The sequence below is a fragment of the Snodgrassella sp. W8135 genome, assembly GCF_016101225.1.
GTDB lineage: Bacteria > Pseudomonadota > Gammaproteobacteria > Burkholderiales > Neisseriaceae > Snodgrassella > Snodgrassella alvi.
This window is the reverse complement of sequence record NZ_JACFQX010000001.1, coordinates 1-57,671: the sequence shown is the minus strand read 5'-3', so window position 1 is coordinate 57,671 and position 57,671 is coordinate 1. Positions and strand designations below refer to the sequence as shown.

Annotated in this window: 41 protein-coding genes and 2 tRNA genes (1 of these 43 running past the window's edge); 24 read left to right on the top strand and 19 right to left on the bottom strand. The window is 41.1% G+C overall.

All coding sequences use genetic code 11. The annotated features are described in order from the left end of the window. The 3 genes in view from yidD to rpmH are tightly spaced (at most 8 nt apart) and all read right to left on the bottom strand, a layout consistent with a single transcriptional unit that may run on beyond the window. Positions 1 to 70, bottom strand: partial view of a membrane protein insertion efficiency factor YidD gene (gene yidD, locus H3T75_RS00215; RefSeq protein WP_084547360.1) — the 5' portion only. Its footprint begins 140 nt before the window's first position; only the first 70 of its 210 coding nucleotides appear in the window; it begins with the start codon at positions 68 to 70; the stop codon falls past the left edge of the window. Next, entirely contained in the window at positions 67 to 426 is a 360-nt protein-coding gene (gene rnpA / locus H3T75_RS00210; protein WP_037394212.1) for a ribonuclease P protein component, read from the bottom strand. The genes yidD and rnpA overlap by 4 nt, the downstream gene beginning before the upstream one ends. 8 nt (positions 427 to 434) lie before the next feature. Then, positions 435 to 569 (bottom strand): 50S ribosomal protein L34, encoded by a 135-nt coding sequence (gene rpmH / locus H3T75_RS00205; protein ID WP_004283944.1) that lies wholly within the window; start codon positions 567 to 569, stop codon positions 435 to 437. Positions 570 to 791: 222 nt separating this feature from the next. Here rpmH and dnaA point away from each other — a divergent pair, with 222 nt between their 5' ends. From dnaA to gyrB, 3 genes are all read left to right on the top strand, one after another. Then, positions 792 to 2,414: a chromosomal replication initiator protein DnaA gene (gene dnaA, locus H3T75_RS00200; protein WP_198210726.1), complete on the top strand. Its 1,623-nt coding sequence runs from the start codon at positions 792 to 794 to the stop codon at positions 2,412 to 2,414. A gap of 15 nt (positions 2,415 to 2,429) precedes the next feature. Further along, entirely contained in the window at positions 2,430 to 3,533 is a 1,104-nt protein-coding gene (dnaN, locus tag H3T75_RS00195) for a DNA polymerase III subunit beta (RefSeq protein WP_025331544.1), read from the top strand. A 309-nt stretch (positions 3,534 to 3,842) separates the two neighbouring features. Next, the gene (gyrB, locus tag H3T75_RS00190; protein ID WP_198210725.1) at positions 3,843 to 6,233 is read left to right on the top strand and encodes a DNA topoisomerase (ATP-hydrolyzing) subunit B; all 2,391 of its coding nucleotides are present in this window, start codon (positions 3,843 to 3,845) and stop codon (positions 6,231 to 6,233) included. An 85-nt stretch (positions 6,234 to 6,318) separates the two neighbouring features. Here gyrB and H3T75_RS00185 read toward each other — a convergent pair whose 3' ends face one another. The 3 genes from H3T75_RS00185 to H3T75_RS00175 all read right to left on the bottom strand — a co-directional run bounded on the left by H3T75_RS00185 (position 6,319) and on the right by H3T75_RS00175 (position 9,521). Continuing rightward, positions 6,319 to 7,551, bottom strand: coding sequence for an RtcB family protein (locus H3T75_RS00185; RefSeq protein WP_198210724.1), 1,233 nt, complete (start codon positions 7,549 to 7,551; stop codon positions 6,319 to 6,321). Between the two features lie 45 nt (positions 7,552 to 7,596). After that, positions 7,597 to 9,171 carry a slipin family protein gene (locus H3T75_RS10830; protein WP_232335738.1) on the bottom strand — a complete coding sequence of 525 codons (1,575 nt, stop codon included), beginning with the start codon at positions 9,169 to 9,171 and terminating at the stop codon, positions 7,597 to 7,599. 275 nt (positions 9,172 to 9,446) lie between these two features. Further along, positions 9,447 to 9,521: transfer RNA gene (locus tag H3T75_RS00175), tRNA-Trp, on the bottom strand. 318 nt (positions 9,522 to 9,839) lie between these two features. On the opposite strand from H3T75_RS00175, the gene rtcR reads away from it, so the two are divergent. Then, positions 9,840 to 11,471, top strand: coding sequence for an RNA repair transcriptional activator RtcR (rtcR, locus tag H3T75_RS00170; RefSeq protein ID WP_198210723.1), 1,632 nt, complete (start codon positions 9,840 to 9,842; stop codon positions 11,469 to 11,471). A 79-nt stretch (positions 11,472 to 11,550) separates the two neighbouring features. On the opposite strand, the gene H3T75_RS00165 is transcribed toward rtcR, so the two are convergent. Then, positions 11,551 to 11,892 (bottom strand): MerR family transcriptional regulator, encoded by a 342-nt coding sequence (locus H3T75_RS00165; protein WP_198210722.1) that lies wholly within the window; start codon positions 11,890 to 11,892, stop codon positions 11,551 to 11,553. Positions 11,893 to 11,965: 73 nt separating this feature from the next. Here H3T75_RS00165 and H3T75_RS00160 point away from each other — a divergent pair, with 73 nt between their 5' ends. After that, positions 11,966 to 12,370: an EthD domain-containing protein gene (locus H3T75_RS00160; RefSeq protein ID WP_198210721.1), complete on the top strand. Its 405-nt coding sequence runs from the start codon at positions 11,966 to 11,968 to the stop codon at positions 12,368 to 12,370. A 95-nt stretch (positions 12,371 to 12,465) separates the two neighbouring features. Here H3T75_RS00160 and galU read toward each other — a convergent pair whose 3' ends face one another. From galU to ampD, 4 genes are all read right to left on the bottom strand, one after another. After that, positions 12,466 to 13,338 (bottom strand): UTP--glucose-1-phosphate uridylyltransferase GalU, encoded by an 873-nt coding sequence (gene galU, locus H3T75_RS00155; RefSeq protein ID WP_084552608.1) that lies wholly within the window; start codon positions 13,336 to 13,338, stop codon positions 12,466 to 12,468. A gap of 6 nt (positions 13,339 to 13,344) precedes the next feature. Continuing rightward, complete coding sequence (gene ligA / locus H3T75_RS00150; RefSeq protein ID WP_198210720.1) at positions 13,345 to 15,771, bottom strand: NAD-dependent DNA ligase LigA; 2,427 nt, start codon at positions 15,769 to 15,771, stop codon at positions 13,345 to 13,347. Positions 15,772 to 15,862: 91 nt separating this feature from the next. Next, entirely contained in the window at positions 15,863 to 17,125 is a 1,263-nt protein-coding gene (locus H3T75_RS00145; RefSeq protein ID WP_198211249.1) for a cell division protein ZipA C-terminal FtsZ-binding domain-containing protein, read from the bottom strand. A gap of 106 nt (positions 17,126 to 17,231) precedes the next feature. After that, positions 17,232 to 17,816, bottom strand: a complete 585-nt coding sequence (ampD, locus tag H3T75_RS00140; RefSeq protein WP_198210719.1) for a 1,6-anhydro-N-acetylmuramyl-L-alanine amidase AmpD — start codon at positions 17,814 to 17,816, stop codon at positions 17,232 to 17,234. Between the two features lie 285 nt (positions 17,817 to 18,101). Here ampD and H3T75_RS00135 point away from each other — a divergent pair. The 4 genes from H3T75_RS00135 (at position 18,102) to H3T75_RS00120 (ending at position 23,694) form a co-directional block, all read left to right on the top strand. Beyond that, a tRNA-Phe gene (locus H3T75_RS00135) sits at positions 18,102 to 18,177 on the top strand. A 271-nt stretch (positions 18,178 to 18,448) separates the two neighbouring features. Beyond that, a complete protein-coding gene (locus H3T75_RS00130; protein ID WP_078474964.1) occupies positions 18,449 to 19,030 on the top strand; it encodes a hypothetical protein in 582 nt (193 codons plus the stop codon). A gap of 1,108 nt (positions 19,031 to 20,138) precedes the next feature. Then, complete coding sequence (locus tag H3T75_RS00125) at positions 20,139 to 21,758, top strand: hypothetical protein (protein ID WP_198210718.1); 1,620 nt, start codon at positions 20,139 to 20,141, stop codon at positions 21,756 to 21,758. Between the two features lie 382 nt (positions 21,759 to 22,140). Next, the gene (locus H3T75_RS00120; RefSeq protein ID WP_198210717.1) at positions 22,141 to 23,694 is read left to right on the top strand and encodes a hypothetical protein; all 1,554 of its coding nucleotides are present in this window, start codon (positions 22,141 to 22,143) and stop codon (positions 23,692 to 23,694) included. Between the two features lie 979 nt (positions 23,695 to 24,673). Here H3T75_RS00120 and H3T75_RS00115 read toward each other — a convergent pair. From H3T75_RS00115 to H3T75_RS00105, 3 genes are all read right to left on the bottom strand, one after another. Beyond that, positions 24,674 to 25,642 (bottom strand): hypothetical protein, encoded by a 969-nt coding sequence (locus tag H3T75_RS00115; protein ID WP_078474961.1) that lies wholly within the window; start codon positions 25,640 to 25,642, stop codon positions 24,674 to 24,676. A 3-nt stretch (positions 25,643 to 25,645) separates the two neighbouring features. Then, positions 25,646 to 26,272 carry a hypothetical protein gene (locus tag H3T75_RS00110; RefSeq protein WP_084550672.1) on the bottom strand — a complete coding sequence of 209 codons (627 nt, stop codon included), beginning with the start codon at positions 26,270 to 26,272 and terminating at the stop codon, positions 25,646 to 25,648. A gap of 350 nt (positions 26,273 to 26,622) precedes the next feature. Continuing rightward, positions 26,623 to 27,450, bottom strand: coding sequence for a hypothetical protein (locus H3T75_RS00105; protein WP_143557974.1), 828 nt, complete (start codon positions 27,448 to 27,450; stop codon positions 26,623 to 26,625). 532 nt (positions 27,451 to 27,982) lie between these two features. Here H3T75_RS00105 and H3T75_RS00100 point away from each other — a divergent pair. Next, positions 27,983 to 29,860, top strand: coding sequence for an AMP-binding protein (locus H3T75_RS00100; RefSeq protein ID WP_198210716.1), 1,878 nt, complete (start codon positions 27,983 to 27,985; stop codon positions 29,858 to 29,860). A 62-nt stretch (positions 29,861 to 29,922) separates the two neighbouring features. On the opposite strand, the gene H3T75_RS00095 is transcribed toward H3T75_RS00100, so the two are convergent. Further along, positions 29,923 to 32,022: a condensation domain-containing protein gene (locus H3T75_RS00095; protein WP_198210715.1), complete on the bottom strand. Its 2,100-nt coding sequence runs from the start codon at positions 32,020 to 32,022 to the stop codon at positions 29,923 to 29,925. A gap of 431 nt (positions 32,023 to 32,453) precedes the next feature. Between H3T75_RS00095 and H3T75_RS00090 the strand changes: the two genes are divergently transcribed. From H3T75_RS00090 to H3T75_RS00070, 5 genes are all read left to right on the top strand, one after another. Continuing rightward, on the top strand, positions 32,454 to 33,395 hold the full coding sequence (locus H3T75_RS00090; protein WP_198210714.1) for an ABC transporter permease: 942 nt from the start codon (positions 32,454 to 32,456) through the stop codon (positions 33,393 to 33,395). Continuing rightward, complete coding sequence (locus H3T75_RS00085; RefSeq protein WP_078474416.1) at positions 33,392 to 34,339, top strand: iron chelate uptake ABC transporter family permease subunit; 948 nt, start codon at positions 33,392 to 33,394, stop codon at positions 34,337 to 34,339. Before H3T75_RS00090 ends, H3T75_RS00085 begins: the two co-directional genes overlap by 4 nt. Beyond that, entirely contained in the window at positions 34,336 to 35,112 is a 777-nt protein-coding gene (locus tag H3T75_RS00080; protein WP_198210713.1) for an ABC transporter ATP-binding protein, read from the top strand. The genes H3T75_RS00085 and H3T75_RS00080 overlap by 4 nt, the downstream gene beginning before the upstream one ends. Further along, positions 35,109 to 36,095 (top strand): siderophore ABC transporter substrate-binding protein, encoded by a 987-nt coding sequence (locus H3T75_RS00075; RefSeq protein ID WP_198210712.1) that lies wholly within the window; start codon positions 35,109 to 35,111, stop codon positions 36,093 to 36,095. The genes H3T75_RS00080 and H3T75_RS00075 overlap by 4 nt, the downstream gene beginning before the upstream one ends. A 112-nt stretch (positions 36,096 to 36,207) precedes the next feature. Next, the gene (locus H3T75_RS00070; protein ID WP_198210711.1) at positions 36,208 to 38,472 is read left to right on the top strand and encodes a TonB-dependent siderophore receptor; all 2,265 of its coding nucleotides are present in this window, start codon (positions 36,208 to 36,210) and stop codon (positions 38,470 to 38,472) included. 57 nt (positions 38,473 to 38,529) lie between these two features. Here the strand turns inward: H3T75_RS00070 and basC are convergent, their stop codons facing one another. Next, positions 38,530 to 39,846: a putative histamine N-monooxygenase gene (gene basC / locus H3T75_RS00065; RefSeq protein ID WP_198210710.1), complete on the bottom strand. Its 1,317-nt coding sequence runs from the start codon at positions 39,844 to 39,846 to the stop codon at positions 38,530 to 38,532. 61 nt (positions 39,847 to 39,907) lie between these two features. After that, positions 39,908 to 42,772 carry a condensation domain-containing protein gene (locus tag H3T75_RS00060; protein WP_198210709.1) on the bottom strand — a complete coding sequence of 955 codons (2,865 nt, stop codon included), beginning with the start codon at positions 42,770 to 42,772 and terminating at the stop codon, positions 39,908 to 39,910. 221 nt (positions 42,773 to 42,993) lie between these two features. On the opposite strand from H3T75_RS00060, the gene H3T75_RS00055 reads away from it, so the two are divergent. From H3T75_RS00055 to H3T75_RS00025, 7 genes are all read left to right on the top strand, one after another. Next, positions 42,994 to 44,607 carry a (2,3-dihydroxybenzoyl)adenylate synthase gene (locus H3T75_RS00055; protein WP_198210708.1) on the top strand — a complete coding sequence of 538 codons (1,614 nt, stop codon included), beginning with the start codon at positions 42,994 to 42,996 and terminating at the stop codon, positions 44,605 to 44,607. Between the two features lie 31 nt (positions 44,608 to 44,638). Continuing rightward, entirely contained in the window at positions 44,639 to 45,514 is an 876-nt protein-coding gene (locus H3T75_RS00050) for an isochorismatase family protein (RefSeq protein WP_198210707.1), read from the top strand. 54 nt (positions 45,515 to 45,568) lie between these two features. Next, positions 45,569 to 47,170, top strand: coding sequence for an ABC transporter ATP-binding protein (locus H3T75_RS00045; RefSeq protein ID WP_198210706.1), 1,602 nt, complete (start codon positions 45,569 to 45,571; stop codon positions 47,168 to 47,170). Next, on the top strand, positions 47,167 to 48,759 hold the full coding sequence (locus H3T75_RS00040; RefSeq protein WP_198210705.1) for an ABC transporter ATP-binding protein: 1,593 nt from the start codon (positions 47,167 to 47,169) through the stop codon (positions 48,757 to 48,759). Before H3T75_RS00045 ends, H3T75_RS00040 begins: the two co-directional genes overlap by 4 nt. Positions 48,760 to 48,822: 63 nt before the next feature. Further along, positions 48,823 to 49,611 carry a 4'-phosphopantetheinyl transferase gene (locus H3T75_RS00035; RefSeq protein WP_198210704.1) on the top strand — a complete coding sequence of 263 codons (789 nt, stop codon included), beginning with the start codon at positions 48,823 to 48,825 and terminating at the stop codon, positions 49,609 to 49,611. Positions 49,612 to 49,774: 163 nt separating this feature from the next. Beyond that, the gene (locus H3T75_RS00030; RefSeq protein ID WP_198210703.1) at positions 49,775 to 50,938 is read left to right on the top strand and encodes an isochorismate synthase MenF; all 1,164 of its coding nucleotides are present in this window, start codon (positions 49,775 to 49,777) and stop codon (positions 50,936 to 50,938) included. Between the two features lie 20 nt (positions 50,939 to 50,958). Then, the gene (locus H3T75_RS00025) at positions 50,959 to 51,726 is read left to right on the top strand and encodes an SDR family oxidoreductase (protein WP_174830691.1); all 768 of its coding nucleotides are present in this window, start codon (positions 50,959 to 50,961) and stop codon (positions 51,724 to 51,726) included. A 95-nt stretch (positions 51,727 to 51,821) separates the two neighbouring features. Here H3T75_RS00025 and H3T75_RS00020 read toward each other — a convergent pair whose 3' ends face one another. Next, on the bottom strand, positions 51,822 to 52,022 hold the full coding sequence (locus H3T75_RS00020) for a helix-turn-helix transcriptional regulator (RefSeq protein ID WP_180214759.1): 201 nt from the start codon (positions 52,020 to 52,022) through the stop codon (positions 51,822 to 51,824). Between the two features lie 39 nt (positions 52,023 to 52,061). Beyond that, positions 52,062 to 52,655: a DUF2975 domain-containing protein gene (locus tag H3T75_RS00015; protein WP_198210702.1), complete on the bottom strand. Its 594-nt coding sequence runs from the start codon at positions 52,653 to 52,655 to the stop codon at positions 52,062 to 52,064. A 603-nt stretch (positions 52,656 to 53,258) separates the two neighbouring features. On the opposite strand from H3T75_RS00015, the gene H3T75_RS00010 reads away from it, so the two are divergent. Both H3T75_RS00010 and H3T75_RS00005 read left to right on the top strand, forming a co-directional pair. Continuing rightward, positions 53,259 to 54,194 carry a DMT family transporter gene (locus H3T75_RS00010; RefSeq protein WP_198210701.1) on the top strand — a complete coding sequence of 312 codons (936 nt, stop codon included), beginning with the start codon at positions 53,259 to 53,261 and terminating at the stop codon, positions 54,192 to 54,194. 1,556 nt (positions 54,195 to 55,750) lie between these two features. Further along, positions 55,751 to 57,671: ESPR-type extended signal peptide-containing protein (locus H3T75_RS00005; RefSeq protein ID WP_255517917.1), on the top strand; the 1,921-nt coding region annotated here is incomplete at its 3' end.

Here is a 57,671-nt window from a genome sequence, read left to right as displayed (position 1 = left end):
AGCGCGGTGGTAACAGCGGGCTGATGGCATACTGATAGAACCGGATCAGACCCAGCAATAAATATCTCATTGCGAAGATGCTTTACATCTGTCAGCTGTAATAAGCAGCTGCTGTAAAGTCCTGACTACGCCAGCGTACTCAGCATGCCGGAACGGCTGGCGTACACGAATGATTATATCTACCGGCGGCAATTCATGCTTATGCAGGCGAAACCACTCGCGTATTAAGCGTTTCATATAATTGCGCCGGTTAGCACGTTTGGCAACTTTTTTGGCTACTATCAGCCCCAAACGCGGGAAACCTAAACTATTGCGTGCCTGAAAAACCTGAATCCAGGCACGGCTTTTTTGGCAACGTAATGCAAAAACGGATGAAAAATCATCCGTTTTTAATAGGCGATATTTTTTGCCAAAATGATAATCCATTCTTGTTCTTACACAGCCAAACGTTTACGGCCTTTGGCACGACGGGCAGCCAGCACAGCACGTCCGCCACGGGTTTTACTGCGAACCAGAAAGCCATGAGTGCGTTTGCGGCGGGTAACGGATGGTTGATAAGTGCGTTTCATAATTTATTCCCGAATTAACTTTAAATAAAACGTAGCATTACACAACAAGAACAGCACTTTGTCAATCAATATAATCTGTAGCAAAGCTTTACGGGAGCTGTGCTGGTATAAAGTGCAAATCATGGTCAGAAATTTGTTTATTGCGTATAATTAGCATAATAGGCACTTATTGTTTCCAGCCTTCAGCCAGCTCCGATTGACAGATAAATTTAAGCTTCACGAATGACCCTGACAGAATTTTGGCCTCAGTGCCTATTACAATTAAAACAAAGCTTACCTTCTCAGCAATACCAGATGTGGATTGCACCTTTAACTGTGGGCGAAGAAAATGGCAACTGGGTTATTTTTGCGCGTAATACTTTTACCTTCAATCATATCCGCGAGCGTTTCTGGCCGGCTATCGAAAATGCCAGACAATCTGTTCTGCCAGACGGCAGCACACCATTAATTCTGAAAATCGGACAGGGACTATCTCTGCAGGCTGCCACTGAGGCAATACCGGCAGGAAACAATTCACCGGCTAAGACTGCAGAACCAGCCTTAAATGTCGCTGAAGAGAAGGCTGATACTAAACCGGATTCAGTTGATAGCAATAAAATTCCTTCTGAAGTTTCAGCCAAACCACAGACAACGGCAAAACGTACCGAATCTGCTCAGGACATTATTGCCAAACGCCTGCGAAACAACCAGACTAAAAGCGCAAGTGCTACTGCCGAAACAAAAGAAAACAGCAAACAGACCTCCACAGAAAAACCTGAGGCTGGTGAATCAGTGACCACCTCTGATTCAGCACATGAAAACGGTAAAAAATCCCGCTATACTGACACTAACCTTAATCCTGAACATACTTTTGCTGCTCTGGTACAAGGTAAAGGGAACCGTCTTGCTCACGCTGCAGCGCTGTCAATTGCAGAGAATCCCGGCAATAGTATGTACAACCCGTTTTTTATCTATGGTAGTACCGGTCTGGGTAAAACCCACCTGGTACAGGCTATTGGCAATCAGCTGTTTGCCACCGACAACAAAGTAAAAATACGCTATATTCATGCTGATGAATTCATTCGCGGCATTATGAATGCATTCCACGCCAAATCTTTTGATGCCATGCGCCAGCAATATCAGCAGGTAGACTTACTGATAATGGATGACGTACAGTTTATTGCCGGTAAAGACCGTACCATGGAAGAGTTTTTTTACGTCTATAACCATTTAATTGACGAAAAAAAACAAGTTATCCTTACCTGTGATACGCTGCCTACTCATATAGACGGCATGGACGATCGTCTGAAATCCCGCTTCTCATGGGGGCTGAGTCTGGAGCTGGAACCGCCGGAGCTGGAAATGCGCGTAGCCATTTTGCAGAAAAAAGCTGAGATGGCTCAGGTGAAGCTTGAGGACGAAGCCGCATTTTTTATTGCCAAACATATCCGCAGCAACGTGCGTGAACTGGAAGGTGCATTCAAGCGGGTAGTAGCACAAAGCCGTTTTGCCAGCCGCCCGATTGATGTAGGACTGGCTACTGAAGCATTACAAGATATTCTGGCTGTTAACCACAAACCCATGACCCTGGAACACATTCAGAATACGGTAGCAAAATTTTATGGGATTACCATTAGTGATATGGTAGGGAAAAAACGTACCCGGAATCTGGCACGCCCGCGCCAGATGGCCATGACCCTGGCAAAAGAACTTACTCCGCTTAGTTTACCCGCTATTGGCAGCGGATTTGGTGGCCGCGACCATACCACAGTTATGCATGCGGTAAAAAGTATCTCCAAACTCCGCAAGGATGATGCTGAAACAACCAAAGCGTATGAAACCTTAATGATGATTTTGCGAGATTAAACCAAGGAACAAAATATGCTGATATTACAAGCAGAACGTGACAGTTTACTCAAACCGCTGCAGGCAGTAACCGGTATTGTAGAGCGTCGTCATACATTACCGATATTATCTAATGTATTACTGGAAAACCATCAGGGGCAAATCAAGATTCTGGCAACCGATCTGGAAATTCAGATTGATACCATCGGCCCCAAAAGCGAAGCAGAAGATTTTCGCATTACCACCAATGCCAAAAAACTGCAGGATATCCTGCGGGCTTTACCGGCCGGCGCAATCGTTTCTCTGGACTGGAATAACAACCGTCTGGTGCTGAAAGCAGGCAAAAGCCGTTTTAATCTGCAAACCCTGCCGGCCGAAGATTTTCCATTAATGAGTGTGGGCGAAAATATTGATGCCAGCTTCAGCCTGCCACAGGAAACATTTCGTGAAATGCTGTCTCAGGTACAATACAGCATGGCCATTCAGGATATCCGCTATTATCTGAATGGTCTGCTGATGCAGACAGAAGGCAATCAGCTGCGTCTGGTCGCTACAGACGGACATCGTCTGGCCTATGCAGCCTGCAATATTGAAGCCGATTTACCCAAAGCAGAAGTTATTCTGCCGCGTAAAACCGTGCTGGAACTCTTTAAGCTGCTTACCTTCCCCGAACAGCCAATCACCATTGAACTACTGAACAATCAGGTACGTTTCCGTTGTAATGACACAATCATTGTTTCTAAAGTCGTGGATGGTAAATTTCCGGATTACAACCGAGTTATTCCACTGGATAACGATAAAATCTTTCTGGCCAACCGTACCGAGCTGCTGGGTGCACTGGAACGGGCAGCCATTCTTGCCAATGAAAAATTTCGCGGTGCCCGCCTGCAAATCCAGCCCGGATTACTGAGCGTGACCTGTAATAATAACGAACAGGAAGAAGCTCGTGAAGAGCTGGAAATTGCTTATCAGGGAGATACACTGGAAGTCGGTTTTAATATCAACTATCTGATGGATGTATTGCGTAATTTACATGCAGAAGATTTACAACTTGCTTTTGGTGATGCAAACCGTTCAACACTGTTTACCATCCCGAACAATCCCAACTTTAAGTATATAGTTATGCCCATGCGGATTTAAATATCCATGCACTCTTAAATCCGGTTACTGCCGTACGCCAGCTTTCTGTTTTTAATAGCTCAGTCTGGTTTACGGCAGTTTATTATTTACAATCAGCATTCTTATCTTCCAATAAACATCAGATAAAACATCATCTTAAATATAGCACAGGGCTGAAAAAAAACCGATTTTATGCTATAATAAGTTTTTGGTTTATTGCCCTCAAACAGGCCTGTTATACAGTTATACCACTAACGTTTTTTATAATTAATAACAGTTATAAATGACCTTTAACAGCATAACCGCTGCCAAGTTTAGTAAAGAATTCTTATGATAGATCAACACCCTGAAGATTACAGTGCCGACAGTATCAAAGTATTAAAAGGTTTGGATGCTGTTCGCAAACGTCCCGGTATGTACATTGGTGATACTCAGGATGGCACGGGTTTACATCATATGGTATTCGAAGTTCTGGATAATGCCATTGATGAAGCACTGGCCGGATACTGTGATCATATTACCGTAGCAGTTAATGCCGACAACTCCATTACTATTGAAGACAATGGCCGTGGCATTCCTACCGATATGCATCCGGAAGAACATCGCTCAGCAGCTGAAGTAATCATGACCATTCTGCATGCCGGAGGAAAGTTTGATAACAACAGTTATAAAATTTCCGGTGGTCTGCATGGTGTAGGTGTCTCTGTAGTTAATGCACTTTCTGACTGGCTCCGTCTGACCATCTACCGTAATCACAAAGAACATTTTGTAGAATTTCGTCACGGGGATGCAGTTGCTCCGCTGGCTGTTGTCGGCGATACCGACAAACAGGGTACACGTGTTCAGTTTCTGGCCAGTACCGAAACCTTTGGTAATATCGATTATCATTTTGATATTCTGGCCAAACGCATCCGGGAGTTATCTTTCCTGAACAACGGCGTCAGTATTGAACTCTTTGATAAACGTGATGGCAAACACGAAAATTTCGCATTCAGCGGTGGTGTAGCCGGCTTTGTACAATATATGAACCGGAATAAAACGGCTCTGCACAATAAAGTTTTCTATGCCAATGGTGAAAAAGATGGCATGAGCGTGGAATGTGCCATGCAGTGGAACGACAGCTATCAGGAAAACGTACAGTGTTTCACCAATAATATTCCGCAACGCGATGGCGGCTCCCATTTAACCGCCCTGCGTCAGGTTATGACCCGAACCATCAACAACTATATTGAAGCCAATGAAGTTGCCAAAAAAGCCAAAGTAGATACTAATGGCGATGATATGCGTGAAGGTTTAACCTGCGTATTGTCTGTTAAACTGCCTGATCCGAAATTTTCTTCACAAACCAAAGACAAACTGGTTTCCAGTGAAATAGGTCCAGTGGTTAATGAAGTGCTTGGTAAAGCCTTGTCTGAATTTCTGGAAGAAAATCCTGCAGAGGCCAAAATCATTACAAGCAAAATTGTTGATGCCGCGCGTGCACGTGAAGCAGCGCGCAAAGCACGCGAAATTACCCGCAGAAAAGGGATAATGGATGGTCTGGGGCTGCCGGGCAAACTGGCAGACTGTCAGGAAAAGGATCCTGCTTTATCAGAATTGTATCTGGTCGAAGGTGACTCGGCAGGCGGTTCTGCCAAGCAAGGCCGTGATCGTAAATTTCAGGCCATTTTGCCCTTAAAAGGTAAAATCCTGAATGTAGAAAAAGCCCGTTTTGAAAAAATGCTTGCCAGTCAGGAAGTTGGCACTTTAATCACTGCACTGGGTGCCGGTATAGGCAAAGAAGAATTTAACCCGGAAAAATTGCGTTATCACCGCATAATTATCATGACCGATGCGGATGTAGACGGCGCGCATATCCGTACCCTGTTGCTTACCTTCTTCTACCGGCAAATGCCTGAACTGGTTGAACGCGGTTATGTATATATTGCTCAGCCACCATTGTATAAAGTGGAATATGGCAAAAAAGACAACTACCTGAAAGACGAGTTTGAAAAAGATCAGTTCATGCTCAGCCTGGCATTGAATAATGCTCAATTAATTATTGGCGAAAATACTCTGGAAGGTAATGCTCTGTCCGAAATCGCCAAACAATTGATTCTGGCACAAAGTATGATTGCGCGTGAAAGCCGTATCATTGACAACAATGTACTTAATTCCCTGCTTCTCTGGAATGAGAATCTGGATTTAAGCACTGTAAGCAATGCAGAAAAAGCTGTGCAAACATTAACCGCACTGGTTAATGACGACAACCTCAAACTGGAACGCATTGGTGCAGATGATGAAGTACAAATGATTAAAATTACTCGTCAGTTGCATGGGAATCATATGGTCAGCTATCTGGATCAGAAATTTGTTGAAAGCCGCGCCTATCAGATTATCCGGCAGACAGCGGCCACTTTAAGCGGTATTGCTGACGTACCAATTGAAGTCATTAAAGGTAATATGACCACCACTGTAACCGGCTTTGCCCAGGCACTGGAATTACTGATGGATTTAGCACAGGAAAAAATTAACATTCAGCGTTATAAAGGTCTGGGTGAAATGAATCCCGAACAATTATGGGAAACTACAATGGATCCTTCAGTACGCCGTTTGCTGAAAGTCAGAATCGAAGATGCGATGGCAGCAGATGATGTATTTGTTACCCTGATGGGTGACGAAGTTGAACCTCGTCGTGCATTTATCGAAAACAACGCTCTAAATGCTCAGGTTGATATTTAGTTTTTAAATACCTGAAAAAGGATGGCATTGTCTGCCATCCTTTTTTCTATACAAAAATATTCTGCAGTTGATTATCCGGATAATATCAGCCCTTAACACAGATAACCTGACGTAACTGGTGCTTGATTTCCACCAATTCCTGTTGCGCCTGCATTACTGCGTCAATATCCTTATACGCCATAGGAATTTCATCAATAACCTCAGCATCTTTACGGCACTCTACATGAGCCGTAGCCTGTATCTGGTCAGCAACAGTAAATTTCCGTTTAGCTTCACCACGACTCATAACTCTGCCTGCACCGTGAGAACAGGAATGAAAACTTTCTGCATTCCCCCGCCCCTGCACAATATAACTTTTTGTTCCCATAGAACCCGGAATAATTCCCAGTTCACCTTCTCGTGCAGAAACAGCCCCTTTACGCGTAACAAAAACATTCTTACCGAAATGGTGCTCTTTCTGTACATAATTATGGTGACAGTTTACAGTTTGTAAATGCGTGGTAAACGGCACATTGATTACTTTGCGTATAGCAGCGATAGTATTGTGCATCATCACTTCACGATTTAAACGGGCAAATTCCTGTGCCCAGTGCACTGCTTTCAGATAATCATTACAGTATTCGGTTCCTTCTACTAAAAACGCCAGATCATTATTAGGTAAATAGGTATCAATGAAATATTTTTTCATTTCCTTTTTAGCCAGCTCACTGAAATATTTACCTATTGCACGACCAATACCGCGTGAACCACTATGCAGCAATATCCATACGCGATCACACTCATCCAGACAAACTTCAATAAAATGATTACCGCCGCCCAAGGTTCCCAAATGACTATAACTATTCGCTTTTAAAAAACACGGATATTTACTGGTCAGTTTTTCAAATCCGGGTAAAAGCTGCTGCCAGTACTCCTGTACAATCGGTGGCGGATTTTGCCAGCTTCCTTTATCGTACTTTTCATTATTGAGTGTGGAACCATGCGGTACCGCCTTTTCTATAGCCAGACGTAATGGCATTAAATCTTCCGGCAGATCCTGAGCGGTAAGTGACAGCTGTACCGCCATCATTCCACAACCAATATCCACGCCGACAGCAGCCGGAATAATCGCACCAGCAGTCGGAATCACACTCCCGATAGTAGAGCCTTTTCCCAGATGCACATCTGGCATAACCGCAATATGCTTAAAAATAAAAGGTAATTGTGCAGTTTCGAGCAATTGTTTTTTAGCCACATCTTCTACCGGCACACCTTTTGTCCACATTTTTACCGGACGTGTTTTATTTTCTTTTAATACTTCAAATTTTTGCTTTTGCATTTTTAACTTCCATTATTTTTTAGCAAATTAATTAGCGGATGTATGCTATTGCGCCTGAATATTAATCAAACCATGCAATAACTGATCCAAACCGCCTACAACTGAAATCTTATCGATTCGTTCAGCAATTCTTTCCAGTGTTTCCATTTCTTTTAAGCGTAAAGCAACCGGATTATTTTCCATTACCCGGGCTGTATTCAGTAAGGAACGGGTAGCAGAAGTTTCTTCCCGCCGGCGGATAACATTCGCCTGTGCAGATTTTTCTGCTTCTACTACTTGTGCCAGAATGGTTTTCATGTCTCCCGGTAAAATAATATCTTTTACGCCAACACTGACCGTTTCGATTCCATAACCCGTCATATGCATCTGCATATGAGCATTCACCACCTCGTCGATTAAATTTTTGTTTTCCAACAATTCATCCAGACTGCGAGTACCAATCGCTTCCCGTAATGCAAATTGTAATTGCCGGTACAATAACTCCATTGGCTGCGCAATTCTGGCAAACGCCTTTAACACATCGGTGTAACACCAGCTGGCTACCAGATTAATACGCAGATTGACTTTATCCCGGGTTAAAATTTCCTGACCGGATATTTCCACTGTCTGCAAACGTGTATCGACAATTTCGACACTGATTTCACGATTAAAACGCCAGTAAGCAGTAATACCTGCATTAAGCAGCTGTTCTACTTTACCATTAACTTTTAATACGCCAACATGATATGCCGGTACCTGTGCAATCAATACACTACTATCGCCTGTCACTTCTTTTTTACGTAATTTTGGCTGTAACAGCTGCTGTACCATTTGCTCAGAAAGCTGAAAATCGTCAGTCAGCTCAATAAGCTGCATATGCTGCTTGCAGTTATTCTGCCAGTACAATCGTTTGGTTCCCGGAGGCAGAATTTCTACCAGTAAATCATCTTCAAAACGTAAACCGGTCTGATTAGCACCTACCTGCATCTGAATACAGAATTGTGCCATCTGCTGCGGGGCATTTTGTTCAATTGTTGCCGCCAGCAAATCATCAATACGATTATCCTGTAGTTTGAATTTACCCAGAACCAGCTTATGTTTGAATTCACACAAACCAATTACGGATTTAGGTGGAATAATCTGTACAAACTGATTATCAACAAACAGCGTACCAATTTGCTCATCGATAAAATAATGCAGTTTGATGTGATCGATACCTTCAATTAATCTGCCGGTATTTTTTGCCTGAATAATTTCCATAGCAACTTCATCAGACAACCGGTACCCTTGCTCCAAAGTTACTTTTTTAATTGCCTGTTCTTTATAACTCTTCCAGTACAATGCTTTAGTAGAGGGTTGAATAATCTCTACCAGCATTTGTTCTTCATAACGCAGTACAATCTCATTATCAGCCACATTGACATAATGACAATATTTTTCTACCAGCTGCGGATAAAAATTGAGCAGTTTTTCGGCGATAGCCGGTTCAATCTTAGTATCAGCTAAATCCACCAGATAATGAGTAATGTTGACAAAAGGATTCCAGAAAATATGCCGGCCTGCGGTAACAATAGTATTAATTTCACCGCGTTTGGTGACAACGGCCAGCTCACCTTTTTTCACATTAATTATATTCAACATATTAAATCTCCTTTTATGGCAGCCAGCAAGGAGAAGAGACACAATCAAACGGATTAAGTAACGAAATAACAGGGGAAAAACTGATATCTTTAAACATTCAACTAACTGCTTATGGCTCATCAATTTTTTGCCTGCTATCCGGTTTTTTTACCCGGACAGAATCATTAATCCGTTTATTCTGTGCGGTTAACCGGTTTTTTTCGTGTCTTAGCTTTACTGCTTTGCTTATTTCCCTTTACTGGCTGGTATTGCTCAAACAACAAATTATTACAATATGGCTTTTGAAACAGGAGTCGAACCCGTGACAGATTGGTTTGGTACCAATTGCTCTACCTCTGAGCTATTCAAAAATTTTTCATCGGAAGGAAACGTCTTTCATACCGGGGAATACATGTTGATAATGCGAATAAATCAGTCTTTCGATTAATTTAATTCCATTCGCTATGTACCCTGCTGCCGTAAAAAACAGTATGTATTTCAGACAATATCCTTATTGCAATTACCGTACCAAGTCCGTAAATTTCTAAAATAAAATAATTAAAATATTGTTTTTAAAATAAAAATAAATAAATAAATTTATTTTCAATAAATTATTTTTAGTTTTATTTTCGTATTTTTTATAAAATATTATATAATTTTATTTAATTTTATATAACTAATAATAAATAATGGACAAGAAAAATATCGTATTCGGTTTTTTAGGCAATGTACTTGACCAGCGGGGCAAAGGAAAAAAACGCTGGACACGCTGGCGCCCTACTATTGATATCTGTAATCATCCGGAATGGCCGATCTATCGTCTGGAACTGATTTATCACACTCAGGACAGCAAACTACTCGAAGAAATTATTCTGGATATTAAAACCATTGCCCCGGATACACAGGTTAATCCGATTCCGGTTCAGATACAGGATCCATGGGATTTTGAAGAGGTGTATACCTGTCTGCTGGATATCGCCAAAAACTATACTTTTAATAATGAACAAGAAAATTATTATCTGAATATTACCACCGGCACCCATGTAATGCAGATCTGCTGGTTCTTACTGGCAGAATCACGTTTTTATCCTGCCAGACTTTTACAATCATCGCCGCCGGCCAGACCGTCTGCATCGCCAGAAAACCTTGCCGCAGAACCTATAGCAAACCCGCCACTGTGCCCCAGCGGACAAATAAATATAATCGACCTGAATCTGAATCGTTACGACCAGATTCTGACCCGCTTTCAGCAATATGCTACTCAGGCAACAGAACTGCTCAAATCAGGTATAGCGACAAAAAACCGTCATTACAATCAGCTAATCAGCGAAATAGAACAGGTTGCCAGCCGCTCTCATGCGCCTATTTTGCTATGCGGCCCCACTGGTGCCGGTAAATCTTTTCTTGCCCGGCAAATTTACCGGCTTAAACTGAAACAGCATCAGATTACCGGACAATTCGTAGAAATTAACTGCGCTACCCTGAGTAGCGATAATGCCATGTCTACACTGTTCGGTCACATCAAAGGTGCATATACCGGTGCCAGTCTAGGCAGAAACGGCTTACTCAGACAGGCGGATAACGGTGTTTTGTTTCTGGATGAAATCGGAGAACTGGGGCTGGATGAACAGGCTATTCTCTTAAAGGCGATTGAGGAAAAACAATTTTATCCGCTAGGTGCAGACAAACTGGTATCCAGTAACTTTCAGCTAATTGCCGGAACCAACAAAGATTTAAAACAGGCAATTATTCACGGTACTTTTAGAGAGGATTTATACGCACGTATCAATTTATGGAGTTACCAGCTACCGGGACTTGCCGAACGTAAAGAAGATATCGAACCGAATATTGATTTTGAACTGGCACGATTTGCGCAGGAGTACGGTACCATGCCGCGTTTTAATCAGCAATCCAGAGACCGTTATATTCAGTTTGCCACATCGGCTATGGCAACATGGCCGGGTAATTTCCGTGAGCTCACTGCTTCCATTACCCGTATGGCTACTTTATCCATACAAGGAAACATCACACAGGAACAAGTTGAAAATGAAATCCAGCGTTTACAGATACACTGGCAGCAGGTAACTTTTTCTGATGCACTGATTCCGGCTGAAATTGATGAATTTGACCGATATCAGCTGGAAAAAGTCATTGAAGTATGCCGGAAAAGCCGAACTTTATCCGAAGCCGGCCGGTATTTGTTTGCTGTGTCCAGAGCACAAAAACAGCGCGCCAATGATGCAGACAGACTGAAAAAATATCTGGCCAAATTTGATTTAAGCTGGGAGCAGATAAAAGACAGCACCAATAAAGGCAATTAACGCTTTCTCCTGCCTGTGATCATTATTTTTTATTTGAGTTTCAGCAGCTATTATGCAAAATAAAATACAGAAAAATACATTATTTATTTATCATATTAAGCAGACGGGTTCGTGTTTGTATTAATATATCTATTTGTTGTTCAATCTTTTCTAACGTCAGATTAATATTTTTCAGGTAAATTTCACAAGGCTCAAATTTACTGTTTTGCTCATGCCAGCAAGGCAGTATTTGCCGGATAATTTTTAACGAAAAACCGGCATTATTGAGCTGCTGAATCAATTTTACTCTTTCTACATCTGCCTGCTGGTATTCACGGTATCCGGATTGTGTACGGGCAGGTGTCAGCAATTTTTCCTGTTCATAATAGCGCAGCATTCTGGGGCTGATTGCGCTTTTTTTGGCTAATTCACTGATTTTCATTTTTACTCTTGACTTTAACACTACTGTGAAACTTTATCATTATTCGCACAACCCACAAACTGAAAGAAAGAAAATGATTAAGTTAACTATGTTAGTAAAACGCCTGCCCGATATTACTTATGAAGAATTTGACCATTACTGGATCGAGCATCATGCTCCGCTAGTGGCTTCTGTGCAAAACGTTTTAAACATTACCCGCTATGTACAAACCATTCCGCACCGTTATCCCGGGCTGGATAAAATAATACAAAACGGGCGTCAGTCTCAGAATTTTGTTTTTGACGGTATGGCTGAAATATGGTGGCAGAATCTGGAAAGCATGCAGAAAAACCGGTCTTCACCAGAAGCCGTAAAGGCATTAAACGCATTAATGGAAGATGAAAAGCGCTTTGTTAATCACACACAATCAGTTGTCTGGTATGCAACAGAACGCCTGATTATTAGTAACACTAATTATCAGACAATGCCATTGCACTGAATCAGAACGCCAGGCAAAAAACTTGCCTGCCGGCGAAACAGCGGGCAGGCAAATAACAAAACTAGAAACATTTGCGTATGAATTCCGGTATTGCGTTAACACACCATGCGCTGCAATAATTTTTTAAAATCTTCTCCTACCAGAGGATGTTTCATACCATAGGCCACTGTTGCTTCCAGATAACCAAGCTTATCACCGCAATCATAACGTCTGCCGGCAAAAGCATACGCAATCATTTTCTGTTCAGTCAGTAACCGTGCAATAGCATCAGTCAGCTGAATTTCTCCACCAGCACCCAGCGGTAAATTAGTCAGAAAATCAAAAATTCGTGCAGACAAAATATAGCGCCCAACCACACCCAGATGTGAGGGTGCTTCATCCGGATGTGGTTTTTCGACAATACTCTTTACATAATCAAAATCATTCTGATGATTAATCTCGACAATACCGTAAGCACCCGTCTGCAGCGGATCAACATTTTCTACACCAATGACATTACAACCCGTACGGTAATACGCATTCATCATCTGGCTCAATGCACCGGGTTGTGCATCAATCAAATCATCTGCCAGCACCACAGCAAAGGCTTCTTTGCCCACTGCAGCCCGGCTGCATAAAACCGCATGCCCCAACCCCAATGCAGCCGGCTGGCGAATATACAGACAAGTCACATTGGGCGGCAGAATATCCTGCACAAAATCAAGCAATTTATTCTGATTGCGGTAAGCCAGTTCTGTTTCCAGTTCATAAGCCTTATCAAAATGATCTTCAATACAGCGCTTATTCCTGCCGGTAATAAATACCAGTTCAGTACAGCCGGCAGCAACAGCCTCTTCTACCGCATACTGAATCAGTGGTTTATCCACTATCGGCAACATTTCTTTCGGGCTGGCTTTAGTAGCGGGTAAAAACCGTGTGCCCATACCGGCCACCGGAAAAACACACTTACGGATTGGTTCTGCTTTCATCTGAGTTTACTCTTTAATTCCCAGCATAATCATCAATGCAGCCTGATCCAGTATAGTAACACCAAGTGCTTCAGCTTTGGACAGTTTACTGCCTGCTTCTGACCCGGCCACCACAAAATCAGTTTTTTTCGATACACTGCCACTCACTTTACCACCGGCTTCTTCAATATGCTGCTGTGCCACATCACGTGACCAGTCTGGTAAAGTACCGGTTAACACAAAAGTTTTGCCGGCTACAGCTTCATTAACCGATGACGTGATTTCCTCCGTCTCTCCGCTAAGCAGCTGCTCACATAACTCAATCGTCTTTTGCAGTAATTCATGATTTTCAGGCTGGCTGCACCATTGCTGCCAGCTTTCCGGCAAGGCTTTATCAGTTAACAGTTGTGACCAGTCCTTACCCGCCAGTTGCCACAGCTTCTGTGCCCGCGATTCCGTTAAACCGGCACCGGGTAAACGAGCCAGTATTCGCTCAGGAGTAAAGTATTTACCCAGTGGTGTGCGACGTGTTTCTGTCTGCGGTTGCACACCGGCATCAAGTAATTCCTGCAATTGACTGGTCTGATCTTCCTGACTGAAAAAATAGGCTACCGAATGTGCTACCACCTTACCGATATCCGGCAAACAGGCCAGTAACGGCTCAGTAGCCTGAGTAAGCGTAGCCAGATCACCGAAAGCCTGTGCCAGCTGTTTTGCTGTACGCTCACCAACATGAAAAATACCCAAAGCATAAATTAAATTAGCCAGAGGACGCTGCCGGCTGGCCTGAATACCGGCCAGAATATTTTCAGCCCATCTGGATGGCTGCTGTTTGCCTGCTTTATCAGTTGCAGATAATTCCAGTTCATTTGTCACCGACTCTGCAGAGCTTTCCCCTGCTTCCTGTTTAGCCTGCTGTTTCATTGCCAGCAAATCGGCCAAGTGCAAATGATAAACATCAGCAAAATGACTGACTCTGCCCTGTGTTACTAACTGTTCAATCTGCCGGTCACCGAGATTTTCGATATCCATGGCGCGACGTGAAGCAAAGTGAATTAGCGACTGCACCCGCTGAGCATGACACAGCATTCCGCCACTGCAACGAGCCACTGCTTCACCCTCTTCACGGACAATTTCATGACCGCAAACCGGGCAATTTTCTGGCATACGGAACGGCGGATATTTGGGCACAGCTTCAGGCGGAGTAAGCAAATCTGCCGCTGGTTTTTCCACCATCGGACGCTGTGCCAGCACCACAGATACAATTTCAGGAATAACATCTCCGGCACGGCGCACAATAACCGTGTCACCCTCACGTACATCCTTGCGCTGTGCTTCACCTTCATTATGCAAAGTTGCATTGGTAACTGTAACACCACCTACAAATACCGGCGTCAGCCGTGCTACTGGTGTTACTGCACCGGTACGTCCTACCTGTACATCAATAGCCTCTACCGTAGTCAGCATTTCCTCTGCCGGAAATTTTTGGGCAATAGCAAAACGAGGAGCACGGGCTACATAGCCAAGCTGCTCCTGCTGAGCCAGATTATCCACCTTAATCACTACACCATCGATACCAAACGGCAAATCCGCACGTATCTGAAAAATATGCTCATAAAAAGCCAGCACCTTCCCAATATCAGCCTGATAGCACAAATTATCCTGTGGCGGTACAGTCAGCCCCAAACGAGCCAGCAATGCCAGCTCTTCGCTGTGGCTGTTTACCGCAAAACGCTCATCCAATCTGGCAATTCCGTAGGCATAGAAATGCAAGCGCCGGCGTGCCGTTATTTTCGGATCCAGCTGGCGTAAACTGCCAGCCGCTGCATTACGCGGATTGGCAAAAGTTTTCTGATTTTCCGCCTGCTGATGTGCATTAAGCCGGTCAAAATCGGCTTTAAGCATCAGCACTTCACCGCGTACCTCCAGCACATCCGGTACCTGATCACCCTGCAGACGCAATGGAATATTAACAATAGTGCGCGCATTCTGAGTAACATCCTCGCCGGTATATCCATCTCCGCGCGTAGATGCCTGTACCAGCAGACCGTCACGATACAACAAACTGATTGCCAGACCGTCAAACTTTGGTTCAACAATATATTCAGGCTCAACACCAAGACCATCACGTACCCGTTTATCAAAAGCGTACATCTCACTATGGTCGAACTGATTATTATCATTCAGTGGTGAAAATGCATTGTTCAGCGACAGCATCGGAATCTGGTGTACCACAGCAGCAAATTTTTGCTGTGCCTGCCCGCCTACTCGGATACTCGGGCTGTCCGGCTGCCGCCATTGCGGATATTGCTCTTCCAGAGCCTGCAACTGGCGGAATAACCGGTCATATTCCGCATCCGGCACAGTAGGTGCATCCAGATCATAATACTCATGCGCATAACGATTGAGCAGAGCGGTTAAATCAATAATTTGCTGTTCGCTTACTGAATCCATTACAGCTATCCTTCAGGAAAAGGAAAAAGAAATGGCAAACCCCGTTCTGCGGCTTGCCATCTCTTTATAAAATTAAAATATTCAGGCAATATCAGGAAAACAGTCTTTTGGCCAGTTCACTTCCCGGCTCCAGATCAACCTGCTTCATTTCCTTTTGCCGGTCAACTACATAGCGGCGTACCTCACGCAACCACTCTGTGGATAACTCTTCCACTTTATCATTAACCAGATCCAGACCCAGCTGACTGGATAATTTCACAGCCATATCCATAAACTGATCAAAACATTTCTCGCCGTTTGGTATATGTACTATATCAAACAACATACTGAATCCGCGATAATTTTGATTTGCTAACAAAGTAGAGGTAAAAGGTGTGTTATCTAGCGTAACAATATTAAACAAAGGCTCTCCATTAGTATCAGCATAAAAAAATGCACCATCATGCCCCAGCTCAAAGCCCTGTTTCTCAACTGCAGAACGCAGCTCCATTCCGCTGACATTCGTACGTGATACCAGATGAATCGCAATTGTCTGGTCAACCCTTGCACATAAATCATCCAGTGGACGCGCCACATCCAGAAAAGTATTAATATCCGTTAACAGCAACTGACCATCCATCTGCTCGGCGAAACGATTGGCCTGTTCGCCAAAATGCGCTAGCTCTTCATGCGTAAGCAGACCACTGCGGCTGATTGCCTGCAGACCAACCACAAATCCCTGATAATAAACACTGGGAATCGGTTCAGCTATCTGGTAACGGTCATCCATCGTACAGCCTACCAGCCGGAAACGGGAACGACTGCTCAGTCGCGGCATTGCATGTAATTCTTTTGGCTGATACAGCGCAATATAGGCCAGATAATCAAAACGTACATCAAACCATGGTAGCGGCTGTTTAGACATATCCCGCACATCCAGCAAAGTTTTACGCCCTTTCAGCGGCATCATTCTTGATAATAATTCCTTATCTTCGTGTTCAGCCGGACTTCTTGGTGTGGGTGCTTGATTATCAATCACATCAGATACTGTTTCGGTCGCAGACACTGCCGCTTCTTCCGATTTAGCGTTGTCACTGGTTACCTGCTTAGTTTTTTCACTGTCTGCTGCTTCAGACTGTTGTACAGATGAAGGAGCAGCTGTATCCGCTTCACCTGCTGACGGCATCGTCTTAGTATTCAAAACAGGCGCAGCCTGTGCACCATCCCGTACCGAATTGACCTGACTGTCCAGTAAAGCATCTTTATTGGCATGCCCGAACTGTTCACGCAATTGTTTGCGGTATTGGCTTTCCTGAAAAATATTATAGGCCAGTACCAACAGAATAATCACAGCACCTATCACCAGCACAATCATTACAGAATCACTCATTACATTCCTACCAGACAATTTGCGAAAACCGCAACTTAATTAACAGTTGAATGGAATTATAACTAAAAATACCCCTGCCGGCAGCCATAAACTACAAAAGCCACTGATATTCTGTCATTATCGGTAAACCATTACTGCGCAGCATATCCCATTCAAAAAAATGCCCCGGATCCGACTTTCTCCCCGGTGCCACATGCTGATGGCCGGTAATCGCCTGAATCGGATAATGCGCACACAGCATCTGCAATAACGCATACAACTGCGTATACTGAGATGGTGTAAACGGTTCGAAATCACAGCCTTCAAGCTCAATTCCGATCGAAAATGCATTACAGCCATCCCTGCTGTTAAAACGGGATATTCCGGCATGAAAAGCCGCGTCATCACAGGAAACAAACTGAATTATCGTTCCGTCCCGATCCAGCAGAAAATGGCTGGATACCCGCAATCCAGTTAGTGAACGCATAAAATCATCCGGTTCAGCAGCATCAATCTGATTAGTGAACAAACGCTGTACTGCCTGCTGCCCGTATTCAAACGGTGGTAAAGAAATATTGTGCAATACCACCAGCGATACCTGAGTCTGTGCCGGACGCCGGCTGAAATTTGGTGACGGTACATGAATACATTGCTGTAACCAGCCATCTTTCCATACCGGCTTTTGTTCGCCCTGCATCCTCTTCACCCTTGTAATCAAAATGCTTACCTTAATACAGCTATTATCCGGCGTCTACTTCTAACGAACAATCGAACAACAGACCAGAAAATAACAAGTCATTTCCTCTATACGTTCTGAAAAGAAAGAAATGACTATTAACCATAAAGAATAATTCAACATAACCTATACACAATCAACAAAAAATTATTTTTTCCTCCAGATAAACAGTAACATACACAAGAGAGCACATAAAACACTTGCCAAGCCGGCATATATCTGGTTTAATGCGCACTCTTCCCCGATGGCCAGATAGCTCAGTCGGTAGAGCAACGGACTGAAAATCCGTGTGTCGGCAGTTCGATCCTGCCTCTGGCCACCATTAATAACCGCATTAATCAGGCGGTTATTTTTTTGCCTACAATAAACCATTTTCATAAATACTCAATTTAAATTTGGGTTTACCATTACTCAACACTAACCCAAATTATCTATACTAAATTAATGTATCATACAAACAGCTTTAACAAAAACACACTGGAAAAAGTTATATATAATATTGAAGGAAATAATTTTCCAGATCAGAACACAATGAGATAAATTTATAGTATTCCTAAAGAATTTAATGAAATTTCCATAAGGAAAATAATAATATGAAAAATTTTATGTATATCCTGATTATTTTACTAATGATACTGTCTGCCTGCAGCACTCAAACTGCAAAAGCACAGACTAGTAATAAACAAAATTTAATAAATAATTCTTTTAATGGAGAAAAATTGTTATCAAATAAAGAATTTGTATTATCTGTAAATAGAACTTGTGATAATACAGAATCTAAATTATGTACAGTCGGGAAAATAAAAAAAGATTATTTTAGTAAATTCAGTAATCTGAATAATGATGAAATAATTATATCGAAACTAAAAGATAATATTGTATTAAAATTGAAAAAAGAAAAAAGAAAAAAAAATCAAAACGAATTTTCCATGGTAATTAAATTAATTTCATACAAAAATAATAAAAAGGTAGACTCTATAATATGTTATGAATCCAAAAACGATCCGAATTATAGTACAGCTTCAGAAAAATTATACTATCTGAAAGACTATTATTTATGGACATTAATTTTTATTTATGATTTAGAATCAACAACGGCTTTTGATTGGAATAAATATAAGATTAATCCCAGAACCGGAAAATTTGAATTAATAGATAACTTAAAACTAGAGTAACTTCACGAAACACCCCAATAAAAAACTTATCTCAACAGCAAGCATTAACTTGTATTTTTCAGGCAATAAGCTTTGCAAAGATTGAAATAAATAACAAAATAATCTAATTATTAAAGTATAAAATGGAGATAAAGTTGCTCAGTATCATTTAGCTAATTTGTTTTTTATCGAAAACATTAATGAAAATTATAATGATAAAGTTTTATTAGTATCAACAACCTGCAGAACAAAGATATGCAGATGCTGAATTTGCTTAATCAGTTATTTACTGGAAGCCTCAGCATCTATCAACAATCAATTATTTAGTTAGAAAAAACAGCAAAACAAAATTATATAAAATCTCAATACAATTCTAGCATAATTTATTGATTTTAAATTGGTACTGAAACAGACTGTTCAAAAACATTATATTTTCTAAAAAAAGACTGAACAAACTGATATACCTACCCAAGTTGAATCAGGTAATTTTTACTTAACGAATAATGAGTTGGATCCTGAATTAGAAAACTATAAAAATAGTTTTATTAGCATGAAACAATAACAGAAAAAATAATACTTTTGTTCAATTTAACTTAGGTTTTTTTATTATTCAAATTGCACAATCAAATTACCAGCAAACATTATTATGGCTTAATCAAACTAGCAAAAATATATAACTGATATTTATCGGCAGGCTTCAGATGAATATGATCAAAACTCATCATTCAAATAAATAATTATTTGATTGATTATAAGATAAAGTTAGATATTGCCAGAGCTTCAATCCATCTTTGCAAAATAACAGAATGCTTAGACGCACATGTATATGAATGGCTTTTGTATAGCAAATACCGTCTCTGTTCACTGACCGGAACTATACCAAATCCTAATATTTTTAGGTGTGGCTAAATTATATTAAATAAATACTTATACCGAAAACCGGTTTCCGCCAAGCGTAGGACAATTAGAACTATAGCTTACCTATAAAACTATCTATCTTGAATACAAGAAAATTATCAATATAACATAAAACTGTTTTGTATATTATAAAGCTAAGATAAAAACAATCCTTCATATTTTTATCTTATTTTGCTATTATTTAATATTAATAATTTTAAAATTATTGACAATGAAACATCTTATTCAGCAGATTATATTACTTATTTTCTACCTGGTATTCATTGACTTTGTACAAGCAAGTCAAACAAGTGTTTGTCACACCGACTCTCCTTATTATGATTTGTTGGTTGAAAAGGACGGCATATATCTGCAAGAAACAATGAAAGCTGAGAACAAAATTAGTTACATATCACAATCAAAAATACGCTTAAAGGAGATTACAGATAAAAGCGCCCGGATTATTTCTGATGATGGTGACAGGATACTTGTATTATCTAATGCAAAATACTTTTTTATACCTAAACACTTATATAGAACCATCAATCAATATAAAATTACCTCATTATTTAATGAAAATGAGGTTAGTAAAATTGTTTCTAACAAATTTTTTCTGGTTTCTGGTAATTGGTATTATGCCTCTTATGCGTTAGATGGAGAATCCTATAAACAAAAAATACCTGAACTTAAAGGAAATTTAGAAATCATTGCCGTAGCCGTAGTAAATAATAAATATTTGGGAAGGTTTAATCATTTTTGGTCTATTGTATTAAAAGATGATGAGGGTTATCAAATTATATTAAAAGATGATAACGCAGTGTATGTCTACGATATAAGTAAGAATAAACTTGAAAAAATTCCTCATCTCACACCTTCACAAACACATTTTTTTCAGACACATCATTCCCATCCAAAAATTTACTACTTGTATGACGATGATACATTTTATCTGATTGATAAAGACTATAAATACACAGACATTACCGAAGAGTTCAATCTGCAAGGTAAGTATAATGGGTTTACTAAAGCAGAGATGCACACTAATTGGTCAGGTGATTCTATGGATACAAAGGATGGACTGATATGGATTAAAATATTTAATTCTTTTAAACCAGTTAAAGCGACCTATCTGAATGCGTACAAAGATTTATATGTCTATCATAACAAAGTATATAGCCGTAATTGGGCTCTTCAAGATGAAGCTGCTCCTTCTGATCCGAGCTATAGAGATGGATCAATTGATATATCAAATGTCAAAAATCCTGGTGAACTACACAGAATTTCATCAGGTTCAGAGTTCTTTGACAATCAACAATACTATAGTCTTGAAAAAAATTCACGAAGACTAGAAAAAAAAGAGCCTTCTGCCTATCTCAAACTACTTACTACAAAAGATCATATTGAAATCAGAGAGAAGCGAATTTTTATTGACGGGCAACAACTCAATACCGATAAATTTCAAGATGCTCCGATTTTTCTGGGATCAATTGTCGATATTATAAGTCCATGTGTTCGTATTATGCATGAATATTATCACGACGAAACATACGATTCTAAAGAGGACTACTATTACTTTTTTACAGATGGTAAAAAAGTTTATGCTTATATCAATCCTGGAGAAAATCAAAAACCAAAAGTGTTGCATAACGTTTCTCGTCGAAATCTCAAGGCAAAAGATTACTTTTTTACAGATAGTAAAAAAGTTTATGCTTATATTAATCCTGAAAAAAATCAAAAATCAAAAGTGCTGGATAACATTTCTCCTCGAAATCTCAAGGTAAACGATTACAATACATTAAAAAAATTATTGAACATATTGGTACCTCCAGCAAAGGAAAACGATTCGTTTTAAAAAGATCCGAAAGCACCAATCCATACTGGCTGATGACACAGTTTTTCTATATCTCGACAAACATGATATGAACGATTTAATATATAGCAAATATCGTTTCTGTTCATTGGCCGGAACTGCACCAAAGCCTGATATTTTAAGAAACGACTAAGTTTTGTTAAATCAATAAATAATTATACCGGAAATCAGTTTTCCGCCCTGCGCAGAACATTTAGAACTATAGTTTAACTATAAAGCTATCTATCTTGAATAAAAGCAAATTATCGGTAGAACATAAAGCAATTTTGTATATTTTAAAGCTAAGATAAAAACAGTCCTTTATATTCTTATCTTATTTTGTTATGATTTAATTTAATATTAATAATTTTAAAAATTATTGACAATGAAACATCTTATTCAGCAGATTATACTACTCATTTTCTATCTGGTATTCATTGACTTTGCAAAAGCAAGTTATTGTTATACAGATACAAACTCTTCTCATTACAATTTATTGGTTGAAGAAGACGGTATATATCTGCAAGAAACAGTTAAGGATCGCAACGAGATTAGTTATGTATCCCAATCAAAAGTACGCCTGAAGGATATTACAGATAAAGGCATGCGAGTTATTTCTGATGATAATAAAAATATACTTATATTATCCAGTGGAAATTATTATTTTATACCTAAATCCTTAAAGTACGCCGAAGAAAATAAATTTACGCCATTATTTAGTGAAAACGAGGTTAGCAAAGCAGTCGCTAACCATTTTTTCCTGGTTTCTGACAATTGGTATTATGCGTCTTATTATGCAGTATGGGAAGAAACTTATAAACAAAAAATACCTGAGCTCAAAGGAAATATGGAAATCATTTTCGACTTTGGTGGCTATAAATATTTGTTAGAAAATGATAATTATGTGTATGTATACTATAGTAGGGATAATAAACTAGAAAAAATTTCGCATCAAGGAAATTGGGAAATCATTACCAACTTTCGTGATGAAGTATTATTAAAAGATGATAATGCTGTGTATATCTTTGATAATCGAAGGGATAAATTAGAAAAAATTCCGCATCTCACACCCTCACAAACACATTTTTTTCAGTCATCTTATGATGAGAGAGAGCATTACTTATATGATGATGATACATTTTATCTGACTAAATTTGATCCAGGTTTAAGATACAAAGATATTACCGAAAAATTCAATCTGCAAAATAAATATGATGGATTTACTAAAGCAGAAATGCATCCTAGTCAGTCAGGTGATTCTATGGATACAAAGGATGGGCTGATATGGCTTAGAATAGGAGATTCTTTTACACCAGTCAAAGCGACCTACCTGAATGCGTACAAAGATTTATATGTATATCATAATAAAGTTTATGCTGACAATGGTGATCTTTATGATTTTATACGCCATGAAACAGCTCCTCCTGATCCGTGCTACGGAGATAGTTTATACAAAGATAAATCAATTGATCTATCGAATGTTAAAAATCCAAGAGAACTACACCGGCCTTTATTTTCAGTCTTCTTTGACAATCAGCAACAATACAGTCTTAAAGAAGATCCTCTCAGACTTGAAAAAATAGCCCCTCATGATTATTCCCGACTTACTACAACAGATTATATTAAAATCAAAGAGAAGCAGATTTTTATTAACGAGCGACAACTCGATACCGATAAATTTCAAGATATTCCGATTTTTCTAGGATCAATCGTCGATATTATACATGATTGTGATACCAGCGGTCCCCTTGCAGAGATAGATTACTTTTACTTTTTTACAGATGGTAAAAAAGTTTATGCTTACATTAACCCAGAAAAAAATCAAAAACCAAAAAAACCAAAAGTGCTGGATAACGTTTCTCCTCAAAACCTCAAGATCAACGATTACGATACATTAAAAAAATTATTGAACATATCTGACGGCGTTAATCTCCACTAGCTAATGCTACAGTTTTTCTGTACTTAGCGCATAGGTATATGAACGATTTAATGTCTGGCAAATATCGTTTCTGTTCACTGCCCGGAACTATACTAAAGCCTGATATTTTTAGGTGTGACTAAATTATGCTAAAAAATATTTATACTGCAAATCGGTTTCTGTACAGATTACGATAAATAGGTATGAGGGTTATTTCTGATGCTGGTAGCAAGTTAGTGTATCTAATACAAAATACTATTTAATACCTAAATCCTTATATGACGACACCAAAAAATGAAATTGTCCCGTTAATTAATGAAAACGAAGTTAGCAGTATTGTCACTAACGCATTTTTTCTGGTTTATGGCAATTAATACTATTGCCTCTTCTGCATTAAACGGAAAATCTAATAAATACAAAATATTTAGACTTAAAGAGAATTTATAAATCATTGCCAATTTTAATGGTAACGAATACTTGATAAAAGATAATAATGTATTTATTCAAACATAAAAACCCATCAGTGACTGTAAATAAGTTCGATGCTGATATCTCTGAGGATGGGTTAATGATTTATGAGTCATGTATAAATTATGTTTTATTGAATTGTAGTGATCGGATATTTATAAAATTAACGATTGTAAAAATAAAAAAGCATTAAAAGAAATACAAAAACAGATTATATCTGTCTTATATTATTACGCTGATAAGTGGTTACTACCGCAATGATGTTCTGATCCTCAGAATAGATATGTAGATCCAGAGGAATTATCATGGATAGGAATAGATATAAATAATTTATTTATTTAAATTATTAACCCTTCGCAAATAGTAAGAATAGTCCCTGTTCTGTATTTTTTATTAATTGCAATAATTAAATGACTAAATTGTAAAAATTCATCATATATTTTCTATTATTTTTGGGTACGAAAACCAGTAATGATTTTTTATTCAATTATTGTAGTTAATAATTAACTTTTGAGTATGCATAAAATTCAGATCATAAAACCTCTAATCTTTGATCGATTTTTTTAATTTTTTTCTTTAATTGCCTGGTTAAACATTTTGTTATGTTGTAAGTAAATTTTTCTGCTTCAAAATGATCATTTGGTTCTGATATTGATAAACACTTTTTATTAATTTGCTTATCGATTATTTCTATTGATTCTTTATTATTTGTATCTTTTTCTTTCAACATCTCAATTTTTTCAGATAAAATATTATGGTAAAACCGATACGAATCAATACTACATCCTGTCGTATATTCTTTTTGATAGCATGTTTTTACTTTATCAATTTCATAAGGTGTTTCTTTTAATGAGCCCTCAAGAATTCTGAAATGATCTGGATAAATAATTTCATATTTATATCCATCATCGATCAGCAGATCTATAAGATTAAAATGAAAATTTTTTTTGTCTATTTGATAATGTTTCCAAAATATAGGCTTCACATCAACATCTATATCTTTTAATAATGATGTATAAATATCTCCGTCATCACTAATGTAATAATATTGATTGATTAACCAATAATAACCATCCACATCATAATAACTCTTGGCTAAATTAATTTTATCCATAAATTTTGTTTTATTAAACATGGATAAATTGAGCGCTTTTACGGGGTATTTAGTATTATTAATTATTTTGGTAGAAATGTTTTTTTCAATAATAAGATTTAACTTCTCAGAATTATAAATATTTTTTTTATTGTTAATGGTTTCATATAAATTCTGAAAGTAGAAAGCAATTTGATTAATTGGACAATTTTTTCTTATCTTTTCACGTTCAGAATTGGTCATTTGCCAAAAATCAATTTGTTCAGTGCAATCTTTTTCTAGTTGAATTAGATCTAATGACTGAATATCAGATTTACCTTTATAATTTTCTGCCACATTAAATTGCTCTGCGTAGCTATTATAAATAAACAAATTTATTATTACAGCTATATATATTGTTTTTTTCATGATCTACTTCTCTACTGAGTTAAAAATACCAGAAGGCGTCATTTGAAATTCTACAATTTTGGTCTCGATTTGATTATCTTTTGGCTCTTCATCATCTTCAAAAAGGTTTACTTGCTGATATTGTGTTATCAAAATTTTTCCATTTGGGTTTATTATAAAGTCATTCCAGTATGATATTTCACCTCTCTGAACTTTATAAAGTAATATTGCATCAATAACCCCCCCTTGATCATTATAACTATATACTTGAAAAGTAAAAATTTTTTCATCATTATCACTTATCGCCATCTGTATAACGCCTTTATATAAAATATTTTTATAATAAAAATAACAAAGAGGAAAATAGAATGTCGTTTTAGCGAGATAATCAAATAATTTAGGTTTATATGAAAACTCCTTGTTAGTGAACCTGAGGGGAAACGGCATATCAGGAGACAATTGCAATCCATTTTCTCCCCAATAATAGTATTTTTCTAATTCAGCAGAGGAATAAGGTAAATTTATTTTTTTATAATGCTTGAGTTCGATTTCTTTAGTATTTGCAATTTCATTAGAAATATTTGCAATTGCATTGCTAACATTCCCAAATACGATAAAACAGATAATAATTGGATAAATTAAGTATTTCATGCGTTAATTTTCTCAACTTTCTTTATAGCATGGTATTGAAAATATGAGCGATGTGGATAATAGTTAGCATCAATTGAAATTTGGCTAAAACATCGTACTATGTATTTAATCACATAGCTCTATCTCTGTATAATTGTCCAGTCATTTATTAAAAATATACATTTGTATACATTTTACGACAGCCAAGTCTTTTAACCTAAGTTCCCGTTTCTGATTTTTAAACTTAATAAAACTCAATATATTGATAATTTTTTTATATTGAAATTTTTCTTAAAAATATCATAGAGAATTTTCTACTTTTATACTGTACTATTTCAGGAGATAGTTACGACTCGGATATGATCTATTTATTAATCAGGACAATCAATAGTTGTCAATTTTGTCCCATTTTTTTTGTGTTTAAAAATGTAAGACGCCTCTCCGCCTTCAAAATGCTGTATTATTTCTAACTTATTCTTTCCTTTCCATTTATACTCAACATCAACTGCCTTATCTTCATAAGTTACCGATCGATTTTCACCTATTCCAATTTTCTCCCTAAAAATATATGCTGGATCTGTACTCATTGCATTATATACATCTAAAATTGACATGTTTTGATAATAGCAAACATTAATAAATACCATTCCTTCTTTCTCTTGCATGTCTAGGCATTTCTCATTGTTATAAAAATCATTGAGTTTTTTTTCATCCTCATTAGATAAACGATGCAAGAAAACCAATTGATTTTTATAAGGTATCATCAATTCATTATTATCAAGCAGTATAATATTAATATTACTGTATTCGTTACATAGGTCTGATGAATCACTATTATTTTCTAATGAGTCATTATTATTTCTATAATAAAGTTTACTAAAGTTATTTGCTGTCAAATGATATTTTTTTAATTCATTTTTATAGTTCCTAAAAAAATCACTTTTATTTAATCGATTATTGATCTCTTGTTTATTTTCTTCTGAATGTTCGAAATCACATCCTAAAAAATAGATTTTTTCTTCTTCACTCATTATTAAATTTGAATTACTGAAAACTTCTTCTATATGTTCTTTTTCAGTTGTCTGTTCTGTTAATCTGTCTTCTATTAACCTATAATAACTATTATTAAAACTATATGCATAATTAGTACTAACAGATAATAAAATTATTAGTGAAATTTTTAAAATAAATTTTTTCATATTGAAATTTTTTCTTAACAATATCATTATATAAATTATATGTTTATTATCCTTTGCTTTATGATAAACATATTTATATTTCTTCTCATAACTCTTTATATAACTTTAGGTATGTTTTTCGATTTTCCTATTATGAAAAATACGATAAATCATTATACCTGAACCAGATTTTGTCATTCAATTTAATTAATAAATCTTTCTTATTATGATTTAATTTAATCGATGAATGTGTGCCTGCCGGTGCTATTTTTCGTATGGCATTACTTTTTATATAAACATTACCGGCTGTGCCCGGTTCAATTGCTGCGCTACTGAGTTTGATGAATGATTATTTGCCCGAAATTACTATCGATAATCTGGATAAACAATTGAAATTATAATTTTTCTTATAAATGAAAATAATTATTATTATCTTTTAAAAAAGATTAACTCTGTATAAAATGTTTTGCGGTGCGGTAATTTATTTGAAATTCTTTTTTTGTCATTACTCATTTGAGTAGCAGCCGACAACAATAAACGGGAGAAAGTTTATATGCAATCTGACAGCTCTGAATTACAGCAACAGGATAACTTTAAATCTAATCGGGATAGTTTTCAGTATCGCGGGAAATACGATAAGATAATGGCAGATGCATTCTGCTTTCTTGATTCTATCCGGCATAATCTGTTTGATTATCCGCCAGATAAAACTGCTTTGTTCTATGATGGTGAAGCAATCAGTTACGTTCAGCTGGGGAAAAATGTGGCTCAGGTAATGGCTGCGCTGCAACAAAAAAAATTATGTGCCGGTGCGGTAGTGGCAGTTTGTCTGCCTAAAAGTGCTGAGCATGTTTATGCGGTTCTGGCCTGTGCTCTGACGGGTATTATCTGGTTACCGGTTGATATGGATGCACCAGAAGCCAGACGAGATTATTTACTGTCTAATAGTCTGACGGATCTGGTCATTAGCAAAACGCCGGTAACCGGCCGGCAATATGTACTTATTGATGATGCTCTGACTGCACAGGGTTTCAATCATCCGGAATGCAGCTATCAGCTGAATACTGAAGCAGCCTATTATTTATATACTTCCGGCAGTACGGGAACGCCGAAATGTGTGGTACTGAATAATCTGGCTACTGCCAATGTACTCGGACAAACCATCAACCGGTGGCAGGCTGATCAGGATGATGTATTGATGGCTGTAACACCCTTTCATCATGATATGTCGGTTTTTGATGTTTTTGGGGCAATGGCTCTTGGTGCTTCTCTGGTTATTCCTACTGCTGCCCAGGCCAAGGATGCAATGTCATGGGCTGAGTTACTGACAGCTTATAATATTAGTATCTGGGTAAGTGTTCCGGCTATTGTGGATATGCTGTGCAGCGTTGCCAGTAAAGAACAATTGCAGTCTTTGCGCCTGATTGCACAAGGTGGTGATTATATTAAGCCGGGTCTGATTCAGTTTTTGCGTCGGCAACTGCCACAGGCGCGTTTGTTTTCGTTAGGCGGTCCGACGGAAACAACTATCTGGAGTATATGGCATGAAATAACTGCTGAAGATATTGATGTGATTCCTTATGGTAAAGCACTGGCACATAACCGATATTATATTCTGGATGAGCAGTTACAACCATGTGCTATTGGTGAGGTGGGGCGAATGTATATGTCGGGTGTGAATCTGTCTAATGGTTATTTGCTCAATGGTCAGTTGCAAACCGGGGATTTTGTGTCTCTGGGATGTGATGAAGAAAAAATTGCTTTTCGCATGAGTGATTTGGGGTATATGCGAGATGATGGCAATATTATTTTTGCAGGACGTACTGAAGGTTATCTGAAAATAAAAGGTGTGAGGATTTCTGCGGCCGAGGTTGAGGCTGCGCTGGCTAAATCCGGCTATTTTCAGGATAGTCTGGTGGTGTGCTGTACTCACCCGGTAACACAAATGCATGAACTGGTGGCGGTGTATACGTTGCCGGCTAATCAGCCCGATGCGGATATTAATGCTTTGAAAACATGCTTGATGGCTGATTTACCGAAATCACATATTCCGACCAGATGGCTGATGATTGAAGAAATTCCGCTAACCCGTAATGTTAAAGTAGACCGTAAACTGATACAGCAGATGGCACAGGAACGCCTGTATCAGGCTACGCTGCCACAGGCCAAAGTGACAGCGACACAAGAACAGGCTGTAACTGATGGTATTCTGGCTATTTTTCGTGAATGCCTGCCCCAGACAACAGAAAATGCTGTGAATATTTCTGCACAAACTGAAATTCTGAATACTGGTATGCGTCTGAAACAGTTAATTATGCTCGCAGACAAGCTTACACAACAGTTTGGTATTCGGCTGGATACGGCTGTTTTGCTACGCTGTAAAACAATACAGGATGTGGTGAATGAGATAAGCCGGAGGATGCCTGAATAATATCTGCCGGAAATCATTAAACAAAGTACTTAAAATTTTAAGTACTTTGTTTATCTGAATCTTTATGCCGATGCCTGTTTAGCCAGATCATTTAACAGCTGCTGCACTTCTGTGGCTATTCTCTCGACCAGTACAGTCGGATAACGATGTGCCTGATAGGTAATAATCATGCTCAGGCTGTACTGATTGTTGATCTGATTTTCCATAATTTCAAAGTGCAGCCCAAACATGGATTCATTGCGCTCCGGTAATATCTGCCGGTAAGGTATGGCACCCCGGGCTGTGCTTAGCTGACCATTTAAGGCATTGTTTGAATGAATGTGAATATAAACATCAAACATTAATCCTTCGTTATCAGGAATACTCAAAGCTTGCTGAATATAGTTAATCGGAATATCGGCATAATCCATGGATTCGTTGATTTGTTCACTGGTGTCTGCCAGCAATGCGGTAAATGATTGCTGTGGGGTAAAACGGGTACGATGGGCAATCATGGTTGTGAAGTAGCCAACGGTATCAAAATAATTGGGATCAGTACGGCCGGATGCTGAGGTGCCGATGACGATTTCGTCTAAATTACCCTCTTTTTGCAGTATGGTGGCAATAGCGGTATAAAACACGCTGAATATTGAAGCATGATGAAGTTTGGCAAATGCGGAAATATGCTGATGAAAAGCAGAATCAAATCTGATTTCCAGCCATTTCACCTGCGGAGCATTATTTTCCGGCAAGGCGATGGTGTCTGTGTTCAGGGTTAAGCCTTTTTTTGCTCCTTGTAACCGGCTGCGCCAGTAGTCAAGATGCTGACGGTTAATACCGTTTTGCTGCTGTCTGCGTGCAAATTCATGAATAGCGGGTACGGTATTTGCCCATACCGGCGCCTGTCCTTGCAGCCGTGCGGCATAAGCATGGCTCAGATCAGCCATGATGGTATTTAAAGACCATTCATCTATTACCATGTGATGTACCAGAAACGATAAAACTGTGTTGCCGTTATCTGCTGTTAACAGCCGGATTCTGAGAGGCAGTTCACGAGTCAGATCAAATTTATATGCTGCTTCACCGGACAATGTTACTCCATGGCTGTCGCTAACCGCCCAGAACCATTTATACTGGTTAAGTTCGGCTACGGGAACTGTATATTGTCTGGTTTGCTGTTTATCGGTTTTAAACAGGGTACGCAAGCCGATATGGCGTATGATTAAATCATTAAATGCCTGATGCAGGATTTCTTCATTGACTGGCTGCTGAAATTCGATGGCAAACGGTAAATTGTAAATAGGGCTGAAATCAAAGGCACTGTATGCCTGCCATAGAAAATCCTGTGCCAGTGTTAATGGCGCACTCTGATCCGGCTGTACTTCGGCTGAAGATACTGCCGGCTGCTGCTGACGGGCAATTTTTGCCAGTGCGCCTGCTGTAGGCGATTTAAAAAAATCATTAAAATTCAATTTAATACCATGATTTTTTTGTAAATTACCTATCACCCGTGTTGCCAGTAGTGAATGTCCGCCAAAATCAAAAAAATCATCGTCAGCAGTCATATCGGGCTCTGCCAGTGTATTTCTGAATTCTGCCAGTATGATGTCTGGCAGCGATTCTGTATTTGCAGGCTGAGCCAGTGTTGCCGGTATATTCAGTACAGTTAAATCTAAAGGCAATAATTCGAGCTGATAAGGTGCTCCGGTATTGCTGATGTAAGCAGCTTGAACCTCCTGAATTAAATCATCCAGAGTAAATTGCTGAGCCAGTATCGGATGTAAACGCAAAGCCAGAAAAACTTTGTTTTCTGTGCTGATTACTGTAACCAGAAAGGGGGGTGTTGTTTCCGGCTGCCATGACTGCTGCATTAGTTGCGCCAGAAGGGTAACAAGCTGTTTTTCCTGTATTTGCTCTGTTTGGATACAAGCTGAGAAATCAGTATCGGGATATTTATATAAATCTCCGTCATCGGTAAAGTGATAGCGAACATTTAAGTCTGAATGGATTTCCAGCAAATGCACAATGCTTTTATGCAGTATGGTTAAATCCGGATATGGTTTTACCTGCCATACTGCCAGCTGATATTTCACCTGTTCCGGTTCCTGCAATTGTTGCATCCAGATAAATTCTTCATGCTCATTTGCGATAGAAGGAGCAGAATCTGTATTTAACGTTAACATATTATTAATCCTCTCTTGCCGTATCAGTTATTCCTGACTGTCTTCACTCATTCTGGTAATAATTATTTAACCAGTTAACTTAAATTAACATTGGAAGAGATTTGTGCTATCTGTCTGCTCTGTTTATCAGAGTCAGAATTTTTATTTTTATTAATAATACTTTACAATACATTTAAAATGATAATACAATTGATTTTCATTTTCATCAACTTTAATTGTTTCTAATTTTATTTAATGTTTTGATTTATGCCGTAAAACAGCAGCATAAGCAGCGGATCGACATAAAGAGCACTTTCCTGAGGAGAATCAATGCTGAGTCTGTATCAGCTGATGCCGGAGCAAAATTTAACTTACCGGCTTACGGTTTTATATGGTGATGACTTTGTGACAACGGCTGTAATCAGTCATTGCTGTAGCAGGATATATCACTGATGTACCGTATTCTGATCAGTGTATTTATTGTTTTATGTATTGTGTCTTTGCTGGTAGGCACTGATCCGGTTTCATGGACAGGTCTGCTGTCCGGTTCTGATGCTGACTGGTTAACTGTCAAAGCCAGCCGCTTTCCCCGTCTGATTGCGATTGTGCTGACAGGTATGGGGCTTTCTATCGGTGGTGTGATTCTGCAACATATTGTCCGTAATAAATTTGTGGAGCCGGAAACAGCTGGCGGGCTGGATGCAGCCAAACTCGGCATTCTGGTTTCGCTGGTACTGCTTCCTTCTGCCGGTGTGCTGAGTAAGATGCTGGCAGCTCTGCTGTTCTGCTTTGTTGCCGGACTGATTTACATCTGGATTATTGCCAGAATCCGCTATCAGCAGATTGTGCTGATTCCGGTAATCGGGCTGATGTATGGCTGTGTTTTAAGTGCTGCAGCTGAGTTTTATGCCTATAAAAATAATCTTTTACAAAATGTTCAGGGCTGGCTGCTGGGTGATTTTTCCCGTGTGGTGCAGGAGCATTATGAATTGCTGTATGTGCTTGTGCCGGTAATTATTCTGAGTTATGTATTTGCCAACCGGTTTACTGTAGTGGGTATGGGGCAGCAGATGGCTGCCAGTCTGGGCGTAAGCTATAAAACGACTGTGGCTATTGGATTGATGCTGGTATCAGTTACTGTTGCGGCTACGGTGATTACGGTTGGTTCTATTCCTTTTATCGGTCTGGTGATTCCGAATCTGGTGGCGATTAAATATGGTGAACATTTAGCCAGAACTTTACCCGTTGTTGCGCTGGGCGGGGCATGCCTGCTGCTGGGATGTGATATTACCGGCCGTTTGCTGATCTACCCCTTTGAAATACCTATTGGCCTTACTGCCGGTGCGGTTGGCGGCATTGTCTTTTTGCTGCTGATTTTACGGGGGCTACGATGATGAATCGCAAATTCTGGCTGCTTTGCGCCGGTATTGCCGGACTGGCGGTATTTTTTATGCTGTTTGATTCCGGCCTTGATTTTGAATATGTGCTGCCTAAGCGATTACTGCGTCTGGCTACTATTTTGCTGGCAGGTATTTGTATTGCGGTTTCGTCTGTGGTGTTTCAGACGCTGGTAACTAACCGGATTCTGACTCCGGCAATTATGGGTTATGAGGCAGTATATCTGTTCTGGCAGGTCTTGCTGCTGTTCTTTCTGGGACAAAGCAGTCTGGGGCTGCTGGGGCTGAACGGGAATTTTTTTGCTTCAGTCGGATTAATGCTGTTTTATTCGTGGCTTATTCATCATTATCTGCTGCCGCGTGCACGCCACAGTCTGTGGTTATTGCTTTTATTCGGTATGGTGCTGACTATGGTTATCACCACATTAACGCAGTTTATTGTGCTCAAAATCAGCCCGGGCGAATTTTCTGTTTTTCAGGGAATTAATTATGCATCTTTTAATCATTCCGAAACGCAGACGCTTTTATATGCTTTTGTCGCCATGCTGGCTGTAGGACTGGTGGGATATCCGTATCTGACTACTCTGGATGTGATGGCTCTGGGAGAGGAACAGTCTGTTTCTCTTGGTGTCGATTATGCCCGTTATGTACGCTGGGGATTCGGTCTGATTGCTGTACTGGTCGCTGTGTCGACCAGTCTGGTTGGTCCGACTGCCTTTATGGGGGTATTTATTGCCAATATGGCTTATGCCTTCGCCGGCCATTATCAGCATAAACGGATTCTATTATTTGCCAGTGCGGTAGCTATTGCGGTGTTTCTGATTGCTCAGATTCTGGTGGAGCATGTGTTTAATTATAAAACGACAGTCAGTATCTTAATTAATCTGATTTGCGGGGTGTATTTTCTGCTGCTTATTGTCCGTCATCGAGGAATGGCATGATTTCTATTCAGAATATTTCCAAAGTATATGGTCATCGGCCGGTGCTGAACAATATTAATCTGGAGCTGCCAATGCAGCAGGTAATTGCGCTGATCGGACCCAATGGTGCAGGGAAATCCACTCTGCTGATGATTCTGGCACGGCTGCTTTCGCCGACTAAAGGCAATATTCTGTTTGATAAGCAGGATATTGCCGGCATCCGCATTGCTGATTATGCCCGTCTGGTCGCAACGCTACGGCAATCTCCTTATTTCGGTTTGCGGCTGACGGTTAAGGAGCTGGTTTCGTTCGGCCGTTTTCCCTACGGGCACGGGATACTCTCAGCCAGAGACCATCAGGTTATGGACGAGGCAATCGATTTTCTCGGGCTCAGTGCCCTGCGTGATGTGTATATAGATGAATTAAGCGGCGGGCTGCGGCAAATGGCTTTTCTGGCGATGACTATTGCTCAGGAAACCAGGATTTTGCTGCTGGATGAACCTTTAAACAATCTGGATATGAATCATGCAGTACAAATTATGGCAGCAATCCGGCGTCTGAGTGAAGAGCAGCGGAAAACTGTCATTATGGTGGTTCATGATATTAATTTTACTGCAAATTATTCAGATTATATTGTCGCATTAAAACAGGGACAGTTAAGTTTCAGCGGTCCTGCTCAGGAAGTCATTACTGAAGAACGCCTGAGTGAACTGTATGAGCTGGATTTTGAAATTAGTCACAATAAACATGGTTATGTCTGTCAGTATTTTCAAAAGTCGAAAGGTAAAATATGAACGGGAAACTCAAAAAATGTGCTGTCAGTCTGCTGGGGCTGATTGCAGTAGCAACAATGGTGACCATATCCGGCTGTGATAAAAAGCCGGCTTCTGCGTCTTCGCCTGCGGTACAGAAGCGTACTGAGCCGCTTATTATCAGGCATCAGCTTGGTACGACTACAATTGATCACACTCCACAGCGTGTAGCCGCAATGGATATGAATGAAGTGGACTTTCTAGATCAGTTAAATGTGCCTGTTGCCGGAATGCCCAAGGATTTTATTCCGCATTTTCTGGATAAATACAAACAGAATCATGATGATATTGCCGATTTAGGCGGCATTGTGCAGCCGAATATGGAACGTATCCATACTCTGAAACCTGATTTGATTTTAATGACTCCGATTCAGAAAGACCATTATCAGGAACTGACACAGATTGCACCTACGCTCTATTATGAAATCAACTTCAATAACAGCGAACACGGGCATCTGGATACTATTAAAAATCATCTGCTGACTCTGGGTAAGATTTTTAACCGTGAAGATTTAGCCCGCACCAAGGTTGCTGAGCTGGATACGGAAGTCAGTAAAGTTCGTGCCGTGACTAAAGACCGGCCGGAAAAAGCGCTGGTAGTACTCTATAACAATGGCTCTTTCAGTAATTACGGGGTGGATTCACGCTATGGCTTCGTTTTCAGTGATCTGGGTGTCAAACCGGCCAGTAATGATCTCAGCACCAGCCTGCACGGACAGCCGATTTCCAGTGAATTTATTAAACGGGCTGATCCGGACATTCTGTACATTATTGACCGTACCTCAGTTATGGAGCATCAGCCGGTGATTAGCGCTGCACAGGTAACTAATCCGTTATTACGCGCTACCAAAGCATGGAAAAACAACCGGGTAGTCTTTGTGGATGCCGATGCATGGTATACCACCGGAGCCAGCCCTACTTCAATGCGACTGCTTATGCAGGATGTGATGAAAGGCTATCAATAACTCTGTTTCAATGACATAAGAATAATAAGCTGTATAAATAAGAAAACCAGACCCTACCAATAAATCCATCCGTTAAATGTATTGCGTGAGTTTAGTTAACAAGGAGAAATCTATGGGTAAACACGCACATCACCGCAGGCAAGAGACTTTGCCTGCGGTCAGACACCGAAGCAAAAATTTTCTGCATCCGGTCACTTCCTCACCCAAAGCGCTGATATTGAGTATTGCCAGCGCCATGCTGCTTTACACTCCGGTTATATATGCGAAACCGGCTGATGATAAAGCCAAACCTGCGGTGAAAAAAACAGCTACCGAGAATACGCCATCCACTGGTGAAGCTGTTCTGGCTGATGTGGTGGTGGAAGCAGGCGGAAAAACAACTTACTCCGGCGGTTTTGTGGCTAAAGACAGCCGTCTTGGTTTTCTTGGCAATAAAACTGCGATGGAAACGCCATTTAATACCGTTAGCTATACCAATAAATTCGTTGAGGATTCTCAGGCAAGAAATGTCACTGATGTCATTGCTGCTACTGACCCTTCGGTATTTACCAATGGCGCTATCGGCGGCTGGAGTGAAAATTACTATATCCGCGGCTTTCAGTCCGACACCAACGATATGTCGATGAATGGTTTATTTGGTATTGCCCCCTATTACCGTACACCGCCGGCCATGTTTTCACGCATTGAGGTATTGAAAGGACCATCCGCACTGTTAAACGGTATGCCGCCTGCCGGTTCTGTTGCCGGCACAGTTAATCTGGTATCCAAGCGCGCAGGTAATGAACCATTGCTGCGGATAACGCCTACCTATATGTCTGATTCACAATGGGGCGGCACCATTGATGCCAGCCGCCGGTTCGGACAGAACAAACAGTTCGGGATCCGGGTTAACGGGGTTTATCAGGATGGCTCCGGCCCTGTAAGAAAACAGGACTTGAAAACCCAGCTCGGTTCAGTCGGGTTGGACTGGCGCGGCGATCGTGCACGGGTTTCTGCCGATATCTATATGGCCAATGACAAGGTGGATGGAGTGGTACGTGGTATCAATCTGGGTAAAAATATGAAAGTACCCTCACCGCCAAATCCGAAAACGCTGATTAACCCCGACTGGTCTTATGTCAGCAATAAAGACCGCGGAGCCATGGTGCGCGGTGAATTTGATATTACAGACAATATTACTGCTTATGCGGCTTTCGGGCGCAGTAAAACCAATTATAAATACAATGGTGCTACTTCAGCCAATTTACTGGATAACAAAGGCACCATTCAGACCATAATGGCGCAGCTGGCATTTGATCTGGACAAGAAATCAGCAGATGTGGGCTTTAAAGGTCAGTTTGATACTGGTCCGGTAAATCATCAATGGGTAGTTAATACTACTTACTACAAGCATAATCAGCATGATTTTGGTGTCAGAAGTATTCCATGGGCTACATGGGTAACCAATATGTATGATCCGACATGGGGTAAGTCTGTACCCTTTGATGTTCCGCCAATTTCCAGAAGCTCACTGCAGCTCAGAAGCTATGGGATGGCCGATATTATGTCGTTCATGGATGATAAACTGCAGCTGACTTTAGGTCTGCGCTATCAGGAAGTCAAAAGTGATAATCTGAGCCTGATGGGTAAACCTGTTTTAACTGAATACAAAAAACACGCATTGACTCCGGGCGTGGCTATTCTGTTTAAAGCCACAGATCATGTATCACTTTACGGCAATTATATTGAGGGTTTGACCAAGGGTAATTCAGCCCCCATTACAGCAGCTAATTATCCCAAGGTGTTTGCTCCGTATAAAACCAAGCAGACTGAGCTGGGAGTAAAATGGGATTACGGCAATCTGGTTAATTCTTTAAGCATATTTGAAATTAAAAAACCCAATAGTTATACTGATCTGAGAACCAATGAGTTTACATCCGGCGGTCAGCAGCGCAACCGCGGTATTGAATGGACGTTTATAGCCTCGCCGATTGAAACAGTACGTCTGATAGGCGGTGCCAGCTACATTAAACCGGAGCTGACCAGACTGGCAAATCATGCCAATGAAGGGAATATTGCTACGGGTGTGGCTAAAGTACAGGGTAAGCTGGGTGCGGAGTGGGATATTAAAGCCGCAGCCGGCATTGTTACTCTTTCTGCCAATGCTACGGCTGTATCCAAACAATATCTGAATCAGGAAAACAGTTTATCGGTACCCGGCCATACTGTATTTGATATTGGTGCCCGCTACAATGCCAAAGTATCCGGCCATCCGTTTACGTTGCGCGCAGAAGTGAAGAACGTAACCAACAAAGCATATTGGGGCATGCCGCGCCTGTCCAATCTGTCTTTAGGTGCACCGAGAACTTTCCTTTTATCCGGTTCGTATGATTTTTAAAAAATTTCCGGCCTGTTAAAAAATCGCCCTTTCGGGCGATTTTTTATAAGCAGCAGTTTATTGCGGTAATCCGTATTGCTGAAAGGCCGAGTATTCCGGTACCCGGTAATATTGCCTGCCCAGAAGCTGATTAATAATCACACCATTTCTGGTTGCGCCCATACCCAGATCAGGGGAACCAACCCCCTGCTTGGCGATTTCGGCATTCTGAATAAAAATCCGCCCTTTACCACTATCACAGCGTACAGCGGTAAAGTCTTCATTAACCAGATAGTCATTGCGCTCATCTGTTTGCAGAACACTGCCTTTCAGCTCTTCAAACCATTGCGGCCACTGATGATGGTAGCCGGTGGCTGCCACAATTGCATCTGTCTGAATGGTTTGTTGCTGATTAAGCTGGGTATGCAGACAGGTCATATTAATTACGCCGGAAGGCAGTATTTCTACCGACTGCACGTCACAATTAGAAAACAGTGTCAGCCCTGCCGGTGCACCGGCAATGGTTCGTTCGTACAATAAATCATAAATATCGCCGATGGTGGCAAAGCTGATCCCTTTATAAAGCTGCCCCTGACCGGCACTGACTTCACGCCGTTTCTGCGGTGTCAGTGTCTGGAAATAATGCATATATACCGGAGTAAAGCACTCCTGCCCCAGTTTGGAAAACTCCATCGGATGAAAACCGGCAGAACGGGTAATCCAGCGGATTGACGCGCCTGCCCGGATTTGTTCCGGCTGTAATGCGCGATAAAGGGCCAGCACACATTCAGCAGCACTTTGCCCTGCCCCGACCACGGTAACCTGTTTACATTCCTGCAATTGTTTCTGCATATAGGTAAATTGCGCTGAATGCTGTATCAGCGGGTGGCTGGTGTTTTTCAGCCACTCAGGATGGTAAGGTTGGGTACCCACACCGACAGCAATATCTTTACTGGAAAAAATCTGTCTGTCTCCGGCTGCAGATTCACTTTCGAGAATAAATCTTTCCTGACGATAATCATAACTTACTGCCTTGACACAGGCATCGAAATGACAGGATGGCAACTGGCGTACTGCCCAGCGGCAATAATCATCATATTCCTGACGCGGAATCAGAAAACGGTCATAGTAATAAAACTGATACAGACGCCCCTGCTGACACAGGTAATTAAGATAACTTAAGGGATGACACGGATCAGCCATGGTAACCAGATCAGCCAGAAAAGGTACCTGCAATGTGGTACCAGGCAATAATAAGCCGGCATGCCAGTGAAAAGTAGGCGTTTTATCCAGAAATACAGCATTGACTTCTGAATGACCAGATAATAATGCCGCCAGCCCCAGATTAAAAGGACCAATCCCAATACCTGCCAAATCCGTTTGCTTTATATCCATGTTTATTCCGTCCCTATGTACAAAAAGTTAAACATTTAAATATTTACAACATGTAATGCTTTTATACTGAATCCATTTCTGCCCGGATCAGCTGTTCTACTTCCTTCATATTGCGGCAGCCGATTAACTGGCGCGGATTCAGAGTCAGTCTGAAACTGTGATTTATCCGGCTGGTAATTTCTTTTACATGCGCAGGACGTAATCCGAGCTGGCTGAATGGCCGGGTATGTTCAATAACTATGGTTTGTTCGATATTCAGCGTATCGCGGTAAATACGTTCTAATTGTTCTCTTTGCCGGATAACTGCATCAGCACACTGCCCATTCGGATTGATTGTGATACCGGATAATGTCTGATTTAATACGGAATCAATATTTTCCAGCCCCTGATCAGCCAGTTGCTGACAGATGCTGACCAGAACTGCGAGAAAATCGTGAATGATGGCTGCATCAATGGCAGCCTGCGCAAAATCAATATTAAACAGCAATGCGCCGTCATCACTGAGCATGAAGCGAATATCTATCGCTACCTGTGGTGTCTGAGTTAGCCCGTTAACATAATGAACTGCGCTACCCGCCGGTAATACCGGCCACGATAATCCATTAGTAATAACGATTGGTAAAACCGGTGCTTCGCCATGCTGCTCAAATAGTAATCTTGCCAAGTCCACACCGGAAAAGGCCAGATGCTGCAAACCGTCCAGCATATTCTTTTGTAACTTAGCCGCCTGTTCAATAAACCCAGTTACGGATGACCAGCAGACCACAACAAAAGTGGATTGATTGGATAATTCGCCCTTATACAGCGGCAAAACCGGTACCGCTGCCGACAGCAGGCCGGATGTCTGCTGCCAGCGATTTAATACCGCCAGAATCAACGCCATCAATAAGGAATTTTTAAAAAGTCCCTGCCGTAAACCTGACTGACATAATTTATCGAATATCTGTGCCGGCAATACGGCGCTTTGTCGCTGATAGCGTGAAGTTTCCAGTGTCGCTAAAGGTTGTTTCCAGGGTAATTGCGGGATGCTCGTAACAGGCTGCAACTGTGCCTGCCAGTAGGCAAGTGCTGTGTTATAAGTCTGACTATCCGGTTGCTGCCTGTTTTCAGACAGCAGTGGCGCCTCTTTCAGCTCCGTATCCGTGAATAACTCACACATCAGCGCTGCAATAGAGCGTCCGTCGAGAATCAGCGCATCAAAGCGCGCAAAGACAATAAACTGTTGTGCGGATAACTGAAAAAGTGTGATATCCCACGGCGATTCCTGTAAATCAAATATTTCCTGCTGATAACGCCGGCGAAAACTGTCAATTTTTTCGGTAGCGGCTGCCGGCTCTTCTCCACACAGATTGATTTCAGTTAAATTAATAATTACCTGCGGATTTACCCACTGTACACAACGCCTGACATCAATATAGGTTCTTAGGCTGGCATGATGCTGTACCATATCAGCCAGACGCTGTCTGAATGCGGGTAAATCCAGTGTTCCGGCATATTCGCGAAATTCCTGCATCGCCACACCGCCAAGCGCAAAAGCGGTACTTCGGCCGGACAAATAGGATTTTTGCAGAGCGTTTAAAGGCGTGGCTTTTTCATCAGGTTCCGTAATATTCAGGTACTGATTCAATTCAGTTAGCGGGCGTGAAAAATATTCCGGCTGCGCAATCAATGTATTCAGCAGAGTCAGAAAACGTTCAAACAGTCCGTTTACCCATGTATCGGCTAATGCATCCAGACGAATATCCCAGTTAATGAGTAAATCATTATTTAGCTGCACAAACTGTGCATCCAGTGCCACCTGCGGCCCCTGTGAAATACACCAGTCCATACTGCCAAAATATTTATGTACCCTGGATGAGAACAGATTTTTTTCAGGTAAATCGACTGCGGCAGTAAATACTACCGGTGCGATTTGCGGCGTAGCATGATGACGCGACAAACGCCGCATTACATTGACACCACTGAATTGCCGGTGATCCAGACATTGCCGCCATTCAGTCGCCAGACGCCGGCAAAAAATTTCCAGATCAGGCGTTTCAGTCATATCAACATTTAAAAGCACCAAATCGGCAAAATCACCAATGGTCCGGTCAATATAAGGCAAAAGCGGTTCCCGCCAGAAAAACGGCACATTAAGCCGGTAAGCACGATCATGGGTGACTTTGCCCAATGTATAGGCAAACAACCCCAGTATCAGAGCAGAAAAGGTTAACTGCAGCTGACAGGCAAACCGGCGTAACAGCAATGCCTGCTCTGCACCGATAATTGCACTTAAGCGTGTGCTTTGTGCTCCGGCCGCGGTTGGTTGCTTTAAAGGTAAAGCAGGCGCAGGTGCGATAATATCCATGCGTGACAGCCACCACTGACGAGCACGCTGTTGCTGTTGGCGTTGGTACAGATCCTGCTGAATCCTGTTGCGCCAGTCATAAAAAGATGGCGGTGAAGGCAGACAGACGGTACTGTCTGCGTAAAACTGAGCCAGATCCTCCATCAGAATCCGGAAACTGGAAGGATCAATGGCAATCATATCGGCATCTATATGCAGGCGGAAAACCTGATTACCCAGAAGGCTGACAGAAAAACGCACTGTCTGTCCTTCATCCAGACTAAGTTGCTGATGTGTCCATTGCCGGCGCTTGTCTTCAAGTTTCTGTTGCTGCTGTGCCTCAGATAAATGTAAAAAATTATCTATTTCCAATACATTTTGCGGCAGCGTATCTCTGATCCTTACTTCACCTTCGGCATTCAGTTGCAAACGTAACAATTCATGCCGCCGGTACAGACATTCAATTGCCTGCCTGAGCCTGTCTGAATCCAGCTGAGTGCCATTGAATTCGGTATACAGATGCGCAGCCACACCACCGAGCATGGCATCATGCACACGCCCAAACCAGCATGCAGACTGCATTGGAGTAAGTTCACACATTATTTCTTTACTCTGTTGACAAATTTACGATTTTTGACGATGATACAGTTAAATGAAAATGATTACCAGTTTCATTTAACTAAAACTTATCACTACAGCAAACCGTAATTAGCAACCCTGAACAGACCATCAGAAAAATGTTGGATGATTCAATTTGTTTTGATTAATCAATATTTTTGTCTGATTCAGCTGGTTCAACAGATAGAAAAAAGGCTGATAAGATGATTAGCTATACACACTGGTCTGAAGATTTAGCCCGGAAATACCGCCAGAAAGGTTACTGGCTGGATCAGCCGTTAACCCGCGTGCTGACACAAACAGCCAGACAGTTTCCGCAGTCAACTGCCATTATCTGTGGTGAACGGCATTTCAGTTATGCGCAGTTAAATCAGTTTTCCGATAATCTGGCAGCCCGACTGAGCGCACGGAGCTTTGGTATAGGTGATACTGCACTGGTGCAGCTACCTAATATTGCCGAATTTTATATTGTCTTCTTTGCTCTGCTGAAAGCCGGTATTGTGCCTTTGAATGCACTGTTTAATCATCGTCAGCATGAATTAAAGAGTTTTTTCAGCCAGATTAAACCCCGGCTGCTGGTGGCCTCACGCCATCATGAAGTATTCAGCGGAAATGATTTTCTGAATGAACTGACTGCTTTACAGCTGGCGCCGGCTTTAACTCTAATGCTCAATGCCTTTGCTGATGATGAAAGCCTGCCAGACTGGTATACCACTACGCATTCTGATATCAGCCATTATGCTGCTACGCCGGCAGATGAAGTGGCTTTTTTCCAGCTTTCCGGCGGCAGTACCGGTACGCCGAAACTCATTCCGCGTACGCACAATGATTATGATTACAGCGTGCGTGCCAGCGCCGAAATCTGCGCTCTGAATCAGCATACCCGATTACTCTGTGCCATGCCGGCAGCACATAATTATATGCTGAGCTCACCCGGCGCTCTGGGTGTATTTCATGCCGGCGGATGTGTGGTAATGGCGGCAAGCCCCGAACCTCTGAGCTGTTTCAGCCTGATTGAACAGCATCAGGTGACCATGGCTTCGCTTGTACCCAGTGCCGTATCTATGTGGTTACAGCAGGCACCTGAGCAACTGGAAAAGCTGCACTCACTACAATTAATTCAGGTAGGCGGTGCCAGTTTCCCGGAATCAGTGGCACGACAGGTATTAAATGTTTTCGGCTGTCAGTTGCAGCAAGTATTCGGGATGGCGGAAGGACTGGTGAACTATACGCGGCTGGATGACAGCGAAGAGCTTATTGTCACCACTCAGGGGCGTCCTATCAGCCCGGATGATGAAGTAAAAGTGGTGGATGAAAACGGTGACGAAGTGCCTGCCGGAGAAACAGGTATGCTGAAAACACGCGGTCCATATACCTTTCGCGGTTACTACCAGAGCCCTGAACACAATGCACAGGCTTTCGATACAGAAGGTTTTTATTATTCAGGTGATTTGGTACAGCGTAACAGCAACGGATACCTGAAAGTGGTGGGACGGGTTAAAGATCAGATTAACCGCGGTGGCGAAAAAATTGCTGCTGAAGAAATTGAAAAACTGATGATTACCCATCCTGATGTTACCGAAGCCGCACTGGTGGCTATTACGGATGAACGTTTTGGTGAAAAGAGCTGTGCATTTATTGTGTCACAGAATCAGCACTTAACTGCTCTGAGCCTGAAACGCCATCTGCTCAATCTGGGTATTGCTCATTACAAACTGCCTGATCAGGTATGCATTGTTGATAGCCTGCCGCTTACTGCCGTCGGCAAAACCGATAAAAAACGCTTACGTGAAACCTTTCAGCAAAATCCTGCCTGAATAATTATCAGAATGAGAAACGAGAAACAGCATGACTATCAAACAAATCGATGATTATCCGATGCCTGCTCTGGCACAAATCCCGCAAAATAAAACCAACTGGGAAGCTGATACTGCACGCTCTGTATTATTAATTCATGACATGCAGAATTATTTTCTGAATTTTTATCAGCAGGACAGCACACTCATCCGGACAATGATAAAGAATCTGCAAAGTTTGCGCAGCTGGGCGGCTCAGCAACAGATTCCCGTGGTGTATACCGCCCAGCCGCATCAGCAGCATCCTCAGCAACGGGCGCTGCTGAATGATATGTGGGGTGCGGGTATTACTACCGCACCTGTTGAAGAGCAGAAAATAGTTAATGCCCTGACACCACGTCCGGAAGATACCATACTGACCAAATGGCGTTATAGCGCTTTTCAGCGTTCAGATTTACTGGCACACATGTATAACTGGCAGCGTGATCAGCTGATTATCGGTGGTGTTTATGCGCATATCGGCTGTATGCTTACCGCTGCCGAAGCATTTATGCAGGATATTCAGGTATTTTTTGTAGCTGATGCACTGGCTGACTTCTCTGCGGAGCAACACCAGCAAGCGTTAAATTATGTTGCCGGCTGTTGCGGGCAGGTCACCACTACAGAGGCATTGTTGCCGTCAATAAATAGTCTTACTCGTGCATGGCTGACACAAAAAGTTCAGACATTACTGGAAATACCGGAAGAAACCATTAACCCCGAAGAAAACCTGATTCTCTACGGTCTGGATTCTTTACGCATTATGCAGTTTGCCGCAGAACTAAAACGGTATGACATCAATATTGGCTATGATGTACTGGGTCAGCAGCCTTCGCTAAACAACTGGTGGCAGCTCATTGAAAAACAAAATAAAACTGTTTCAGCCTAGAATTGGCTGCAAATAATTAGCCGGACGCTGCATACAGCTTTAGGAACATAAAACATGACTGACTTAAATCTATCCGGCAAGAGCATACCGCCCGCTCTGGCACATCAGTGGCGGGTAGCCCTGCCCGGGCTGATAAGCGGTACACTTGCCGCCGTAATTGCCGGTATCGCTATGCTGGCAGGGCTGTGGTTTATCATTAAATTTATCGATAACATGAGCTGGCGCTGGCTGAATTATGCACTGGTCAGCTGGCTGCTGGCCGCTTTGTTTACGGCCTTGTCCTCATGGCTGGCACATCAGGCAGAAAGCCGCTTTGCGGCGGCTTTACGCCGGACAGTGGCACAGCATTTAATCCGCTTGCCGTCCAATATACTGGCTAAACAGAATGAGCAGACACTTAAACAGCTGCTAACCGATGATGTTGCCAGTTTGCATCATATGCTGGCGCATTTACCCGGTGAGATTGCCGTATTTACGGTTATTCCGCTTTTATCCATCGGCATCCTTATTTATTTTATCGGCATATCGGCAATATGGGTATTATTACCCGGACTGATTGCTTCGGTTTATTATCTCATCATCATACCGCGCATGACCCGGCGTGACGGTACCGCACGCATGCAGGTAATGCTGGATATTATTAATAAGGCCGATGAATATGTACGCGGGATTCCGGTTTATCGTATTTACGGGCAGCATTCCAGCGCATTAACTGCCTATACAGAAGCAACTGAAAAATTTACCCGTAATATGGTGCACTGGGTAGCCAAGGCGGCCACACCGGCAGCCATAGCCACTGCTATGTTACAGGCAGTAGCGACATTTGCCATTGGCTACTGGGTCAGTTATACACAGGACACCACTACTCTGGCTGCCACTCTGTTATTCAGTCTGGCCATTGTGACACCGGCATTACGTCTCGGGCATGGTATTGATTACATCAGAGCCGGACGCGCTGCTGCCAAACGTCTGACCGAATTTTTACATCAGCCCTTATTACCGGCCGGAACCATAAATCATCTGTCGGAGCCGGCAGTATTATCTATGCATGATGCAGTTTTTTCTCAGGAAGAACAGCCGGTTTTACGCAAACTCAGCTTCACATTTCCCGCCGGTGCCATTACCGCTATTACCGGTCCCAGCGGAACAGGTAAAACTACTTTACTCAATGCATTAGCCGGATACATACCATTGACATCCGGAACTGTTCAACTGGGTAAGACCGATCTGTCTGCATTACATGACGACATCCGACACCGGCTGATTCTGTTTATTCCGCAAGGATATGATGTTTTAGACAATACGATTCGTGCCAATCTGGCCTTAACTGCTCCTGATGCCAGTGATGAAGTCATGCAGCAGGCTCTGGCCAGAGCCAATCTGAATCTGGATTTATCAACACCTGCCCGTACCCTGTCCGGCGGAGAAAAGCAGCGTATCTGCATTGCACGGGCTTTTCTCACTCAGGCAAAAATTATCTTAATGGATGAGCCTACCAGTGCGCTGGATGATCAGAATGCCCGGGAAATATTTCAGGCCTTGCAGGAACTGGCTCATACTGCGCATAAAACCATTATCATTGTTACTCACCAGCCGGCTCTGGCCGATAAAGCCGATGCAAAACTGGTACTGGAAGCATTAAGGAGCGAGGCATGAATACAGCAGCCGGCAACAAACACTCCCTTTTTGAAACCATACCAGCCGCCACCAGACCCCGCCTGATTGCTGTCAGCATCGGCTGGATACTGGTTGCCGTACTGGAAGCATGTGCTTACACCATACTGGCTCTGGCTATAGTAAATCAGCAGTCGCCACTGTGGGTAGTGATTAGTGCTGCTATAGCCATAGTGATTACAGTACTGGTTACCCGTAACGGCTTTCTTACCGGCGTACGTCTGGCCGGAGATTTATTTGCCGCACTGGGACGTTCTCTGTCCAGCGCTAAATTATCCTGGTTTAATGACCAGCGCCGTGCGGTTATCAGTAAAACTGCCGGACAGGAAATTCCGAATTTCATGAGCATTCCGGCGCATCAGTTGCAGACCTTTTTACATGCGCCCTGTCTGCCCCTGTTTATCTGTATCGGGCTGGCCTTTGTTGCCGGTACAGGCATCATGTTAGCTGCACTGGCGATGATATTGCTGTCCTTACTATTACAAGTATGGGCACAATATGCTTTAAATAAAACTGATGCACAACGCCATCAGACCGAACTGGACAGCACCACGGCAACCATTGAACTGGTTGAACACCTTACTCTGCTGCGTACAGCCGCAGGATCGGCTCATGCGCTGGATACTATCCAGCAGCGCTGGAGCACTCAGGAAAACCTGCTAAGCAAAATTAACTGTAGTGCAGCCAGTGCAACGCTGATAGCTACTTTAGCTAATGTGCTGCCCATGGCAGGTATGGCGGTTTATTGTATTTTGTCCGCTCAGAACGATGAATACCTGATACTGGCTGTATTATTACTGATGGGGCGCGCCGGCGCACCATTAAGTGCACTGGCTACTGCCGGTCTGAGCATCAATGACTTAATCAGCTCACTGCGCCACTTTCAGCAACTTACCCATCCTCCGGTACTACCTGAAGCAGAAGAAACGCGCACCCCGAAGCATGCACAGTTATCTTTGCATAATCTGAACTGTATCACCGGCTCGACAACCATTAATCAGGATATCCCCGAAGGTGCACGCTTACACGTCGCCGGCGTTAGCGGCAGTGGCAAAAGTACCTTGCTGCAACTATGTCTGCGCTTTGATGATCCGGCTATGGGTGAAATCAGATTAGACGGCATTCCACTGCCTCAACTGTCTTATCAGACACTGACAGACAATATGGCTTATGTGGCTCAGAACCCGATTATTTTTACCGGCACTCTGGCAGACAATATCTGCATCGGCCGTTTTGATGCCAGTGACGCCGAAATCGAAGCTATTGCCAGACAATGTATGCTGGGAACAGTTATCGACCGGACGGATGAAGGCATTCACCAACATGTCGGCCAGCAGGGCTCTGCCCTATCCGGCGGCGAACAGCAGCGCGTAGCCATTGCCCGTGCTCTTATCAAGCATGCGCCGATACTGATTCTGGATGAAGCCACATCAGCACTGGATGAAAGCACGGAACAACAACTGATTGATACTATACTCAGCCAGTCCCGTACCCTGATTTTTGTGTCGCATCGCAGTGCGGCTCCGTGGCAGCCTACCCTGACTCTGGATTTATCGCCGGATATTACATAAACACCAGATATGATTCAGGCAAATACTACTGATTAGCGCCATATCTTAAAATACAGGCTATGCATGTCATTTATATCAGACCCGAGCAGAACAGACTGCCGGAAAGACACTTCTGCCGGCAGCAGAAAATTGCTATTGCCGGTGAATGATTCGCCTGCATTATTCAGTCATCACACAATCAGCATCGGCGATAACACCATTCACCAGATATGCATGCCATTAGCCGACACAGCGGTTTTGCATAAAATTGGTCAGATACATAACATCTTTCTGCCGGACAACATCAGACAAAGCCGGCACAAACGCCAGACAGAATTTATAGCCGGCCGGCTGGCGGCAAAATATGCCTTATTACAGTATGGTTACAGCAACTTTAATCTGAAAACAGGCTCACGGGGACAGCCGCTTTTTCCAGAATCCTTACAGGGAAGTCTGAGCCACACCAGCAATCAGCGCCAATGTCTGGCTATTGCCTGCGTACAGAAAAAACAGCCGACACACCGCTATCTGGGTATCGATATTGAATACCGGCAGCACCAGAGTATTATGAATGAGCATAAATCCACTCTGACCCTGTTTCTCCGGGCGGCCGAATTACGCTATATAACCGAACACAGTACTGACCTGCCGCTGATGGCGCTGCTGCTTTTTTCAGCTAAAGAAAGCATTATCAAAGCATGGTTTCATCAATATCAGAAACTGATTAATTTTACTGATATAGCTTTCCAGTCGTATCGTCATTCATACCTGAATTTCCTGATTGATTCACCGCTTACCCATGCAAATCCGCAAACAGCAGAAGTTTGTTTCCATTGCACAAAAGAAAAAATAATAACCATTGCATATATCTGAAACAGCTTGTGGCTGAATTTTGCCCAAAACAGAAAAATTTTCTGTATTTTTATTATAATTATTGATAATGATTACTATTTGCATTAATATCAACAAACTTACATAGCCTGATTTATCTAGACTTTTCATTACATACAACCCGCATCTGTCTACAGGTAATAAAATGACGATTACAGAATCAAGCGCTGTTTCCCGCTCTCCTATTCAATCTCAGGATCAGTTTGCCTGTTTTGCAACCAGACAGCATCACATCAGTGCCAGACATCTTATCCACAAAATACACATGCCGGTTAATCAGTCCGAATCCTGCAATCAGCAGATTGCCGACTGTTTTAATCACATCAAAGCACAGGGATATGCCAATCCCATTCTTATTGCTGCTATTCCATTTGATACCAGAAAGAACGGCACCTTAAATTTTTACAGTGAATTTAATCAAACTTCACCAGCTCACTTTGAGCACAATACTGCTTCAGCAGGCAAAACAGCAAACTCCGTTATCCGCAAAAAAACATTGGTAGAGCGTCAGGCATTCGAACACAGTGTTCAAACGGCTTTAAGCGCTATGGCGGATAAACAGATGCAAAAAATTGTGCTGTCGCAGGCAACAGAATTTGAATTTGCCCGGCAGTACAGCCCGGAGGATTTACTGAATATCCTTATCCGGCAAAATCCTGATGCCTATAAATTTATGATTCCTGTAGAAGAAGACCAGTATATTTTTGGTGCCAGCCCGGAATTACTGCTATCGCGCCAGCAGCAACAGGTACACAGTAACCCGCTGGCCGGCTCCCGACCGCGCCCGGCCATTCCGGAACACAACAACCAGACTCAGACAGAACTTTATCAGTCGGTCAAAGACAGGCATGAACATCAGCTGGTTATCGATAATATCCGGCATAAGCTCAGCAGCTATTGCTCAGCGTATCAGGCATCAGAAATACCCGAAATTTTAACTACATCAACTATGTTTCATCTGTCATCAGTCTTTCAGGGGCAACTGAAAGCCGATGCGCCCGATGCACTTAATCTGGCACTTCATCTGCATCCCACACCGGCCGTTTGCGGCACACCAACGGATATCGCCAGAGACTTTATTCTCAATCATGAAGGCTATAACCGTCATTACTACAGCGGACTGAATGGCTGGATGGATGCCAGCGGGAACGGAGAATGGGTCGTTACTATCCGCAACGGCTTACTGAATCACAATATTATCCGCCTGTATGCCGGAGCAGGCATCGTTGCAGGCTCAGACGCAGCAGCAGAATGGTTTGAAACCGAAGCCAAAATGCAAACTATGCTCAATGTATTTCAGCAACAGTAACATTATCTGGAGAAACAACCATGCAGCAAGCCATTATCGTTACCGGTGCAGCCCAGGGTATAGGGGCTGCGATTGTTATTAAACTGCTCGAACAGCACTATCATGTTATCGGAATCGATAAACAGCCCTATTCGCCGAGCTGGCCGGTACAACAGATGATTGAAGCCCAGTATCAGACTTACTGGACAAGCATTAGTCAGGATATCACTGCTTTCGAAGAAACCCGTATATTACTCAATACACTGATTAATCAATACAATATAACCGGTCTGGTTAATGTGGCCGGAGTATTAATTCTTACACCATTGCTGAGTGCCACTGAGGCACAATGGCAAACCAGCCTGAATGTTAATCTGCTGGCGCCCATATTCATCAGCCAGCATTTAGCCGCACATTTCCGGCAGCAGCGACAAGGCTGTATTGTTACCGTCAGCTCTAACAGTGCACGCATGGCGCGCACTGAGATGGGTTTATATGCCACCACCAAAGCAGCACTCAGTCATTTCTGCCGCAATCTTGCGCTGGAAGTTGCCCCGTATGTCCGGGTTAATATCGTTTCACCGGGCTCTACCCTCACAGCGATGCAACAACAATTATGGACCGACAACGAACCACCGGCTGGTATAGTGGATGGTGACTTAACACAATATCGTCTTGGCATTCCTCTCAGAAAACTGGCTCAGCCGGCAGATATCGCCAATACCGTTTCTTTCCTGCTCTCTGAAGAAGCAGCACAGATCACTATGCAGGAAATTGTTGTAGATGGCGGAGCAACACTGGGCGTCTGATTCGCTTTAAAGAAAACAGATAAAATACGATTTTTATTTTAGTTTTTCTTATGAGTAAAATATGACAATGCGCTAATGAAACGACATGATAAAGGTTATAATGTCGTTTCCGAGTGATTATCTTTAATATATTCCAATATATCAGCCGGCTGGCAATCCAGATACTGACAGATTGCCTCCAGCGTAGCCAGCCTGATGCCTTTTACTTTTCCCTGTTTAAGCAAAGACAGGTTTTGCTCGGTAATACCAATAGCAGCAGCCAGCTCTTTTGATTTCACTTTCCGTTTAGCAAGCATAACATCTAAATTTATTCTAATCGGCACATTAAACTCCTGTTAAATAAACTGCTTATTTTCTTCTGCAATCTGGCATGCTTTTTTTAGTATCTGACCGATAATCATAATACTGATAGAAGGGAATAACAGAATTAAATCACTACTTTCAAATGATATCGAAATATACCGATCCGGAAAATGATTATTAAGCGTTAAGATAAACGATAGCAGAGGCTCTGAGAGCAATTGTAAAACTTCCCAAATCACCAAAGCTTTACCAAATGCATAACAGTAATTTGCTGATTTCACAGAAAAATAATCTGCTTTACTGTAGCTTAGAAACAGCAATCTGAGCTGAACGAAACCATAAGCCAGAATCGCAATGATTATGGTATCAATTAAGGTAGCAGAAACTGCCTGCCATAAAGAAAGTTTGGATATATCAATATCAGCATTACCATCACCCATACTATGGGTAATAAAAAATGAATATCCCCCGGAATTCAGTCCGATATTATGAATATCAAAAAAATAAAATAATAAAGGAGATATCATGCCGATACCGATACAGAATATAGGAATCAGGGTTAACTGAGACATTAATTTGCAATAACGGTTTAATCGGGAATGTGTTTCAAGCCTTACAGTGTTCATGTTTAGTACCTTTTTATAAAAATATAAAAACCAGGCATACAATATCATGTAAATGTAAATTTAAAAATAAAAAATTAAAATAAAACAATAATAATTTATTATATAAAATTAATTATTATAATTATTCATCAACCAGATAAGACAACAGCCGGCTTTTATGTCTAAAGTGAACTAAGCCTGTTCCTTGCTGATACAGAATTAATCTTCAAATAACCATTAAACCGTTACAGAATAAAACAATCATTTAAGTGGTCGGTTGCATTATCAAATGTTATAAAAATAATCAGCACCGGCGATGATAAATATATTGCTTTGACATAATTGAAATAAAAACCAGATTAAAACCAGTAAAAATATTTTTGCTCAGACTTCTATTCAGTAAATACAAATTCAGAAACCGAGAGATGGGACGGGCAATCAAGAATTCTTAAAACTATAAAAACAGACTTGTTAAACAGTATAGAATATTGGCTTTAGCATATGATTATTTAATTATCGTGTCAGATAGCTACATGTTTGAATGAATGATCGGAACCTGATTCCGAGTTTAGTCAGCATATTCGAAATCTGCCATGTGGAAAGATTTATCGGAGAAAGTTCATAATGCCTAAAGCCTTAGCCGGAATTTTATTTGCACTATCAGCAGCCGCACTAAATGGTTCTATAGGTATTATCAGTAAATTACTGATGGCCAGTGGATTGAATCCTTATGAAATAGCGTTTTATAAAACATTTCTGGCTTTGGTTTTTGTTTCACTACTCTTGATACGTACTCCATTTGCCCGGCAAATTCAGATAGTTGCCCCTGTATCAGATAATAATATAAAAATCTGGATGCATATTGGTCTGTGTGCTCTGTTTGGAATATTTACTTTGTTTTTCTTTGAAACAATCGCTTACGGGCATGGCAGTGCGGCGAATGTAGTCGTGATACTCATGGCTTCAGCTACGATAGCTGCATTAGTTTCCGGCTGCTTATTATTAAATGAAAAAATTAAAATATCAGCCGTTTCCGGTGTTGCTGTTGCAATCGCCGGCATTAGCGTTATTTCATGGTCTGGGCAGGCCTCATTATTATTATTGATATTTGCCAGTGCCGCAGGAGCCGGTTACGGGCTGTTTAGTGTATTGGTTAAGAAATTCAGTTTACATGGTGGTATTTATCTGACCAGATTTTTATTATTGTTTGGTCTGATCTATCTGGCTATACCCTATTTAGCAACCTTCCGGCAAAACCCTTTTGATTTTCACTGGCAAACCGTCACAGGGCTGATAGCTTTGGCCATTTTACCTACTATTCTGGGATTTTACTGTACTACCAAAGCACTTGGTTATTTATCCGCTGCTCAGGTTCAGGTAACTGAATTAGCTGAGCCAATATTTGCCATGCTGATGGGCTGGCTGATTCTGTCTGAATTACCTGACTATGCTTTTTTCCTCGGTGCTCTGTTAATTATTACCGGTATTATGCTGATTAATGATGTATTGGGTTTATTAGAAACTTATTTTTTTAAAAGAACAAAGATCAGCAAAAGGTAATCACTCTTTTGTTAGTTATCATATCCTGGATAAAAAAATCTGCAATGCTGATACCTTGGCAGAAAATACACTATTCATAATTCCACCTCTAATATATTTTTTATTGATGTTTTATACCATTCACTTTTATTTATCACCCTGAAAACTAATTTTCTTTAAAGATAAAAGACAATCTATAATAGAATTAATTCAGTCAAAAAAACTAAACCAGTTGATTCATTCTAATATATATATATATTAATTTTGATTTGCAGTGTACAGATTTAATAGATTTCTCCCGCCAGAATTAAAACTCGTTCTAAAGAAATCTGAAAAGTTACACTTTTATAATATTAATTTATGCTATTACATATAAGATATTGAACCAAACGGAGCGGTTTAATATCATAATGCTGATTATCTAAATAGCATTATGATATTGATAAACGTATGGATACCTCATTTAATATACTACATGGAACATTAAACGAACTTAATGATATATCATAACTTTTCTCTGAATATCGAGAATTTTATGGTATTAAGGATTGTCATTCTGAATCAAAATAATTCATTAAAGAAAGATTGATAAACAATGATTCAATCATTTTTCTAGCCTACGATAATTAAACAGCATATGGTTTTATACAGTTATATTTTTCATATTCTTCTTTAGTTATATCACCCACTATCATTTTGAATGATTTATATATTATAAAAAGCCACAGAAGATGCGGTGTTGTCACCCAATTAATGGAAAACTAAGAAACTTCACTAATAATTCTGCATATAACGGCATCTCATTATGCACATCAAACGATAACTTCAAAGCCAGAGCTCTGTATGAAAAGTCAGGTTATAAAATTGATGATCAATTTGTTTACTATTTTTTAGAGCCAGATAAGAAATGAGATATGAAAATTTATGATTTAGCCGGCTAATTTGTTCGTCTTACTTTCTTATCTCTGCTGATTTGGATTTAAATTTTCTTAAATCCAAATTATTTTTTATCTTTTTTGATTTCTCCTGTAATCGACACACTGCAATAATATACGTTTTAAATAATTTGCATATATCAAATATTTCTTTTTCTATCATTCACAGCCATAAAATGGCATTGTTCACTGTTTCTCTCTCATTTTTATTCTTTATTTTTATTCTTTATTTTAATTTTTACATTAAATTCTTACATTTAAAGTTAATTATAAATAAGTACATTTATATTTTTTCATGTTAATTCTATATATTTAATATTAATTATTCAGTTTGCTCATACCTTTGTATTAAAAAGTTACAAGATTAAGTTAATCATTTATCTATTCTGAAAATATTAATAATTAATAATTAAGAATTTATAAGCTTTTATTTTTCAAGCGTAATCTTTTTCATTAATTGGATTTAACGCTGGGTAAACCTTTGTCATTGTTTATTCCGGAAGATTATTTCCTGAGTCGGCTATCTGCTGATACAGCCGTCAAGATAAGCAGATATTTTAAAGCCGGGTAAGCAGATTCAAATTGTAGTACAGGGGGTTGGATTGTTGGTTTTGTAACTTTAATCAATCAGGAGAAAAACCTATGAACAAGGTTTATCGGAATGTCTGGAATGAAAATACCCAAACATGGGTAGCCGCATCAGAGCTGGCGAATAGTAAAACCAAATCAAATACTGTTTGTGAACAATCAATAGTTAAAAAAATTATTAATAAGCTAGGGCTGAAAAAAATTGTCAGTGTAACAATCACAGCGCTGATTTTAGAATGGCAGGCAATTGCTCCAGTATATGCAGCTAATGCGGCAATTGTCGGCGGCAATAACAGCGGTACAGTTTGGCCTGGTGGCGGCTATCAATATGGCGGCCATGGTAGCATGGTATTCTCGGGTGATGACGACCATTGTGGTGCAGACAGAGTTAATGGTCGCAGAACCGTTTCAGACGGCATTACAGCAAAAGATGAATACTTACGTTTCATTAGAAATACTGCGTTTGGAACCAGTCATCCATACGGAAGCGTAACTTCTAACAAAGCAGAAGCATGGAGTGATGAAGGTAAGACCGATGGCGGAACCGGTTATCAGGCCGCCCCTACCGGCGGTGATAACAATGCAATGCCTGTAGCTTATGGTATTTATTCTTTTGCCTATGGCTGCGGTTCTTACGCTACCGGGAATTATTCCACTGCATTCGGAGCTAACGCAACTGCAACTGCGGGCGGAGCAATGGCTTTCGGCGTAGCATCTCTGGCTTCCGGCGCTGCATCAATTGCCTTTGGTATAAGCTCTCAGGCAACTGGTATTTCCAGTGTGGCTCTGGGCTCTATGGCTTCTTCAAATGGTACCGGCAGCGTAGCAGTTGGTTTAAGCAGTGCTGCAAATAAAGATGCAGCGGTTGCTTTGGGTGCCGGTGCAACTGCATCCGGTAACAGCAGTGTGGCAGTCGGTAATGCAGCACAGGCAGTTGGCGATCAGAGTATCAGTATTGGCGCGGGTAATCAGGTCAGCGGGCGTAAATCCGGGGCAATCGGCGGTGTACAAAGCAATGCCATTTTCAAGGATGGTGAAATAATTGCAGCCCAGAGCAACCCAACCAATATTACCGGTAACAACACTTATTCTCTTGGTAACGAAAACGGCACAATTGCTGTTGATGATTCTGGTGTTTTCGGTAATAAAAATACCATTAGCGGTACAACTGAAGGCGTAAATAATATCCGTATTGTTGGTAATAACAATACTGTTAGTTCAGCCAAAGATTTGGTTTTTGGTAATGATAATACTGTTAGTTCAGCCAAAGATTTGGTTTTTGGTAATGATAATACCGTCACGGCCACTCGTGGCCTGATTCTGGGCAATGATAACACGGTTAATGCCGATCGTGGCTTAATTATTGGTAATAACACAAGTACAGGTGCCAATGCTACTGATGCAATTGCTATTGGTAATTCTGTCAGCGTTAGCAATGCCAGTGGTATTGCAATAGGTACCAATGCTACGACTATTGTAGACACAGGTGTCGCTCTGGGCAGCGGATCAGTTGCCGATATTGAGAAAGGAAAAACCGGCTTTGACCCTACTGGTACAAATTCTGCTGCGAATAATCCGACCTGGACCAGCACCGCAGGTGCTGTTGCTATTGGTAATGCAGGCAGCGGAATAACCCGTCAGTTAACCGGTCTGGCAGCAGGTACAAACGATACCGATGCGGTGAATGTGGCACAGATGAAAAATCTGGCCAGTGTTACAACCACTGGTTTAAGCTCGTTGTCTACTGCTGTAAGCAAAGTCGGTGATATGAGCAATGTTAATAGTAATATCAGCACACTGAACAGCAATGTTTCTGCTTTGCAGTCTGATGCACTGCAATGGAAAAACAATGCCGATGGGTCTGGTGCCTATGATGCCAGCCATGGTACTAATCAGGCGCAGAAGATTACTAATGTGGCTGCCGGTCTGGTGGAAGACGGTTCTACTGATGCAGTTAATGCCAGCCAGCTTTATC

What these genes read in the sequence shown, in the direction of transcription:
- H3T75_RS00035 (WP_198210704.1), top strand. Translation starts at nt 48,823, where the DNA reads ATGTCATTTATATCAGACCCGAGCAGAACAGACTGCCGGAAAGACACT.
- H3T75_RS00040 (WP_198210705.1), top strand. Translation starts at nt 47,167, where the DNA reads ATGAATACAGCAGCCGGCAACAAACACTCCCTTTTTGAAACCATACCA.
- H3T75_RS00100 (WP_198210716.1), top strand. Translation starts at nt 27,983, where the DNA reads ATGCAATCTGACAGCTCTGAATTACAGCAACAGGATAACTTTAAATCT.
- H3T75_RS00125 (WP_198210718.1), top strand. Translation starts at nt 20,139, where the DNA reads ATGAAACATCTTATTCAGCAGATTATATTACTTATTTTCTACCTGGTA.
- H3T75_RS10830 (WP_232335738.1), bottom strand. Translation starts at nt 9,171, where the DNA reads ATGTTGAATATAATTAATGTGAAAAAAGGTGAGCTGGCCGTTGTCACC.
- H3T75_RS00160 (WP_198210721.1), top strand. Translation starts at nt 11,966, where the DNA reads ATGATTAAGTTAACTATGTTAGTAAAACGCCTGCCCGATATTACTTAT.
- basC (WP_198210710.1), bottom strand. Translation starts at nt 39,846, where the DNA reads ATGGATATAAAGCAAACGGATTTGGCAGGTATTGGGATTGGTCCTTTT.
- rnpA (WP_037394212.1), bottom strand. Translation starts at nt 426, where the DNA reads ATGGATTATCATTTTGGCAAAAAATATCGCCTATTAAAAACGGATGAT.
- H3T75_RS00185 (WP_198210724.1), bottom strand. Translation starts at nt 7,551, where the DNA reads ATGCAAAAGCAAAAATTTGAAGTATTAAAAGAAAATAAAACACGTCCG.
- rtcR (WP_198210723.1), top strand. Translation starts at nt 9,840, where the DNA reads ATGGACAAGAAAAATATCGTATTCGGTTTTTTAGGCAATGTACTTGAC.
- dnaA (WP_198210726.1), top strand. Translation starts at nt 792, where the DNA reads ATGACCCTGACAGAATTTTGGCCTCAGTGCCTATTACAATTAAAACAA.
- H3T75_RS00095 (WP_198210715.1), bottom strand. Translation starts at nt 32,022, where the DNA reads ATGTTAACGTTAAATACAGATTCTGCTCCTTCTATCGCAAATGAGCAT.
- rpmH (WP_004283944.1), bottom strand. Translation starts at nt 569, where the DNA reads ATGAAACGCACTTATCAACCATCCGTTACCCGCCGCAAACGCACTCAT.
- gyrB (WP_198210725.1), top strand. Translation starts at nt 3,843, where the DNA reads ATGATAGATCAACACCCTGAAGATTACAGTGCCGACAGTATCAAAGTA.
- H3T75_RS00115 (WP_078474961.1), bottom strand. Translation starts at nt 25,642, where the DNA reads ATGAAAAAAACAATATATATAGCTGTAATAATAAATTTGTTTATTTAT.
- ligA (WP_198210720.1), bottom strand. Translation starts at nt 15,771, where the DNA reads ATGGATTCAGTAAGCGAACAGCAAATTATTGATTTAACCGCTCTGCTC.
- H3T75_RS00015 (WP_198210702.1), bottom strand. Translation starts at nt 52,655, where the DNA reads ATGAACACTGTAAGGCTTGAAACACATTCCCGATTAAACCGTTATTGC.
- H3T75_RS00090 (WP_198210714.1), top strand. Translation starts at nt 32,454, where the DNA reads ATGTACCGTATTCTGATCAGTGTATTTATTGTTTTATGTATTGTGTCT.
- H3T75_RS00045 (WP_198210706.1), top strand. Translation starts at nt 45,569, where the DNA reads ATGACTGACTTAAATCTATCCGGCAAGAGCATACCGCCCGCTCTGGCA.
- H3T75_RS00010 (WP_198210701.1), top strand. Translation starts at nt 53,259, where the DNA reads ATGCCTAAAGCCTTAGCCGGAATTTTATTTGCACTATCAGCAGCCGCA.
- H3T75_RS00085 (WP_078474416.1), top strand. Translation starts at nt 33,392, where the DNA reads ATGATGAATCGCAAATTCTGGCTGCTTTGCGCCGGTATTGCCGGACTG.
- H3T75_RS00030 (WP_198210703.1), top strand. Translation starts at nt 49,775, where the DNA reads ATGACGATTACAGAATCAAGCGCTGTTTCCCGCTCTCCTATTCAATCT.
- H3T75_RS00105 (WP_143557974.1), bottom strand. Translation starts at nt 27,450, where the DNA reads ATGAAAAAATTTATTTTAAAAATTTCACTAATAATTTTATTATCTGTT.
- H3T75_RS00080 (WP_198210713.1), top strand. Translation starts at nt 34,336, where the DNA reads ATGATTTCTATTCAGAATATTTCCAAAGTATATGGTCATCGGCCGGTG.
- galU (WP_084552608.1), bottom strand. Translation starts at nt 13,338, where the DNA reads ATGAAAGCAGAACCAATCCGTAAGTGTGTTTTTCCGGTGGCCGGTATG.
- H3T75_RS00025 (WP_174830691.1), top strand. Translation starts at nt 50,959, where the DNA reads ATGCAGCAAGCCATTATCGTTACCGGTGCAGCCCAGGGTATAGGGGCT.
- H3T75_RS00060 (WP_198210709.1), bottom strand. Translation starts at nt 42,772, where the DNA reads ATGTGTGAACTTACTCCAATGCAGTCTGCATGCTGGTTTGGGCGTGTG.
- H3T75_RS00110 (WP_084550672.1), bottom strand. Translation starts at nt 26,272, where the DNA reads ATGAAATACTTAATTTATCCAATTATTATCTGTTTTATCGTATTTGGG.
- H3T75_RS00020 (WP_180214759.1), bottom strand. Translation starts at nt 52,022, where the DNA reads ATGCTTGCTAAACGGAAAGTGAAATCAAAAGAGCTGGCTGCTGCTATT.
- H3T75_RS00070 (WP_198210711.1), top strand. Translation starts at nt 36,208, where the DNA reads ATGGGTAAACACGCACATCACCGCAGGCAAGAGACTTTGCCTGCGGTC.
- H3T75_RS00145 (WP_198211249.1), bottom strand. Translation starts at nt 17,125, where the DNA reads ATGATTGTGCTGGTGATAGGTGCTGTGATTATTCTGTTGGTACTGGCC.
- H3T75_RS00130 (WP_078474964.1), top strand. Translation starts at nt 18,449, where the DNA reads ATGAAAAATTTTATGTATATCCTGATTATTTTACTAATGATACTGTCT.
- H3T75_RS00050 (WP_198210707.1), top strand. Translation starts at nt 44,639, where the DNA reads ATGACTATCAAACAAATCGATGATTATCCGATGCCTGCTCTGGCACAA.
- H3T75_RS00165 (WP_198210722.1), bottom strand. Translation starts at nt 11,892, where the DNA reads ATGAAAATCAGTGAATTAGCCAAAAAAAGCGCAATCAGCCCCAGAATG.
- dnaN (WP_025331544.1), top strand. Translation starts at nt 2,430, where the DNA reads ATGCTGATATTACAAGCAGAACGTGACAGTTTACTCAAACCGCTGCAG.
- H3T75_RS00055 (WP_198210708.1), top strand. Translation starts at nt 42,994, where the DNA reads ATGATTAGCTATACACACTGGTCTGAAGATTTAGCCCGGAAATACCGC.
- H3T75_RS00075 (WP_198210712.1), top strand. Translation starts at nt 35,109, where the DNA reads ATGAACGGGAAACTCAAAAAATGTGCTGTCAGTCTGCTGGGGCTGATT.
- H3T75_RS00120 (WP_198210717.1), top strand. Translation starts at nt 22,141, where the DNA reads ATGAAACATCTTATTCAGCAGATTATACTACTCATTTTCTATCTGGTA.
- ampD (WP_198210719.1), bottom strand. Translation starts at nt 17,816, where the DNA reads ATGCAGGGCGAACAAAAGCCGGTATGGAAAGATGGCTGGTTACAGCAA.